Here is a 53,539-nt window from a genome sequence, read left to right on the forward strand (position 1 = left end):
TGCCAAATATATTAAACAAATTCAACCATTTCCCGAAAGAACGGCTTATACCTTTGTATACAACAGTCAGATAACCTTAGCTGGTCAACGCAGTTCCAAGGTAGCGTCGCTTATCCAAAGTGTAGGAGCCACTAATCAATTAAAAGAGGACATAGTATCTCTGATGAACGGACAAGTAGCGTCGCTGAATCAAAATGGAGCCACTAATCAATTAAAAGAGGACGTAGTATCTCTTATGCCTAGCCAGGTCAACGGAAAATCTAGCAGTTTAGGTCATTATCTCCAAGGTTTGCAACACGTTGGCATAACCGTTAATGATATGACAAAAGCCCTAGAATTTTACATTGACGTGTTGGGTGGAAAAGTCGCAATTGGTGGGGATGGATTTGTTGGTGAAGACTTGCACAATCTGCTTTTTCAAAAAGAAGAATTAGAAGCATGGAAGCAAGGTCTTAATCCCAAAACCATAGGTGTCCCTAATATTAGAGATGGCTCGCAAGAAGCCTTGGATGTAAGATTTATTTCCTTTGGTAACACTTGTGTTGAACTCATCCATTTTAGAGATGCTAAATTAGACTCTCAAGCACCAAATTGTATTGGTAAGATACCTTCAGGCATTGGTTATGTCAACGCACCACACCTTTCTTTTTATGTAAAAGATGATGTGGATATCAATGACTTCGCCAAAATGTTAGAAGATGAATGCCAACGTCGCGGACTGACTAACGTCATTGCTAACCGAATTATTCATATTGATTCGGAAACTGCTAGAAAAAATGCGCCTCTAAAATATGCCAAGGTAGACTTTATTGCCGATTTTGACGGTTGGTCTTTATTCTACTGTAAAGGTCCAAATGGTGAACAGTTAGAATTTAACCAAGTTAGAAGGAAAGCTAAAGAAAGATTTAGCATTGCCCAAAAGGAATATAACCAAGCTAACGGCACAAACTACTGGTTTTACAATAATTCCGCACCGACAACTTCAGCCATCAGTGCCAATACAAACCACCGTTTATATGGAACATATAGTTCTACTATTAACGCTCCAGTAGAGAAGATTTGGCAAGTTTGGATGGAGCAAGCTTACACTGATAAGTTTCCCATTTTAGAACGTTATAGCGATGGTGTTCTACGCGAAGTCAAAATGCCTGGCATGGAGATGAAGCAAAGAGTTACCATCGATCGCCAAGTGGGATCGCTAACGATCAATCTTGTGGATCACCCTCTATTTACAGGTCGGTTTATTAATTACCTGTATCCGCCTCAAGAACCTGGTGCTTTGCCAATAGTAACTTTCACCATTGATTTGCAACCTATCAATGAAAGTGCACTACAGCACAAAGATGCACAAGGATTTATTGAGACGGCTAAACCAGAAAATATCCGTCTGGCTGTCGAGCAACTAAAGCAAAGTGTAGAAAATACAACAACCAAGGAGGACAAAAATATGACTCAGTCACTAACACGTCCTGGAACCAAGTCTGAAATTGTCAGACGGATGTTTGAAGCAGGCGAATCGATGAATGTAGAAAACTTTATCAAGTTCTACACCGAAGATGCCCATTACCAATTTAGTAACTTTCCAGTTGCTTATGGCCCTCAAGGAATTAGGGAAAGTTCAACTGACTTCCTGAATACAGTTGCCCAATGTTACCACCACATCAAAAATATGTGGGAACAGGGAGACACAGTTATCTGTGAAATGGAAGTTACCTACATCCGTCATGATGGTAAAGTTTTCAGACTTCCCTGTTGTGACACTATTATCTTCAAGGGTGATAAAGTCCAAGAACTAAGAATTTACATGGACATTAGTCCAGTATTCCAAACAGAAAAAGTTCAACCTCAAGCGGCTAAAGCACCTGCATCCAACGGTTCCCTACTAACAATTATTGGGAAAATGTATGAAGCATTGCACGCTGAAAATTGGGATGAATTCATGAAATTCTTCACACCTGACTTACTCTACAAAGTTGGTGCTAATGAGGCTGTAGTTGGTCCTGAAGCTTGCCGAGACTTTTTAGTTAACATCTACAAAGTTCTGAAACTGACAACCCATAATTCTAGAGGAACATGGGAAATTGGTAATACTGTGATTCTGGAAATGGATGCGAATTATGTCAACAAAGTTGACAAGCGCTTTATTCAAGTTCCTTGTACTGATATCTATCGCTTTGATGGCGATCGCATCTATGAATGGCGCGTATATCCAGATCCCTCTCAGTTGAATCTGAAATTTTAAAATGTCTTTGAATTAGCCAGTTGTGACTAGTTCAGCAGAGGTGAGTTTAATTTAGAATCTAATAAACTCCCTCTGCTTCCAGTGAGAAATTAAAACAAAAAATAAACGGTAACACCTCATGACAAAAGCAATTAAAGGAAAAATAGGTGTACTTATTGAAGAACATTTTGATGCTACAGAATTTCGGCGCTTCAATGAGTACTTCCCCGAACAAGGTTATGAAGTAGAATACATTTCGCATTTATGGGGTAATAAAGAGCTACACTTCGGCTCTAACCCCGAAAATGACCAAATAGAATTTCATGTCACAGTTACCACAGAAGTCCAAGATATTGACCCAGCTGATTATAAAGGCATCATTTGCATCGGAGCCTATGCAATGGATCGCTTGAGATATCAGGTAAATGTTAAAAAGGGTCAAAAAAATCAAGCTCCAGCAGTTGCTTTCTTGAGAAAAGCAATGGCAACAGATAATGTGAAATTAGGGACTATATGCCACAGTTTGTGGCTTTTCTGTGCCGATCCAGATTTACTGAAAGATCGGAAAGTAACTTGTGCTCATAACATTATTTGTGATGTCGAAAATGCCGGAGCAGACGTTGTTTATGACAACGATGTAACTGCTGATTTAGTCATAGATGGCAATTTAATTACAGGTAAGCATCCGGGAGTGGTAGAAGAATTCATGGCAGAGTTTGTCAAAGAAATTGAGAAAGCTAGCTCTCGGAATCAGGAAGTTGTTCAGTCAGTCTGACGGATAAAAAAGCAAAGCGGTTGTGTAATCACACAACCGCTTTGCAAAACTACTCCTGAGAGATAATTTGAGATCGACTCTTGCCAAATAAATCTAGAGCAACTGCGAGCACACAAGCACTAGCAACCAGTGCAATTAAAGCAACAGGAGTTAAGCTCTTACCTGCAATACCTAGGCATAAAACAAAAGCTCCTGCTCCTAAACGATAAGCACTCAAAACTTTTCCTTGCCGTTTTTTTTCTAGAATACAAGTTGTTAAATTAATCACAGCTAAAATCATTAAGCACAGTGTTACTGCACCGCAAAAAAGTAAGCGTTCATTGTCTGGTAAGACATTAACTGCACTTTTGAAAATCATATGCTCAACTGCTACCCCTGTTGCTGCTAAACCCATAGCTAGGAGGAGGTGAGAATAAAGCCAAGTGAGGAAAATATTAACTTTACCTTCTTTCATAGTCTCTAATGGTGAGCCATCGATGCTGTCGAAGTAAAGCCACCAGAAACTAAAAGCTATGCTCATTCCTAATAAAGCAACTACCGTAGATGAGAAAATCCACTCCTTTTGAGCTACACCTCTAACCACAGCAGCAACAGATTCACCTAAAACGATCATGGTAAAAAGTCCTAGTCGCTCTGGCATATGAGAGATGTCTGGTGTAATCTGAGTAGCGAAATGACCTGTACCCAAGGGCGCAATAAATTCTACAATCAGCCCAACTGCCCACAGTCCAAAACGCCAAGGAGCTGGTACAAACAATGATAATAACCAAAAACTCGCACCCAGACTAAACCCCAATATATAACGATTGAGTAGCGGCCGGGCTATTGGAACATGATATTTGGCAATGAGGAATTGAACAATGAGAATGCTGCGAGCACCTACATAAGTAATTGCAAAACCAACAGCAGATGAGCTTAAACCGTGATGTACATTCACAGCTAAAGCCGCAATCAGAATCATTTGCAGGAGGGTTAATAAGCGATCGCTTAAATCATCAGTATCAAACAAAGTGGCGTAAAAAGTTGCTCCTAACCAACAAGACCAAATTGGTGTAAAAAGAGCCACAAAGCCAAGAATGCCAGCTAGAGAAACATTTTGGCTGAGATTATGAGCTAATTCCGCGATCGCAACCACAAATATCAGATCGTAAAACAACTCTAGCCAAGTAGCACGTCTTTCTTCTCCACGATCTTCGCCAATCCGTAATCTAGGTGGCTGCCATAATTTTTTGTTCATTAGAACGGTAATATCAACTACTCATGAAAAACTATTTTACGAGTTTAAAGAAGTACCAATGATATAAATTTCCGGTAACCAATAATTTTGGTTAATTTGAAATCTAGTTTGCATAATTTGTCCGAATTCAGGCGTATATATTATGTAGACATATTAAGTTACTCCGCCTTCAGCACTTTTACGAGACTATCTTCAGTTTTTGCTACACAAGCAAACAAAAACCAGGTAGAATGTCTGTTGTCTTCAGCCAGTGCAATTCCAAGATTCACCTTGATATTGCCAAGTAGCGAGACAGCTAGAGTGCTCAAAGGATACATACAGCGATATCTCGCCCATCATTAAAGAAGTTACGTTGGTTAATTAAACTTGTCCTCAAATATAGAGGATAGCAGCGCTAGATCTTCATTACTTCAAGCACTATTACAAACAATTACTCCGACGTTTCAATCAGTAACAAACCTGCGAAATTGAACTAAAGGGCTACATAAGTCAAGTTTTAGATTTAGCAACAATATCTACCCTTTTATTTCTGTAACAGTAAAGATGAACAAAATCAGCTTCTCTTTCTCAGACACAATCACTGGTTACGTCACTGACTTTAACTCCAGCGATAAGTCTTTTGGCATTAAAACCTCAGATGAACGGGAGTATAGAGCATATCTCACTCCAACTGTTTATGCCAGAATCGCGCAAAACCTAGAAGAGCCTTATAGAGATTGCACTGGTGAAATTGAAAAACTGTTAGTTTCTGGTCAGCACGTATTTGCCTATGGTATTTTTTATCCTCAGGGAGATGACCATAAATTTGAAGTTAAGTCCTTAGTTTTTCCTAGCGATAAACCAGGCACCTATCGCCACGAAGAACCAGACTGGTGGGTAAAGCAGATACGTTCTATTGCTGACAGTTACCTGAGATGGCAGTTCAACTATCCCGATCGCGAAATTGATTACCACGAATACCGCACTTATCTACACTTAGCTGGTGGTAAAAAGCGCGACGACTTTTTGCAAGAAACTGATACTATTTCTCGTCTCGTCTATGGCTTCGCTTCAGCTTTTCTATTGACAGGCGAAGACCGCTTCCTCGAAGCCGCAGAAAGAGGCACAGAGTACTTGCGCGAACACATGCGCTTCTACGATCCAGATGAAAACCTCATCTATTGGTATCACGGAATTAAAGTTACTGGACGCCGGGAACAAAAGCTGCTTACCTCCGAGTTTAGTGACGACTACGACGCAATCCCTGCCTACGAGCAGATTTATGCCTTAGCTGGTCCGATTCAAACTTACAGGATTACAGGCGATCCCCGCATTCTCAAAGATGCGGAAATGACCGTCGATCTCTTCGATAAGTTCTACCTCGACAAAGAAGGCGGCGGCTATTTCTCCCACATTGACCCCATTACCCTCGACCCTCGTGCCGAGTCTCTAGGTCGGAACCGCGCCCGCAAAAACTGGAACTCTGTTGGTGACCATGCTCCTGCTTACTTAATTAATCTGTGGCTGGCAACAGGTGACAAGAAATACGCCGACTTCTTAGAATACACCTTTGACACGATCGCCAAATATTTCCCTGACTACGACGACAGCCCCTTTGTCCAAGAGAAGTTCTTTGAAGACTGGAGTAAAGACCAAACATGGGGTTGGCAGCAAAACCGCGCCGTTGTCGGACATAACCTGAAAATTGCTTGGAACTTGATGCGGATGAATTCCCTCAAGCCTAAAGATGAGTACGTACAACTGGCTGAGAAAATCGGCTACCTGATGCCTAAAGTTGGTAGTGACCAACAAAGAGGCGGTTGGTACGACGTAGTCGAACGTGTTCTAGGTGAAGGCGAAGAACAGCATCGCTTTGTCTGGCACGATCGCAAAGCTTGGTGGCAGCAAGAGCAAGCCATCCTCGCTTACCTAATCCTCCACGGAATCTTGGATAAGCCAGAATACAAACGTCAGGCCAACGAAGCCGCAGCCTTCTATAATGCTTTCTTCTTGGATCATGATGACGGCGCGGTTTACTTCAACGTTCTAGCAAATGGCTTGCCCTACCTGTTGGGTAACGAACGCTTCAAAGGCTCTCACTCCATGAGTGCCTACCACTCAACAGAACTGTGCTATTTGTCAGTAGTCTACACTAATCTGCTGATTACCAAGCAACCATTAGACTTATACTTCAAGCCTCAACCAGGTGCATTCAAGGACAACATCCTGCGGGTGCAGCCAGATATCTTACCCCCTGGTAGCATCAAGATTGGTAAAGTCTGGATCGACGACGAGCCATACACCGATTTTGACGCCAACGGCTTGACGGTGAAACTACCAGATACCAAAGCGCAAGTCAAAGTCAAAGTTCAAATTGTCCCTACCGCTTAGTCTGCTGGAAGTAATTAATTATGGAGATTATTATCAGGACATTGCAAGTAACTGCAATCAGCACTGCAAACGGCGATGCAGCTCCAGCAGTACACCAGGAAGTGACTGTGGTGGAACTCGATGGCGATGTAGATGGCAAAACTGCACCTGAAGTGCAAGCGCAAGTTTTACCTTTGGTTCAACCAAAGAGTAAATTACTGCTGGATTTAACAAAAGTGCCTTATATGTCTAGTGCTGGATTACGCACATTGCTGTTGCTACATCGACAGTTTGCTGGTCAAGATGGACAGCTGGTGCTGGTAGGAGTTGCCCCAGAAATTCAAGATACGATGTCGATTACTGGGTTTCTCAACTTTTTCAGCATTAGCGACACAGTAGAATCGGGCTTAGAAGCTCTCCAGGTCAAGGTTCACGCTCTACCTGCTTAATTAACAGAGGGAGAGTAAGGAAAAACTTAACTCCCTCTTTGAATAGCTAAAACAAATCTAAATTGCATAATCACTTCATCTGGTCGTCCTTAGTCATTAGTCATTAGTCATTTGTAATTACAAAGGACTAATGACAAAGGATAAATGACAACTCACTACCAAAGAACAATGGAGCGCATCGACGTTAATCCCACCCATACCTACGGCGACTTTAAGCTACGCCGAGGTAAACCTTTCCCTTTTGGAGCCACGCTAGTTCCAGGAGGGGTGAATTTTTCCATCTTTTCCAGTCACGCCAAATCCTGTTCTTTAGTGCTGTTTAAGAAACATCAGCCCGAACCGTTGGCAGAAATTCCTTTTCCCGAAGAGTTTCGGATTGGGAATGTTTTTTGCATGGTGGTTTTTGACCTGGATTACGAAGAAATCGAATACGGCTATCGCATGGATGGGCCATTCGACCCGAAGGCAGGACACTGGTTTGACAAGAATAAAATTCTTTTAGACCCCTATGCCAAAATTATTGGCGGACGGGATGTTTGGGGAGTAACTCCAGATTGGAGTGACATCTACCATCATCGCGCCCGGATTGCCTTCGATGACTTTGACTGGGAATCAGAGCGTCCTCTGGAACTGCCTCCAGAAGATTTGATTATTTACGAAATGCATGTCCGCAGCTTTACCCGCCATCCATCCTCTGGGGTGAAGCATCCAGGAACCTTTGCGGCGATTCGGGAAAAAATCCCCTACCTGAAAGAGTTGGGTGTGAACTGTATCGAACTCATGCCTGTATACGAGTTCGATGAGTTTGAAAATTCTCGTCCCAATCCTCAAACAGGTGAAACGCTGCTGAACTATTGGGGCTACAGCACTGTTGGTTTCTTTGCACCCAAGGCGGGGTATGCAGCCACAGGTAAGTTTGGGATGCAGGTCGATGAGTTGAAGGCACTGGTTAAAGACCTTCATGCCAACGGCATTGAAGTAATTTTAGATGTGGTTTTCAACCATACTGCTGAAGGTAATGAGAACGGTCCAGTAATTTCCTTCCGCGGTATTGACAATAAGACATACTATATGCTGACCCCGGAGGGGTATTACTACAACTTTAGTGGTTGTGGTAACACGCTCAATTGTAATAACCCGATTGTGCGCAATATTGTGCTCGACTGTTTGCGCTACTGGGCAGCAGAATATCACATTGACGGCTTCCGTTTTGATTTGGCATCTATTCTCGGTCGTGATCCTTGGGGGGCACCGCTAGCAAATCCGCCTTTGTTAGAAACCCTGGCTTTTGACCCAATTCTTGCCAGATGTAAATTGATTGCCGAAGCTTGGGATGCGGGCGGTTTATACCAAGTAGGTTCTTTCCCCGCCTTTGGTCGCTGGGCTGAGTGGAATGGTAAGTACCGCGATGGCATTCGCAAGTTCCTCAAAGGCGAACCGGGGCGCGTCGGAGATATGGCGCAACGGCTGCAAGGTTCACCGGATCTCTATGCTTGGGCGGGACGTGCACCTGCGACTTCGATTAATTTCATCACCGCCCATGATGGGTTTACCTTAGCTGACTTGGTTTCCTACAACGGCAAACATAACGAAGCCAACGGGGAAAACAACAACGACGGTACCAACGATAATGACAGTTGGAACTGTGGAGCAGAAGGCTGGACAGAAGATGCAGGCATTAATGCCTTGCGTCAACGGCAGATGAAAAATGCGATCGCCATGCTCCTAGTCAGCCAAGGCGTACCAATGCTTCTCATGGGCGATGAAGTTGGCAGAAGTCAGCAAGGTAACAACAATACCTACTGTCACGACAACGATCTTAGCTGGTTGGATTGGAATTTATTGAAGTCAAACTCCGACCTATTCAACTTTGCCAAGCACTGCATCGCTTTCCGCAATGTGCATCCTGTACTAAGAAACCACTGGCATTTCCAAAATCGAGACTACGTTGGTAGTGGCTATGCTGATATTACCTGGCACGGTACTAAAGCTTGGAATGCAGACTGGTCTGACTCTAGCCGTACCCTGGCCTTTATGCTTTGTGGCAAACATGCGAAAGGTGGCACAGTCAACGATAACTATATTTACGTTGCCATGAACATGCACTGGGAAGCTCAGTGGTTTGAAATTCCCCAACCACCAGCGGGTATGAAGTGGCATGTTTTTGCTAATACTGGTGCGCCTCCAGCAGAAGCCAGCTGGGAACCAGGAAAGGAACCTGAACTTGGCAATCAGCAAGGAATTTTACTAGGCGATCGCTCAGTAGTTATTCTAGTAGGCAAATAAATTTTTGTTTTTCGTCAGTAATCAATGCCGAAAGACCAATCAAAAACCAAACCTAACAAAAAAGGAGAATAAAATTATGGCTTTTAGTGCAACTCTCGAAGTTCTGGGTGATACCGCTAAAATTATTTTGACTGGCGAACTAGATGCTAGTTCTGCACCCATTTTCCGAGTAGAAGTGGAGAATGCAGCTAAAGCCGGAGTAAAGCGTCTGGTATTGTTCATCCAAGACCTAGAATATATTGCCAGTGCTGGACTGCGTGTGCTAATTTTTGCTAAACAAAAGATGGGTGCTGATGCCGATATTTATGTGGTCGGTGGACAAGAACAAGTGATAGATACCCTTGAAAAAACAGGTTTCAGCCAAAGCGTGATTTTACAAGATGAGTACGAAGTTGCCTAGTTCCTAGTAATTGAGGATTAGGAATTAAGTATCAAGGAAGTATGAAGGCTAAAATTGTTTAGCCTTTAGCTTTTCTTATATTTAAGTGCTTATTCCAAGCAATTAAAGAACGGCTCCTAATTATCTACCACGATAAAAAATTATGGATACTCATAAACCATTAAGGGAACAACAGTATTACGAAGAATTGGAGTCGTTGCGCCAAGAAGTGGCTACACTCAGAAATGCACAAGCTGCTTTTGAGGCTCAAAGAGAACTGCTGGCAAAGGTAGTGGCAATGGCACGTTCTCCAGAACAGGAGGAAGTACTAAAAATTACTTTAGAGGAGGCATTACACGTCTGTTGCAAACTCACGGGGGCAGAGACAGGCAGTCTATTTCTACTAGATAACCAGGGAGTAGTTACTGATAGTATTCTCACTCAGAAGACTACAGCACAAGATACTCGCTCTCGGTTAATTGGGAGCGTTTTAGACAAAGGTTTAGCAGGTTGGGTGAATCGTGAGAGAAACATTGGATTGATTGCCGATACGATTAACGATGACCGCTGGTTGCAGTTCCCAAATCAGCCTTACACTGTGCGCTCTGCATTAGCTGTGCCTATTCTCAAAGAAGAAGTTTTGCTAGGCATTCTCACCTTGCTACATTCTGAACCTAATCGATTTAGCTGGGAAGTAGCTAATTTGATGCAAAAAACGGCTAATGAGATAGCGCTAGTGCTAGAAAATGCCGAGCTATATGGAAAATTAGAGGAATCTTACAATTTTCTAGATCAAGCCAAACAAGAGATTGAAGCTTATTCAAAAGCACTTGACTATGAATTAGAAAAAGGTAGACAAATTCAGAGAGATTTTCTGCCAGAAGATTTACCAAAACTTCCTAATTGGGAGATTGCAGCTTGCTTTTACCCGGCTCGCCAGGTAGCAGGTGATTTTTATGACTCTTTTATGCTTCCTGGTGGTTATGTAGGACTAGTCATTGCAGATGTTTGCGATAAAGGTGTAGGCGCAGCACTGTTTATGGCTTTGTTCCGCAGTCTAATTCGCATTTTCTCTGGACAGAGTCTTTTGTGTAGTTTAGCAATTGTTGGCGATGAAGATGTGTTGGCAGGCTTGAATGATTTGGATCTGAACAATCATGAGGAACAAATTCACGCCCTTAAAGCTGTAGGACTGATCAATAACTATATTGCTCAACAGCACGCCCAGATGAGTATGTTTGCGACCCTGTTCTTTGGAGTATTAGATCCTAATACTGGTATCATAGACTACGTAAATGGCGGTCACGAACCATTGTTTGTTATCGGTCCAGAAGGTGTGAAAGCAACTCTCAAGCCTACAGGACCAGCAGTGGGAATGATGCCCAATATGAAATTTAAGGTTCAGCAAGTACAACTCGATCCAGGCGACATCTTAATTGGCTATACAGATGGTGTCACAGAAGCCCGTGCGCCAGATAACAAGTTGTACACTAGCGAGCGTCTTCTCTCCCTTTTTCAACCAACACCAGCATCAGCTAGTCAACTTCTAGAGTGGATCAAGACAAACTTGTTTGCCTATATGGATAACGCTCCTCAGTTTGACGATATTACCATGCTGGCTGTACAGCGATTGGGGAATAATTAATGAGGAATTCACTAGTTCCTCATCTTTCTTTAGTAAAAATTATTACTGGTATCGATGAGATAGTTTATGGAACCTTTAACGGTCGCTGGAACACTCGACTCTTTGAGCGAGATTGCAAAATACGTTATGGCAGCAGCAGCAGCAGCAGGCTTGGACAAAAAAACTTCTTATAAACTCCGGCTGGCAGTGGACGAAATTGCAACCAACATCATTGTACATGGTTATGAGGAAGCTGGGCGCGAGGGCATAGTAGTTTGCCAAGCTACGCTTGCAGATGAGTCCTTAACAATTACCCTTGAGGATACAGGCGAACACTACGATCCTACAAAGCAAGCCCTTCCTGATGATATGGATTTGCCTTTAGAGCAGCGCCAGATTGGTGGACTAGGTGTTTACCTGACTATTCAAGGTGTGGATAAGTTTACTTACGAAAGAGTGGGAGCACGCAATCGCAATATATTCGTTGTGAATCGAATTCCTTCTACTGCTAGTGGAACAGTACAAAGTTCTACTTCCAAATAATGCTCATAGAAAATATCTCATCGCTCTGTTTGTGCTGATATCTCATCCTTTGCTGCGATCGCTTGCCAACTCTTTTATCTTGCTAAACTCGCGTAAAGCGTTGCCATCCCCTGCGGTTCATGGCTGTATTTACCGCTGTGCAAAGGGTGATAGGTCTCGTTATACAAACAAAGACTGTTGGGATTTTTCATCACAAACTGCATCATCCGCCGATGGGGTTCACCTCGGAAGAACTGTTTAAGATCTTGTTCAGAACGCCAGTAACTCACCATGATTACTTCGTTGATTCCACAAATACCAGCTTTCGCTTGCACACAGCCTTGAGCTTGAGTAGTTGCATTATTGATCCACAGCAGATTTTTCCACATCCAAAAAAACCCCATGCGATCGCGTGCTAAAAAGCCATTGACAAAGACAACCGCTTCTGGGTGTTCCGGCAGATCGATTTGGTAAACAGAATAATTCATGACTGTTGCCCTCTTCAGGTTCTCTAGTGGGTAATATTGCTTTATCTAGCTACATACTAAATAATGAGACTATTCACTTAATTGAATATAAAAATTAGTGTATATTCAATTAAGTGAATATGTCAACTCATAACCCATGTCTCTTACCTATGCCATTCTGTCAATCTTGATCGATGCCCCCAGCAGCGGCTATGGCCTTGCCAAGCGCTTCAATCCCTCAGTAGAAGGCTCGGTTGGTTTTTTCTGGAGTGCCAGCTTCCAACAGATTTACCGAGAACTGAACCGCTTGGAAGAAAAAGAGTGGCTGCAAGCCGTATCTGTGCAGCAAGAGAATCGACCCGACAAACGAATTTATGCAGTGACAGCATTAGGTAAACAGCAGTTGTGTCAGTGGATTGCTGAGTCGGAGGAGATGGCACCAATTAAGGATGATTTGCTAGTGAAACTTTATGCTGGGCATCTGGTGTCTGACCAGACGATAGTGGCAAAACTGAAAGCGCATCGTCAGCAACATCAGCAGCGATTAGCGATTTATCAAGAAATTCAGAGTCAGCACTTCCAGAATCCGCAGGTGTTGTCGAAAACCCTAAAGTTTCAATACATGACGTTGTTGCGGGGAATTCACTACGAGACAGGTTGGTTAGCTTGGTGTGATGAAATCATGCCGTTGCTAAAATAGTCGCTACACTAGTCGCAAGATCAGAAGTTGTACAACTCACTGGACATTAAAGCCATCTGTTGTTAGAGTGCTTTTCACTAAACAGGCGATCGCTCTGCTTTCTACCCCCTCCTCGCAGAAATGGATATGATAGAAAAGTAGATAAAACTTAAAAAATATTTATCAAATGCTGATTCACTCCTCTGGCTTGTCCAAGGTCAAAGACTCAGTAAAAGAAAAAATTTTCTTCGGTCATGAACCCAATGCCGAGTTAATCGCAATTCTTACCGTTTACTTTGTCCAAGGCATCTTAGGGTTGGCGCGTCTAGCCGTCAGCTTCTTCTTAAAAGATGAACTGCTGCTGAGTCCGACGCAGGTATCAGCGCTATTGGGTATAGTCGCCTTACCTTGGATTATTAAGCCAGTATTTGGCTTTATCTCCGATGGCTTACCCATATTTGGTTATCGCAGGCGTCCATACCTGATTTTATCTGGAATCTTGGGAATGGTCTCTTGGGTGAGCCTCGCAACAATAGTTCATACTACCTGGGCAGCAACTACTGCGATCGCATTGGGGTCACTCTCAGTTGCGGTCAGTGATGTGATCGTTGACTCCCTAGTAGTCGAACGGGCAAGAGCAGAATCCCAAGCAGATGCAGGTTCATTACAATCTATTTGCTGGGCTGCTTCCGCATTTGGGGGTTTGCTCACAGCTTATTTGAGCGGGTGGCTCCTAGAACATTTTTCCACACATACTGTATTTGGGATTACCGCTGTTTTTCCCCTGTTAGTTTCATCTGTAGCTTGGTTAATTGCCGAGTCTCCTGTTAATCAAGATACTCAAGATCCGCATCAAAACAACTTTGTAAGCGTCAAGCATCAGCTGGGACAACTCCGCCAAGCCGTTACCCAAAGAGCAATCTGGCTACCAACAGCGTTTGTTTTTATTTGGCAAGCTACCCCAACTGCTGACTCAGCCTTTTTCTTCTTCACAACTAACGAATTGCACTTTGCACCAGAATTCTTGGGACGGGTGCGTCTAGTAACGAATCTGGCTTCATTAGTAGGCATTTGGATTTTCCAGCGTTACCTCAAAACCTTACCTTTTCGCGTCATCTTTGGTTGGAGTACAGTTATTTCCGCAGCTTTAGGGATGACGATGCTGCTATTAGTAACTCACACCAATAGGTCTTTAGGTATAGATGATCATTGGTTTAGTTTGGGTGATAGCCTAATTCTCACCGTCATGGGACAAATTGCCTATATGCCAGTACTGGTGCTAGCCGCCAGAATCTGCCCTCCGGGAGTGGAAGCGACATTATTTGCTTTGTTAATGTCGGTATCTAACTTAGCAGGAATGGTTTCTTATGAATTTGGCGCAGTCATCATGCATTGGCTGGGAATCACTGAAAGTAATTTTGAGTTGCTTTGGTTGCTAGTGATAATTACTAACCTCAGCACACTGTTACCACTGCCATTTCTGAGCTGGTTACCAGCAGCTGAAGAGCAAACTCAGACTTCATCATTGCAACCAGACTCAGCAAATAGTAGTGAGCCGTTTTTACCTGAGTTGATATCTGAAGTTGAGGTTACGAAAACTCAAGTCAATAGTCGTTAATCAAGAAATTATTTTGCCCAAAGACTCAAAAACGAGGAAACTGGCAGCTACTAGCGGGCAAGGCAACTTTGATGGTTACATAGTAACCACTTAGTGCTTTGTAGAAGCTTGAAGCTCTGACTACAAGCCTTCAATTTTAGATTGTCAGACTACTAGCTTGCGTCCGTCCCATCCTCTTTTTGTCTTTGCGCGAGATAACAAAAGGATATAAGGCATATGCAAAGTTCAAAAATTCAAGAAAGCGCTATTTTAGAAAAATCTTACAGTCGCACTGACTGGCAAGGAGGATATGAATCTCTATATCAAGAGTTTGATTATTGGATTGATGATATAGAAGGACAAATTCCTCCAGAACTCCAAGGTACGCTGTTTAGAAATGGCCCTGGTTTACTGGATATCAATGGTCAACGCATTCATCACCCCTTTGATGGTGATGGGATGATTAGCCGCATCAGCTTTGTTAATGGTCGTGCCCATTTCCGCAATCGCTTTGTCCGGACTGAAGGCTATATAGAAGAACAAAAAGCCGGGAAAATCCTTTATCGCGGTGTGTTTGGCACGCAAAAACCTGGTGGTTGGTTAGCTAATCTCTTCGATTTTAAAATCAAAAATATTGCCAACACCAACGTCATCTACTGGGGTGACAAACTTTTGGCACTGTGGGAAGCTGCTGAACCTCATCGCCTCGACCCTTACACCTTAGAAACCTTGAGCAAAGAATATTTTAACGGTGTTTTATCCACAGGCGAAGCTTTTAGCGCCCATCCCCGCCTTGACCCCAGTTGCAACCAAGATAATGGCGCACCTTGCTTGGTCAACTTTTCTATTCAGCCGGGACTATCCACCAAAATTACGATTTTTGAGCTTAACCCAGCAGGTGAAATTATGAGAAAACACGCTCATAGTGTGCCTGGTTTCTGCTTCATCCACGATTTTGTCATTACTCCCAATTACTGCATTTTCTTTCAAAATCCTGTTACTTTCAATCCCATACCTTTAGCTTTGGGAATCCGTGCAGCCGGGGAATGTATCAAATTCAACCCAAATCAACCAACTCGGATTATAGTTATTCCTCGCAACCCCAACGCTGGGAAAGCAGATGTCAAAATTCTGGAAACCCAATCTGGTTTCGTCTTTCACCACATCAATGCTTTTGAAGTGGGAGATGAAATTCTGATTGACTCGATTTGCTACGAATCTTTACCAGAAGTCGAAGCCGAAAGTGATTTTCGCCAAGTTGATTTTGAGGCAATTGCACCTGGACAATTATGGCGGTTTGCTCTCCAACTTGAGAATGGCACAGTTGAAAAGAAGTTAATTGAAAGCCGTTGTTGTGAGTTTCCTAGCATTCATCCCAATAACGTGGGACGCCCATATCGTTATGTATATATAGGCGCGGCTCATGCTGAAACGGGGAATGCTCCCTTACAAGCACTGCTAAAAATGGATTTAGACTCTGGAGAAAGGCAACTTTGGAGTGCTGCACCTCATGGTTTTATGGGTGAGCCGATTTTTGTTCCCCGCCTAGGGTCAAAAAAGGAAGACGACGGTTGGGTGCTGGCTTTGGTTTATGATGCTGCCCATCATCGCTCAGATGTGGTGATTTTGGATGCCAGCGATTTTGGAAAAGAACCAATAGCAAGGCTACACCTCAAGCATCACATACCCTACGGTTTACATGGCAGCTTTACGCCTGGGGTGTTCGCACCAAATTAATCGGAATTGATGAATTTTTGTAATTAGCGATCGCCATTCTACAAATGAACACAGATGATCTGTGTTCATTTTTTATGTAATGCATAAAAGCAAAATAAAATTGTAACAAAAACTACAAAAACTCTAAATTTCTCTAGAAGAAAGGATAAGCTAGGCATATATGTATCCGGTTCGCAAAGATACCGCGATTAGGAGTAAATTTTATGATTGCAACACCTGTAATGCCGCTGGAACCTGCTAGTCCAGCGCATATTTGTCCTTTCGATCAAGCCTGTAGCTACTTAGAAGCGGCAGCTAAAGAATTAAAACTAGATCAAGGAATTTTAGAAATACTCAGCCATCCACGTAAAGTAGTTACGGTTTCCATTCCCGTAAAAATGGATAATGGAGAAATACGGGTATTGGCAGGACATCGGGTGCAACATTCCGATATCTTAGGTCCCTACAAAGGTGGTACTCGTTACCATCCGGCTGTGACACTGCGGGAAGTCTCCGCCCTCGCAATGCTGATGACTTGGAAATGTGCACTGTTAGGCATTCCTTATGGTGGTGCGAAGGGTGGTATTGCCTTAGATCCAAAGTATTACAGTGTTGCTGAATTAGAACGGATTACCCGGCGTTACACCAGCGAATTAATTAAAGATATTGGCCCATCTGTAGATATACCCGCCCCAGATGTGGGTACTTCTGCCCGTGAGATGGCGTGGATGATGGACACTTATTCAGTGAACGTTGGTCATGCTGTACCAGGGGTTGTGACTGGTAAACCGATTTCAGTTGGTGGTTCCAGAGGACGGGAAATGGCAACAGGCCGCGGGACGATGATTATTGTCCGGGAAGCACTGGCAGATCAAGGAAAATCCTTGGTAGGTATACGAGTTGCCATTCAGGGTTTCGGAAATGTTGGTATGTCCGCAGCGGAATTGCTACACGAAGCAGGAGCAATCATCATCGCTGTCTCTACAAGTGCAGGGGGAATATACTCCGAAACTGGTTTGGATATTCCAGCTTTGAAAGCTTACGCCGCTAGAAATCATAAGAGTGTTGTTGGTTTCCCGCACACAGTACCAATTAGCAATGCAGATTTGCTAACTTTACCTTGCGATGTCCTCATTCCAGCAGCTTTGGAAAACCAAATCACCGAAGAGAATGTGAATCAGGTACAAGCGCATATTGTTGCAGAAGCAGCTAATGGGCCAGTGACTCTCGAAGCCAACCAAGCACTAGAGGCGCGGGGTGTAATAGTGCTACCTGATATTTTGGCGAACGCCGGCGGCGTTGTAGTTAGTTATTTAGAGTGGGTACAAGGACTTTCCTATTTGTTTTGGGATGAAGAACGCGTTAACCGCGAAATGGAACATTTGATGGTGCACGCTTACCGTCAAGTGATTGAACATTCCAAAGCACGGCAAATTAATCTGCGTTTAGCAGCTTATACCCTAGGTGTAGGTAGAGTTGCTCAAGCGCTGAGCGATCGCGGTCTTTATCCTTAATTTTTTATACTAAATAATGTTAGAGGCGGATGATTTATCTGCCTCTTTTTTTTGGCGATCGCTAAATTGATACCTAAAAGTCAATCAGTTAAATTCTCAAGCTTACTTACCGTTATCAACTTTTCTCTACATTTGATAAACTCAAATTAATCTAGATAAAAAATATATGTCTTTAAAAATGATAATCAACTACCCGGAAACATTACCTGATGCTGTTGGCAAAACTAGAGAACAATTTGAAGAAGAATCTAAATGGGCAATGGCAGTTAAATTATATGAATTGAAACGTCTTTCCTCTGGTATGGCTGCGGCATTAGTAGGCGTTGACAGGGTAAGTTTTATCCTGAAACTTAAAGACTACGAAGTTTCCTTAATTGACCTGAGCGAAGAGGAATTATTATCAGATCTAGAAAATGCCTAGCCCTAACCAAATCGTAATTAACACTTCTCCCTTAATAGCTATCGTTGCTGCTTTAGGCGATTTGAATATTTTACAGTCTCTCTATATAGATGTTCTTGTCCCCTTTGAAGTCTCACAAGAAATACTCATTGGTGGCTCTACAGGCTTGGCTGTCAATGAATTTCAATCAGTATCGTGGCTACAAAAGCAAAGTTCGCCTTTAAAGATTTCTCCTTTTCTCTTTAACTCCTTGGACTTGGGAGAAGCATCAGTTATTCAACTAGCATTAAATAAAAATATTTCAACTGTTTGTATTGATGAAGTGGTGGGTAGAAGAATAGCTAGATTAAGCGGTCTGGCAGTGACAGGTTCAATTGGAATTTTATTACGTGCTAAACGTGAAGGTTATCCTCTGTCTATTACAACAGCTATTCAAAAAATGCTAAATCACAATATTCGCTTAAGTTCAACTGTTATTAATTTTGCACTTAAAGAAGCTGGAGAAAGTTTATAACTGATTACTAAATAATCTATTAGCATAATGGCGCAAAAGCCTTAATTTTGGCTTTAGTCTGCGATCGCATAGTTTCCATATCCCTATGGGGAAGTAAGCTACGCACAGCCTAAATTGACTTGCCCGATTGAATCATTGATGATTACACTAAAGTTCATCAGGTTTCTGGGGGTTGACAGTCATCTTGAATACACTGGCTGGACGCTACGAAATCATTCGGCAATTAGGCGGCGGTGGTTTCGCTGTAACATTTCTGGCTAGGGATAATTTACAACCTAGCAAACCTTTATGTGTAGTCAAGAAACTGCGTCCTAACCAGTCCCATCCTCGCGTTGTCGAATTTTTTGAAAAAGAAGCGGCTATTCTGGAAAGGCTGGGACAACATCCCCAAATTCCCCAATTACTGGCACATTTTAGCGAAAAAGAAATTCTTTACATAGTTCAAGGATTTATCGAAGGACAAGACCTGAGTCAAGAAATCATTCCTGGAAGGCGGCTAAGTGAGGATTATGCAACCAAGTTGTTGCAAGATGTCCTAGAAGTTTTGTCTTTTATACATAGTAAAGGTGTAGTTCATCGCGACATTAAGCCCCAAAACCTCATGCGACGACATGAGGATGGTCAGATTTTCCTAATTGATTTTGGGGCGGTGAAGGAACTTGGCTCTTTGATGGTAAATTCTCAAGGCGAAGTATATTCCAGCGTCGTCATCGGTACTTCCGGCTATATGGCGTCGGAGCAAAAGAATGGTAGACCTTGTTTGGGTAGTGATGTCTATGCTTTGGGGATGACGGTAATTCAAGCTTTGACTGGTGTTATACCCTCACAATTGCCAGAAGACCCATTGACAGGTGAAATTATCTGGCGAAATCAAGCACAGGTGAGCGATCGCCTGGCTGAGGTGTTAACCAATATGGTGCGCCGTCACTTCAGTTTGCGCTATTCCCAAGCATCTGAGGCGTTGCAGGCTTTAACAGTACCGCCAACCATTCTCCTTAATCCCTCTGCCGAGCAAGTATACCGTCAAGAAGCTAGAAATCGCGCACAACAAGGTCAGGGTAATTTTTCGGTTTTTGCTTTGAAAATACTGGAATCTAAGCGGATTGAGTTAGGGTTATCTGAGGATGAAGCTAGGGAAATTCACGAACAAGTTCTCAAACCCTATCGCGAGTATCAGCAGAAATTACAGGAGTATGAACAGGTATTAATTGATGCAGTTAAGGAACATTATCCCTTTAACGAGACGACTCAAAAAGATTTGCAAGACTATCAGCGACATTTAGAATTACGAGATGAAGATATCGCAGCGATAGAAGCACGGGTAATTCCCCAGAGGCCACAGTATGGGAATGTAGAAATTCAAACTAAGCTTTTTGAGTTTGAGTTCGCCACCCTAACTGTCAAATTTCAATTGTTAGAGACAACAAAAAGCTGGAAAATTAACCGCATCCGGGGACGAGCCAAGTTTTTTACAGAAAACCTGGGTAATAATGGCATAGTTTTAGACATGATTGCCATTCCTGGCGGACAATTCCTGATGGGTTCCTCAAGGGATGAGCCAGAACGATATAGCTCTGAAAGTCCACAACATACAGTTACGATTCAACCCTTTTTCATGGGAAAATACCTCGTTACTCAAAGCCAATGGAAAGCTGTTGCTGCTCTTGAGAAGGTAAATATTCAATTAAATCCAGAAGCATCTCATTTTAAAGGCGCTAATCGACCTGTAGAACAAGTATCTTGGGATGAAGCAATTGAATTTTGTGCCCGACTTGCGCAAGTAACGGGAAAACCCTATCGCTTACCAACTGAGGCAGAATGGGAATACGCCTGTCGTGCGGGAACAACTACCCCGTTTTATTTTGGTGAAACAATTACAACCGATTTAGCTAATTACAACGGGAAATACACATACGCTGCTGGGCCAAAGGGTGAATATCGTGGACAGACAACGGATGTGGGAACTTTTCTCGCCAACCCCTTTGGTTTATTTGATATGCATGGTAATACATGGGAATGGTGCCAAGATAGCTGGCACAAAAATTATAAAGGAGCGCCAGCAGATGGTAGTGTTTGGCTGAGTGATAATCATAATCGTCTCCTGCGTGGTGGTTCATGGAATATGAACCCTTGGAATTGTCGTTCAGCGGTACGCAACTGTAACGCACGAGACAATAAATACATCAATGTTGGTTTTCGAGTTGTGCTGGGTTTGTTGAGCGATTAAGTAGGTCGGCGTAAAAACTTGCCATTATGAAAAGGCAGATGGCAGATGGCAGAAGGAAATAGGTTTTTAGATAAATTTACTGCCGATACAATCGCATTGTGACTCGATGCGATCGCATTGTCATCTGATGCAATTGAATTGTCAGCGATACAATCGCATTGTTACCCGATGCGATCGCATTGTCAGTCGATACAATCGCATTGTTACCCGATGCAATGGCATTGTCAGTCGATACAATCGAATTGTCACCCGATGCAATGGCATTGTTTTTCGATGCAATCGCATTGTCAGTCGATGCGATCGCATTTCAGGTGCGTTAGTCTACTGGACTGTTTCAGCTAATTTAGTGCTTTAGGGAAGATAAAATGAACCACCGATGAACACCGATAAAATGGATTTTTTAATGCACCATTTTAGGCGTGTCAGTCTACTACTTCTAAACTTCTTCTAAACCTTATACGTAGATAACCATCGCTTCCATACCAAACCCGACTACAATAAATACGCAACTCGCGCGTCCTTAAGGAGTATCCAGCAGTGCAGCCGGACTTATTAGGTTTGGAAATTAGTAAAGGGGAATTAAGACGCTTAACTGGATTCGATCCAGAAGACGTTTTTCGACCTTCTATTATGACAGACCGCGAGAAGCGATTAGGGTTTTTGATCAATGAAGGATTGGTGGCGCTAGCGCTAACACCGATAATTGTTGGTGGTATTTACGCTTTTATCATTCTGCCAACAATTGGTTCTTCAATTAAATTAGGAATCATTTTACTAATTCTAGTGCCAATTGCTGTGATAGTTGGGCGATCGCTATGGCGGCGGTTCACCTGTCCTCAAGGGGTGACAATTCTTTTAGATGAAGTTGATAAATATCATTCTGTAATCAACGCTATAGATATTAACGACCAATTAGCAACATCTGGAAATGCTCAAAGCAGTATCAATGACCGAGATAAAGTCATCGCTGCTTTACAACTAATCAGAGAAGATTTAGTTCGAGCTTTGAAAACCGAACGAATTTTACGGGATAATAAAAAACTGCTTGCTAATAATCAAGAGTTATTTGTCAATAATTTAGCCAATCTCCAAGCCCTGCAACTTAGTAGTCAGGCAGGTGAATACGCCCAATTCCTCAATCAATCATTGCAGATTGCCCTCGATGTGCAAGCGGAAATCAGCAAACTACAGTCGCCACGTTGATTTAAATGACCAACAAACCGAAAATTATTGTCCTGGATGATGATCCTACGGGTTCTCAAACAGTCCACAGCTGTTTGCTGCTGATGCACTGGGATGTGGAAACTTTACGAGTCGGTCTGCGAGATAATTCACCGATTTTCTTTATTCTGACAAATACACGCGCTTTACCACCAGAGTCAGCCGCATCTGTTACTAAAGAAGTCTGTCGTAACCTGAAAATTGCTCTAAATGCTGAAGGAATTGCAGATTTCCTCGTTGTCAGCCGTTCGGATTCGACTTTAAGAGGACATTATCCCATCGAAACAGATGCGATCGCCCAAGAACTCGGGCCATTTGATGCTCATTTTCTCGTACCAGCATTTTTTGAAGGGGGACGCATCACCCGTGACAGCGTGCATTATTTATTTATTGATGGTGTCTCTACCCCAGTGCATGAAACTGAGTTTGCCCGTGATTCAGTGTTCAGCTACCATCACAGTTATTTGCCCAAGTATGTAGAAGAAAAAACCCAAGGACAAATCCCGGCTGAGTCTGTTGAAAGATTTTTGCTGAACGATCTTCGTGCTGGGACTCTAGAACGGTTGTTACAACTTAATAGTAATCAATGCGTTGTTGTAGATGGTGAAACTCAAGCCGATCTAAATTCCTTCGCTGTAGATGTTTTAACAGCAGCAAACCAGGGTAAACGATTTTTATTCCGCAGTGCTGCTAGTATTTTAACGGCTTTGGCGGACTTACCTCCCCAACCGATTGCCGCAGAAAACATGGCAGAGTATGTACGTGGTGGTAAACCAGGCGCTGTAATTGTTGGTTCCCACGTCCAAAAGACAACTCAACAGTTAGAAGCACTGTTGCAAGAAGTGGGAACGGTAGGAATTGAAGTAAATGTTGCCCGACTACTTGATGAAGCGAATCAATCTGCTACACTGCTAACCGAGATCCTGGAAAGTACAAAAGCGGCACATGACGCTGGTAAAACACCAGTCGTTTATACAAGCCGTCAAGAACTTGCTTTTAAGGACGTTAATACACGCTTAGAGTTTGGAATTAAGGTTTCCAGTTTATTAATGGATATTGTGCGGAGTTTACCATCTGATATAGGATTCTTAATCAGCAAAGGCGGCATTACCTCTAACGATGTCCTCAGTACTGGACTGGCTTTAACTTCAGCCCGTTTACTCGGTCAAATTTTAGCTGGTTGTTCGATGGTTCTGACACCCTCCGATCATCCCCAGTTTCCTAAGTTGCCAGTAGTATTATTTCCTGGTAATGTTGGCGATGCTGATGCTTTGGCAATCGTTTATCGCAGGTTGACAAAAACAGTTCTGAGTTCGGATTGAATATATTACTCCCTTCCCACTACAAAATGACCTATTTATTCTTCTGTCTCCTCCTTGGTGTTCTTGGCGTCCTTGGCGGTTCGTTAAAAAAATTAGGTATTCTCCCAACGGGATAGGGGTAATTACGTCTGATATACTCAGCACTCATTAACTTTCTGGTGTAAGGATGTTGTTGCACGATGCAACTAATTTAGTATTGATAATTGCTCTGATTGTTCCTTGTTTTTTGGCTGGTGCTGCATGACTTCTGATTCTGCCGATTTAGAGTCAAATTCTGCACTCCCTGATGCAGATTCAAGATCTAACGCTTCTGATAAAGAGTTAAATTCTGTTCTCCCTGAGGTAGAGCTAAATTCTGTTCTTCAGTATTTAAAGTCAAATTCTGCGCCTGCTGATGCAGTAGTAAATTCAGACAAACCTGACTCACAGACAAATTCTGCTGCTATTGATGCGGCATCAAATCTACAGAACCCTGACTCACAGACAAATTCTACTCCTAAAGATGCCGCTTCTCATGCTGGCATACCCGATCTAGACTCAATTTCTGCCCTTTCTGATTTAAATGCTCTAGAGTTACCATTGCCAGAAAATAGGGTAAAGAATAATATTCAAGTTCAATGGAAAACAGAGGAGGGACGACTTTTATTAATTTTGCCTACAGAAGCACAAGTACCAGCGACAGAATTTAGCTGGTACGAAATTTGGCAACAGATGCGCCAACGCTTACAAACCGATCGCCTGCGGATACCAAATACACCAGTATATCTGTTGGCAAAAGACCGCTTGTTAGATAGCCGACAACTGCAAGAATTAGCTGAAGTCTTAAGTGGCGTTCAACTACAGCTAAAATCTGTGGCTACCAGTCGCCGTCAAACTGCGATCGCGGCTGTCTCCTCTGGCTATTCTGTAGAACAACTACAACCAGAAACTTCTCTAAGTTCGGAAATTAAAATTACCCCCACCCCCTTAGCAGATGCTCTATATCTAGAAATGACGGTACGTTCTGGAGTAGAAATCCGTCATCCTGGGAGTGTGATTATCTTGGGAGATTTAAATCCTGGTGGTATCGTAGTTGCAGATGGAGATATTTTGGTTTGGGGTCGGTTACGCGGAGTCGCCCATGCTGGTGCTGGGGGAAATCGCGATTGTCTAATCATGTCCTTGCAAATGGAACCAACCCAATTGCGGATCGCAGATGCCGTAGCTAGGGCACCAGAAAAATCGCCAACGCAGTTTTCCCCCGAAGTAGCGCATATGACACCGCAAGGTATTCGCATCGCTAGAGCAATTGATTTTTCCCGCAACCAATTAGGCAGGATCAATCAGGAGCCATAAATAATTACTATAATTCCTACACCCTAATTGAGCGTGTTTCGATCATGACTCGCATTATTGTCATTACCTCCGGCAAAGGAGGGGTGGGTAAAACCACAGTTTCAGCAAATCTGGGCATGGCTATAGCCAAAATTGGGCGTCAAGTAGCCTTAGTTGATGCGGATTTTGGTCTAAGAAATTTGGATTTGCTACTAGGACTAGAAAACCGCATCGTTTATACGGCGGTGGAGGTTCTAGCTAGAGAGTGCCGTTTAGAACAAGCTTTGGTGAAAGATAAGCGGCAAACTAATCTGGTACTTTTGCCAGCAGCCCAAAATCGCACCAAAGAATCAGTTACTCCCGACCAGATGAAGTTATTGGTGAATGCACTGGCGCAAAAGTACCAGTACGTGATCATCGATAGCCCCGCAGGTATTGAAATGGGTTTCAAAAATGCGATCGCACCCGCTAAAGAAGCCCTAATTGTGACTACGCCAGAAATTTCTGCTGTCCGTGATGCTGACCGGGTAGTTGGGTTATTAGAAGCACAAGGCATTAAGCGTATTCATCTCATAATTAACCGCATCAGACCCGCAATGGTGCGAGCCAATGATATGATGTCTGTTCAAGATGTTCAGGAACTTCTCGCCATCCCCTTGATTGGTGTGATCCCCGACGATGAGCGTGTTATTGTCTCTACTAATCGTGGCGAACCTCTGGTATTATCGGACACTCCCTCTATAGCTGCTACAGCCTTTGAGAACATTGCTCGCAGATTGGAAGGGGAATCTGTGGAATTTCTTGAACTCGACTCACCTAATGACAACATCTTCACTCGTCTGAGAAAGTTGTTGTGGACTAAGATTGGTTAACTAATTTTCCTGTCTCCGCAGACCTATTTGCAATGATTCTTGAACTTCTAGAAAGGCTTTTTGTTCGTACTCCAGATACCAGTCGCACTCATGTTAAACGTCGCCTGCAATTGGTGATTGCCCACGATCGCGCTGACATAGACCCCCAGAAGTTGGAAAAAATGCGACAAGAAATCCTAGAGATTGTCTGTCGCTACGTAGAAGTTGATACAGATCACTTGGAGTTTTCCCTAGAAAGCAACCAACGAACCACAGCTTTGATTGCCAACTTGCCCATCCGTAGAGTCAAAGAAGATACAGAGGAATTAGAAAGCAGCGAAACAACTCTGTAGTTTAGTACTAACTATTGTTCTAGCTAATAGCGATTAGCTAAATGCTAATGGCTAACAATATTGTGCGGAAGTCAAATTTCAAAGGCAGACAATAGTTTAATGAACTAATTCTCAAGATTTCTGTGAGCGAAACTGTCTATATTGAAACCAGCATTTTGGGATATTTGACTGCTAGATCGACACAAAACTTGATTCTTGCGGCAAATATGAAAATCACGCAAGATTGGTGGAGTATTCATCGTGGTTCTTTTGTCCTTTATGCTTCTGAGATTGTAGAGGATGAAGCAGCTAGGGGAGATGAAGCGATCGCAAATCAAAGGCTGAATTTATTACAATCCTTGATTTTTCTTGATCTCACAGAAGAAGCTATAGAGCTGGCACAAGAATTTTTGAAGCAGAGCAATCTACCACCCAAAGCCGCTAATGATGCTTTGCATATGGCATTAGCAACAGTTTACGGTTTGGACTACCTGCTAACATGGAACTGTAAACATATGGCAAACGCCCAAATCCAGAGAAAGCTATCACAAATTAGCTCTGAACTTGGATATGAATTACCAGTCATCTGTACACCCTATGAGTTGATGGAATACGATGTTATCGGGGAATAATTTATGTATAAAGACGAAATTGTAGAAGAAATTCACAAATATAGAGAAGAATACGCTAGATCCTTTAACTATGACCTAAATGCAATTTTTAATGATTTAAGAAATAAACAGATTGCGCACGGACGTAAAGTTGTAAAACTTCCGATCAAGCGACGAACTAACATATCATTGCATGTAATGGAAACTGAAAGCTAGCTTCCTTAATCTGAACTTTCTTTAATACCAATCTGGCTAATTTTTACTCAAAATTGAACCAAACATCTTCTAAAAAATCGACTGCAAGCCGTAATAAATACAGGCTAGACTGCCAACTAAATAGACAAACCAAGTTGAAAAAAAGCCAATTGCTCTTCCAATAGAAGGACCATAGGTGTTAATTAGACCCCAGGCATGGGCAATACGAGCAATCGTGAGTGTGCTGCCGAGAAGCCACACTAACCATATTTGTGCCTGCATCAATTCCAGCGCCAGTACAAACAGCAATCCATGAGGTACATACTCAGCAAAATTGCTATGAGCACGAACCTTTCTTTGCAATAGACTATGATCTTTCCTCGGTTCAGGAAAGAGTTTTTGAGTCATATTCTCAACGCTGTTGGCCCAAGGATTAGGATTAGCCAGGGGATCGGGCTGTTGCGCTACATCTGCTTTAGATTCACCATGCCAAACCCTTGTTTTTACCCGTTCATCTGCTGCAATATACGATAGAGAAAAAGCGATGAGACCATTTAGTCCAATAAAGAGAGTTGATACTGGAATACTATTTTCAATCATCTTAATCCTTCAAGCAGATTGGTATATCTAATTGAAATATCAAACTCAGAACTTCTTTTTTAATCATACGGCTAATAGGGTTTTTGCAAAAATGTAAATAAGTTCAAAAGCAACCACGGGTGTAAACACGAATGACAAATGACTATTAAAAAAATTCCCGTTGTTAACTCAGCAACAACGGGATTCTATATTATTTTATATAAACTAAACTATCGCGAGGCGACTTGTGGACCTGCCCAAACTTCTGTCAGCTTTTGACCAAAAGTAATTGGCTGATCTGTATCTGTATTTGTATTTACAGTCTTGCCATCAATTGCCACTTTCACTAAAGGCCAGTCTTCATCACCGAGTTCGCCTGCACGGAAAAGTGCGTGATCGGGTTGACTCTTACTCCAACCTAATAACACTGCAATTTTTTCATGCTCATCTGCATCACTAACAGGAGAAACAGTGCTGGCTTGATTGTTTTGTCGATCCCAAATTACTGCACGATCTGTAGAATCGGCTGTGTTGAATATTCCTTCAAACTTGCGTGCTAAAAAGCGATCGCCTTTTTCTGACCAGCTTACAGGAACTAATACCCCAATTTTACCATTGCCCTCTGTCAGTTCTGGAGACTGCGCTCTTGTTTGTAACAGGGGATCGCTAAGGACAGAAGTTGAAGCAATTACTCGTAATTTCTTAGTTTGTATATCTTCAACAAACAAAACACTAGTGACACGGCTATTGTACATTTCGGGTTTTACTTCTAGTCGTACCCGACTATAAACAACATACTTTCCATCTGGAGAAACTACAGGAACACTGCGGTAGTAACGTACTCCAGAACGTCCCTGAGAACCAATCGCCTCCTGAGTCGCCGTAATCCATTTCCAGGGAATAGGATGGGGACTACCTATAGGATCTGCTGCTACTGCTTGCTCTGATCCCGGTTGTTCAGAAACAGGTATTTCCGTGTTGGTGTTTGGTTGTGATTCTCTCAAAATGGGAGAAACTTGAGTTGCTGCCAATGATTGGGTAACAATTATCTCTTTTGGCTGGGAATTATCTGCTGTTAAAGACTGGATTTTTGAATTTCTTAATTTTTTTAATAAATTCAATTGACTAGAAGACAGCTTTGCAGATGGTGCAAGTTCCACTGCTGCCAATGGATCTTTAGTAGGTACATTGCTGCTAGAAACAGAATCCTCTTTAACAAGATTTGCTGCTCCTGCCGACGGCTCAATTTTGTCTGTTGGTAAGGATTGAGATTCTCCAACAGTACCCATTTCTGGTGGCTGAGATTCAGATTCTCTTGTCAAGGTGTTACTTGGTACTGCTTGTAATATATCAGCTACATCAGGTTCGCTAACAGCAGCCATTTCTATTGACGTTGAACCAGATTTTTCACTCTCAGATGTGCTTTTTGCTACTTCTGATTGCCTAGCTGAGGTAGAGTGACCTGATGCTGCTACTAGCGGCGCAATCAGTACAACAACAGCAGCATATTTAATAAATGGTTGTACGCGAAACCATCCTGACAGCAAAAGAGGTTTAAGCATGGGTTGACTCTCTAGGGGGGCGGTTGCTGTGTGAGGAGCAGACCTGGGCAGCAATGGGGTTGGCTATAACTATAGGTATAACAATAAACTCAAAGCTTTAACGAGATAATTTGTTCAAAATTATCACACTTTTACAAAACTTAAGTATCATAGTTAACACCTAAAAACAATAATATATTGATATTCATCAGCCATCTGTTATTATAGTAATAATACAGATTGGCAGAGCAATATAAATTACAAAATATGCTGATCTAACACTTAATACCCAATCGTACCTAGGGGTATCGTTAAAGGGGGATTAAGGCTAATTCAAGCTGTTAATAACCACAGCCAAGATTAAAATAACTGGGCTGTTAGAAATTGTATTGAGGATAGCTAACCCGCAGGCCGCTTCCCTACTAATAACCTGCGACAAGAGCGCAGAATGTCAATTAGGGTAAATTTGAGGCGTTACTTGAAAAGCTGGCAAAGCTGACGCGCAACATATTTAATTCTCAAAAACCACTACTAGTATCTACCCAAGAGCATAAATTGTCATCTGTTCTACATTAATTGTGAGAACATAGTGACATTTCGATGTAAATACACCATCAGCTCAATTCTAGGAAACACACGAAACGAGAGAGTCAGCAGGTAGATGCACAGAACATTGTCGCCAGACATCGCCCAACAATTGATAGCGCTAGCAGCACAAGCAGTTATTACTAGCTTACCTGCTACCTAACTTAAAACTTAATTCTAAGTCTATCAAGGAACCTTTGGTTTCACCAATATCAAACCACTTTAGCACCAAAAAACTTATTTATTGGCCGATTATTTTGCAATAGTTCAAAGTCTAAATGTTGACTGTTGACTGCTAACCTTTGACTATTGACTATTGAACGCCAGTTCACTCAACGGAGGAAACCTTCCCAGATGACTGGCTGCTCTTGACTATTGACTAACATGAAGATCGTATTTTTTGGTACTCCCCAGTTTGCTGTTCCAACTCTCGAAAAATTGCTGAATCATCCAGATATAGAGGTGTTGGCAGTTGTGACTCAACCAGATAAACGTCGAGAAAGAGGGAATAAACTGACACCTTCACCAGTAAAAACCCTTGCTACTGGTGCTAACTTACCAGTATGGCAACCCCAGCGACTCAAAAAACATACCGCAACGTTAACCAAACTCAAAGAATCAGGTGCAGATGCGTTTGTTGTAGTGGCCTATGGGCAAATTTTGTCGCAACAAATTTTAGATATGCCGAAGTTGGGTTGTATTAACGTACATGGCTCAATTCTGCCGAAGTATCGAGGTGCAGCTCCGATTCAGTGGTGTTTGTACAATGGCGAATCGGAAACGGGGATCACCACAATGTTAATGGATGCAGGGATGGATACAGGTGCAATGCTGCTCAAAGTAACTACACCTATTGAAATACTTGATAATTCTCAAAATTTAGCCCAAAGGCTAGCTACACTTGGTGCAGACTTATTGCTGGAAACCTTATTTAAACTGGGACGACAGGAAATCACAGCAATTCCTCAGGATAATTCAGAAGCGACTTATGCACCGTTAATTCAAAAGCATGATTACGGGTTAGATTGGTCTAAGAGTGCTATGCAATTACACAACCAAATTAGAGGCTTTTACCCTAACTGCACTGCCAGCTTTCGCAACCAAGCTCTGAAAATTACTGCTACCGTTCCCCTTGGTTCTGCTTATAGCTATCAGCTACCACCAGAATTAGAAAAAATAATACGCAAATTACCTGATTTGTCAACGCTATCTGGTAGCCCGGGAGAAGTGGTAAACATTACCAAGGGAATTGGAGCGATTGTCCAAACTGGCGAAGGTATGTTGTTGTTGCGAGAGGTTCAGCTAGCTGGCAAACGTCCTCAGTCGGGATGGGATTTTGTGAATGGCACCCGCTTAACTGTAGGAGAAGTGTTTGCTTCTGGAAGCTAAGAAAGGCGGATATGGAGTTTTTAACTCCTGACTCCTATTTGCAGGCTGCATCACTCTCGACTGTTTACTGTTAAATTTTCGTAAAAACGGCAAGATTTACAAGGCCCATTGGGATTGACTGCACAACGGACAATTTCTGAATGAGCATTGTAGCTACAAGTGGCATCACCGATTACCCAACGTCCCTCTACCAAGCTTTTCTCAGCTGGTCTTTGAGCAGACTGTACGTAAAGGGCTATATTATGCAAGCGGTAGCGCCCTGCTTTAAGTTGGTATTTATGGCGGCGTTCCAAAACTGCGTAGGTTTTACCTTCAAAATCGAGGTAATTCCCTGGTTGCGGTGTCCAATCAAGTTGCGCTCTACCAAGGGATTGACGTGGATGCGTCAAAATCACCTCGGTTGGTAAAGAGTTTGGCTCCATAAGCTTATGTGATTTGATTTACATTATAAGGATGGTATCGTAGTAACCTCTTTTAGCTTACCGAATTTAGATTATAATTAATAGTTTGCTAAATTTTCTGGGTTTACATCCAGCGATCGCCTCCATGTCAACAGTAAAAGCTCATACTACATTTTTATTTAAAAAGAGCAAAACCCTGATAACTGCGTTATTACTAGTCAGCCATGAGGTGAGAATAGCGGCGTCGGGAGCGATCGCTTAAAATTCCTACAGGCAATTACCTCACCAGATCAACACGAACTCAGACTCCATCCAGACTGTAAAGATGCAGTACAAAGGAGTGTAGGTTACTGAAAATGAATACCAACCTCCATCTGATATAGAAGTTAAAGTGATGCTAAAAACAGCTTGCTCTCAGGAGATTAGTAAACCCTAAATATCTTTTTGGATAACTTTCTAGCACGGGGAGTATTTCTCAAGCACAAGAATTATAGAAAAGTCTGCAATTTAACAAGTTAATAATCTTTGAATGTGTAATAAACTGTACTTTTGGGAATGCTTATTTGTGCGATGCAATCAGCTATTTAAGCTACCAATTAACTAACGCGATCGCATTATTCAAGGTTATTATAAAACGCTAATTACACTTCAAATTACCATTGACAAAATGCTATGATTAGCATTGAATCAATCACAATATTACTTGGTCAGATCTTCAGTTGAATTTTGTATCCAAGTTTAGCCTGCTAAGTAGCATAGGCAACTTTTCTGCCACTCTTTTGCTGTCTAGAATCAATCGAGTTAAGATTCATGAATCTTTACAATTTGATGTAGCACTTAGGAGTATGTGGGAAAATTTCCTCCTATGAGGTGGTTGATTTATCGGGGAATCAGGCGACGAGGACTCTGTGACAAAGGCCAAATTTCACCGAATGCCTATTACATTGTTTAAAGTTATGTAGCCTTTTGATTACGGAGCCTCAGCCACTGCGGTAAACTATGCCTTGATTAATAATTCCTTCGCAGAGAAGAACACTCGAAAGGAGCCTTTTTTCAATGTCTCATACCGTAAAAATCTACGATACCTGCATTGGCTGCACCCAGTGCGTCCGCGCTTGCCCCACTGATGTATTGGAGATGGTACCTTGGGACGGCTGTAAAGCTGCTCAAATTGCCTCTTCACCCCGCACAGAAGACTGCGTAGGATGCAAACGTTGTGAAACTGCTTGTCCCACCGACTTCTTGAGCATCCGGGTTTATCTCGGCGCTGAAACAACTCGCAGTATGGGTCTAGCCTATTAGGTTATTGAGGAATTCATTTTAATTTCTCATTTGGCTCGCAATCAAGTTTCTTAATTAGCAAGCACCTTTAGCAACGTAGGGTGGAAACTTGCCACCCTACAGTATCGTTCTTTAAAAATAATCACTATCAAAAGGAGTAATATGCTCCTTTTTTCTTTGCTAAAATGTCACTTCTATGGTAACAACTAAACAGGTTGGAATCTTCCTCAATAGGGAGTGGTGAACTAAAATGTGCGGAATCGTTGGCTATATCGGCACTCAAGCGGCGACAGAAATTCTACTGGCTGGGTTAGAAAAACTGGAGTATCGTGGGTACGATTCCGCAGGAATCGCTACCATTTGGGAAGGTAAGATTCAATGCGTGCGGGCTAAGGGTAAACTGCATAACTTACGTTCTAAACTTGAACAAATAGAAAACCCGGCGCAAATTGGGATCGGTCACACTCGCTGGGCGACTCATGGTAAACCAGAAGAGTATAACGCCCATCCCCACATGGATACGGCAATGCGCATAGCGGTAGTGCAAAATGGCATTATTGAAAATTACCGTGAGTTGCGAGAGGAACTAAAACACAAAGGACATCAGTTTCGGTCACAAACAGATACAGAAGTGATTCCTCACCTGATTGCCGACATTTTGAAAACATCTCCTTCTTCTTTGTTAGATGCAGTTCGCCAAGCCGTAAACCACCTTGAAGGCGCATTTGCGATCGCAGTTATTTCGGCTGACTACCCTGATGAATTAATTGTTGTTAGGCAGCAAGCACCCTTGGTAATTGGTTTTGGGCAAGGAGAGTTCTTCTGTGCTTCTGATACGCCCGCGATCGTTTCTTACACCCGGGCAGTGCTACCATTGGAAAATGGGGAAATTGCGCGCCTGACTCCTCTAGGCGTTGAGATTTACAATTTTGCTGGCGACAGGCTAAAAAAACAACCTCGATTGCTCAACTTGAATCCCACGATGGTAGAAAAGCAGGGATTCAAACACTTCATGCTCAAAGAAATTTACGAGCAACCGGGAGTAGTACGCGCGAGCTTAGAAGCTTACTTTAATAATGATGGTAATTCCTGCCAACCTACTCAGTCACCAATTAATTTAGGTTTACCTACAGAATTATACGCAGATATAGAACAAATTCAAATAGTTGCTTGTGGTACTAGTTGGCACGCCGCCTTAGTTGGAAAATACTTGCTCGAACAACTAGCAGGAATTTCTACACAAGTACACTATGCTTCTGAGTATCGCTATGCGCCATCACCTTTGATACCCAACACATTAATAATTGGTGTCACACAATCAGGTGAAACAGCTGATACTTTAGCAGCTTTAGCGATGGAAAAAGAACGTCGCCAAGGTAAAGAAAATAAATATCAAGCCCGATTGTTAGGCATTACTAATCGTCCCGAAAGTAGCCTCGGTCATATGGTTCCCCATATTATTAATACCTTGGCAGGAATTGAAATTGGAGTAGCAGCAACAAAAACCTTTATTGCTCAATTAATGGCATTTTACGCTTTAGCATTAGACTTAGCTGCTCATCGTCAGACAATTTCCCCAGACAGGATAGCAGAGATTATTGAAGGCTTGCGACAAGTTCCTAAAGAGATTGAAGCTACTTTAGACATTCAAGTAAGTTTAACTGAACACTTAGCCCATGATTTCGCCGAAACCCAAGATTTCATCTTTTTGGGAAGAGGAATTAATTTCCCTATCGCTTTAGAAGGGGCATTGAAATTAAAGGAAATTAGCTACATTCACGCCGAAGGGTATCCAGCCGGAGAAATGAAACACGGTCCGATCGCGCTTTTGGATGCTAAAGTACCGGTAGTTGCGATCGCAGTTCCTGGTAGTGTTTACGAAAAAGTAATTTCTAACGCCCAAGAAGCCAAAGCCAGAGATTCTCGGTTAATTGGCGTGACTCCCGTCAAAGATGGCGAAGCAGGCGAAATATTCAACGATTTGTTACCAGTTGCAAGTGTAGATGAATTACTCTCTCCTATCCTCACAGTTATACCTCTGCAATTATTGGCTTATCACATCGCTGCCCGTCGCGGTTTAGACGTTGACCAGCCCAGAAATTTGGCCAAGTCTGTAACTGTGGAATAGGCTATTGATACAGGTAGTAGCGTACACGTTCTACTACCTATCAATGTGCAATTCTTCATGATCTTAAAACTAGGTCAAAAAACCCCTTTATTAGAGATTACGCCATGACACAGACAACGACTGAGCGTCTGTACTCTTTTGAAGAATATCTTGCATATGACGATGGTACTGATAACCGTTATGAACTGGTGGATGGAAAACTAGAACTTATGAATCCACCAACTTTCAGACATTTACTGATTTCTAAATTTATTGAACTAGCATTTGACACAGAAATCAATCGCCTGAGTTTACCTTGGCTATGCTTTAGAGAGGCGGGAGTAAGAACGGGATGGCGGAAGTCAAGATTACCTGATGTTTATGTTGTCACGGCTGAGCAGGTAAAAGAATTCCTTGATGAGTCGGCTGTTTGTCAGACTGCGCCGATATTAGTAGTGGAAGTGGTGAGTCTTGATTCAGTGAAGCGCGATTATCGCTATAAACGTTCTGAATACGCGGCATTGGAAATTCCAGAGTATTGGATTGTAGACCCAATAGAATCAAAAATTACAATTTTATTGTTGTCAGAAGGATTGTACGAAGAACAAGAATTTATCGGAAGTGAGCAAATTGTGTCTGCAACTTTTCCGAAAATTGTGCTTACGGTTGAACAAATTTTAGCTGCGGGTAATGTTGATTAGAAAAAGCAATATCTCCGCCAGCCTGCGCCTACACTGACTTAAAATGCTGTGGTTATAAAATTTGAACTGATTGCTGAAGCAACTAAAAATATCTCAGGATTAAATATGCAGCACAATTTATTGAGACACTGATATGACGGAAGAGAAAATAGCATTGTTTTCAGGTAGACAACTTGGAACTGTTATTAGAGAAAAATTACAGTCAACTTTACAAGATATAGATAACATTGATGCCAATACTTTACTCAATACAAGTTTAGAAGATTGGTATGACTACTATGAAAGGAATTGTAAATTTGAGATACTAGAACTTTTAAAAAATGAAATTTCTATTGATCGAGAAGAAGCATTATTACCTGTAATGAATTTTTTTAGCGGTTATACACAAGCAAAAGTAACTAAATTCAGTTATTTTATTACCTTTAAAGGTGAACAAGAGCTATTTAGATATCAGCCATCTGTATCTATTGGGGAGCTTAATAATGCTTTATTTGCAGAAATATATGATGTCAAACTTACGCCAGTATTAGCCTTCTTAACCTATGACTGACTAGACTTGAACCAAATCAAGTATATATTAACCCTGTATTTCCATGTTTTATTTTTCATAGTTAGAAATGTCATCTAGCAACCGATTTATTTCTGCTGTCTTGTCAAGAGGTACGAGATAAAGACCACAAATTTTGCTTATCCGGTCTACGGAAATATTCTCAAAATCACACCAAGCACGGGCAGCTTGGTTAGCTATCTTCTCAATCTCAGCAGCTTGAATTGCGGCACAAGGTTCTGATTCTATACAAGCAATTAAATCAAGAATAGCAAGTTCATCTTGCTTTTCAAACTTTTTGCTTGACAAGTTGAAAAGTATGGGACAATACTTGCTTTCATACTTAAGCAGTACAAAGATACGGGGTTGAGGCTTGGAATAGCTCCTTGCACTCAGTAAATATTCTGGCAGTTCTTCTGCACGACTCCGGTATTGTTCAAGCACTGCTACATGAGTCAGCATGGATTCAGCACCAAGTCCACCAATATCTTTTAAAAATTGACTATCTCGTGTAAGTTGCTCCACATCTAAATCGCTATCAAGCGTTATTTCAGAGTGTTCTTCTTCTGATATGACACCAGATCCCAAAATGCGTTTCGATTTATTGTGGCGATGAGCAATGCGAGTAAATCTCTTACAGATATCGTTTTGTACGCGGGAGAGGCTGTCTGTTTGATCTATGATTAACGGTACAAGTGTATAGAACTGAACCACTCGTTCAGAATTTGCGGTCATCCTCAACACTCTACCTGCCCTTTGAAATAGCTCATCTGCTCCTTCGGGTGGGTCGTAGTTTACCACAGTATCGGCATCTTGTAAATTAACACCTACACCATCTGCATCAGTACAAATTAGTACGTCATACTCTTGGCTGGCATTGTAATTATGAGAACGTGGTGAAAACTGTTTTAGTACTTCAGAACGCTGTAATCCAGCTTTTAATCGCGGATTACCTTCATCCGTTTCAACTGTACAACCAATCTTAAGTGCGTCACTAAATGTTCTCTCCAACATACTTAGTAAATACTGGGCAGTAAGATATCTCTTGACAAATATGATGACTTTACCCTTTGTATCTAGGCAATGCTCCTGAATAATGTTCTGCAATTTCAGAAACTTGTCATCTGTGTAGTTACTCTGCCTAAGCCGTGCCAGTAGTGGTATCAGAGTATTCCTACGCTCTTCCAAGCTTAGATACATCGGTGTTTTATGAGACCGATTTTGTGTATCAAGCACGTTAAAAGAACGATGTTCTTGATTATTAATATCAGTAGCAGACTGTTCCCATAGGTTTAGAGTGAGTTGAGAGGAGTCTTCTGTTTGCTCACAAGAGCTTAATGTCGCAAGGTTTTGTTCAATACTGTTTGCCATTGCTACAGGTGAACTAAGCCAGTTTGTAAGTGAAGCATTATACACTGTATCGATCGCACTCTCGCATAGAGCCATTTTCTCATCATCAAACCATTCATGTGGAGACTTAAAAGCTTGATCAAAACAACGGCGATCAAAAGCAGCTTGTAGTTCAGGCTGTAAGAACAACTGGTAGCGTAACGAATATAGCTTGAGGCTTTTTGGTAGATAACTTCGTTCATCACCAAACTGAATGAAAGTTCGTCCGTTTGTATCAATATCACCTCTGTTTCGAGCCATTTGTAAGACATGAGGTAGCCCCAAAATGGTCACGATTGGTAAGCGGGAAAACTCTTCGGCATCACTAATTTCCCAAGGAATTTGCTCTTCCAATAGATTAGGTTTGTAAAACCGATGAGGTAGAAGATATAGCAAACTATTAAGATTTAAGTAATCTGTGCCATATGCTGTAGCCGTGAGAAGAAAGATTTTTGCACCTGCTTTGACTGCTGGTACTATACGTTCATAAACCAAACTCTTACCATGTTTGGACTTCTTCCGTAGAAGTTCATTTCGATAGAAGTGAGCCTCATCAATAATAATTACAGTATTATCATTAGCTCGTTGAAGCAGCTTCTCTAGCTGGGTTGTTAGATGGCGAGATTCCTCAGAAGCTTTGCGAAACAGCAGATCGATGTTAAAAAACTTAAAGTAAACATTGCGATTTTCAAGCTGCTGTTCCCAATTTTCGCGTACTCCACTAGGAGCAATTAAAATAACTAGACTGGTTCTGCCTATTGGTTGCAAACGCAAAGCAATTTCAGCACCTATAACAGTCTTACCCAGACCAGTCGCAGCTATGATAAGTGCGCCACCATACTCATTAGCTTGACGAAGAGCGCGTGCAATTACACCCTTCTGATAATACACAGGAGAATACGCACCTAAAGACAAAGGATATTCAGCTAAGTTATTGAGCAGAAAAAGTGTTTTAAGATAAACCTCGAATGGGGTGGCGAGATTAAGCCAATCCTCTAACTTTTTGATCAGTTCAGCCAGTAAATCTTGGGCATTTTGAGCAACATCATCATACCAATTTGTAAACAAACAGATCCGCGCAGAATCGTGGCTAACGCTCACTTGCTCTGCTGATTGGCAAAGTCCTCTACGACTGTAGTTTGATGAACCATGCCATATTAGCTTTGAATCACAGATGTAAAATTTACAGTGAAAAGGCACTTGCATTTCGCGGGCATCTCGAATAATGAAGCGCCCGGATTTCATGCGTTCAACTAATTCAAAAACTGTTCTCCACAGATCGGTATCACACTGTCCCAAATCTGCCGTAATCTCATCAATGACAGTGGCTCGGACATGCTTTCCTTCCTCCCGACCCACTAGGATTTGAAATTGTACCTCCGATGCCACATACTTACGACCCAACTTGTATCCAACCAGGCTAAAGTAAGCACTAGCAATACGAATTGTATTTTCAGCTTCTGGAAAATAGGCTTTAATAAACTCTAATCCTACACCAGAGCCGACACCTGCAATAGGTTGACCATCAGGATTGGACTGTAAAACCAAAGCTAACTTTGACTTTGACTTGCGAGGCATGAGGGAGTGTTACTAATTTCAGCAATACCTTTCTATTATCTGTTTTATTGATACTTATGTACTATGATTTAGCGATTGCGCTGTACCAGTTGCGTAAGTCCTGTGACATTGGGGTGAAAACTGAGGATTACATGAGATTCAACCGTGTTACCCCACCATTAATGCAGCGATGGACAACAGCAAAACGCCATGTACTATTCTCGCAAGGATGACAACCAATCTGAGAATAGCAGCGAAAATGCTTTATCTTTGTTTGCCTATACCAACATTGGTCGTTACTACGTTTTGAACTTTCATCGTTTGCTAACAGACTTGGATGGTCAACTCGGCCCTAATATCTTGGCACTATCAGGAACTTCTTATCTACGAGATTCCATCAGTTTCATGTTGGGAATCCCCAAGGTATTTTAATGCCAGAGCCGAGCGCAACAGAAGCGATGGCTGCGCCAACGTCTTTGACTAACGCTCAAAGTCGTTTTAAGTTTCTACCTCAATTCAACCGCAAAGATGAACCTATTCGTATTTCTGGCACACCAGAACGCCAAAAAATGGGAATGTTCAAAGAAATGGCACAAGCATTAGTTGGTAACAACGGTAGTGGCCATTTAGGGCAGGAACTTGAGGAATTGAAAAAGCTTGGCGAGAGCAGTCCAGATTTTTGGCAGGATAGGGAACGCCTACTATTACTCGTCAACTCCTACGATCAGGCGCGATGGGTAACAGACGAAATCCGTCAATGTTGGTGAGGTATGCGGGAGCAAGTTTACCATTTGCAGCGCGATCGCACAGAAGCTTTGACTGATGATGACATCAACTATCTCTTAAGGATAGAAGTTGGTGCGCTCAACCGTGCCGATATCGAAACTTTTGCACTGACTGGCGGTAAAATCCTGGCTGCACCGATAAGTGCTATGGGGCGCGGATTCAACATTTTGAATGCCAATAGTCAAGCGGCTTTTGGTGCGGTTTGCTTTCTCACCCGTCCCTATCCTCATCCCCATGATACTCAAGCGATCGCCAAGAAAATAAAAAGCGCCTTCAAAGTAAAATCAAGTTGAGCGGTACAGAATTAGTACAGTTTGTTGCGCGTGTACTAACCAAGCACTTAGACCGACCAACCATTGTTTTAATTGAAGCCGAAGGTTGGCGTAACGAACATGGCGGAGATAATAATGGTACAGTCTGGTTTCAGTTGAAAAATGAGAACCTTCTGGCAAAACGTAACGTTCTGGATTTTCTCCATGTTCCTGGTCACACTTGCGAGTATAAGCGTGACAATCAACAACTACAAGACTTATTAGCAATAATTCGTATTCGCACTGGTAAAGAAACACCACAGTATATTACCAATCGAGAAGTTTGGAACGAAGATTGTCTAGCACGAGATTTCTCACATCTGAGCGGTTTTTACGATAAGTCAGCACCAGAACTACTACATTATTTCTCTATGGGAAGGCTACCAAAAACACAAAAACTACAAAATGAGATGCCAATACCCGAACTTTACAAACTCGGTTTTCAAGATGATGAATACGGTGCTAACATCCCCTTCAAACATCAACAGATGGTGGAGATGGTGCCGTTTTTTGTACACTCAGATTTTCAAACAGAAGAAGCTTTAAAGGCACTATGTCGCGTTCCTCACTATTTAAGATGCTCACCTGCTTGGTCTATGGGAAATATCGTTTTGCCATACCCAATGCACTTAGGCAAGGAACTCATAGAAGATCATCTGAGCATACTTGGTGTAAATTTACAAATTTAACGTGAGGCATAACAATACCTTAGCCAATTTACGAGAGTTCAACGCCACAAGAAACGGGATGAATACGTCCTAAAGAAGTAAGCTCGGCAAAAATTTGGGCTAATAAAATAGGCTCATGCTTTTCTTTAAGCATTTTTAACATTTCACGAACATATCGAAAGCCGCGGTAATAAGCTTGAAGGTTAATAATGCCATAACCGGGATTGTATTGACGAAAATCAGAGAGAAGATGATGGGACAGATAATAATTCTAGAAAGGAAGAGAATAGGATTACATGGCTACGAGCATTAGTATTAAGATTGGTTTTGACTAAAATCACTATAACTTTATTGCATCAGCCCTCTCTTCATCCTGTTGTTTTGGCAAAGGTATTAAACTCTCCAATTCCTAAATGGGATACTACCTTGATTGTTGTTGTTATTGCTGATGCTCCCCATATATGCTTGTAGAATAGTCGTAGAAGGAAGCGATCGCATAACATTTTGTCGCAGCAGAACTTCTCAAATAAATATTGAACTTATTGAACTATTTCAAACCTTTACTTATAAAGGTTTTACAGAATTGTTTAACCGTTTTATTCGCTTCTTTTGTTTAAAGCCAAGTATACTATAGAAATGCGATTAAATTGTTTAACCGTTTAATTTTGTTAACTACCATAGACCAGGCATTTAAAGAATAGAAATTGTTAAACGGAATTATTCGTCTACATTTAATTGTAGAAAAATAAAAAAGTTAGAAATTAATTAACAAAGTTGGAACATAACTCTTGGGGGTAGATATTGCGATCGCCTTCAAGAGATTTTTTATAGCTAGAGGTAGACGAGAGTAGATGGAAGCTATAGCCATAGCCCAGAGCGTTCATCCATGCCAGACTGATCAACATAGACTCTTCGGAGGCGCTTTGGAATTATCCACCTGCGCTCTTGTAGCCGCTCGTTTGGCTTCATCAATTCAAAATTAGATTTAAAATAGGAAATCACAATACTGAATTTATAGCAGCGATATGGTGCGAATCTTATACTATACCCAGCGATCGCCTTACGCTCGTAAAGTGAGAATTGTCCTGGCAGAGAAGCAGCTACCTTGCGAACTGAAAGAAACAGATATTAACAATAAATCACGAGAATTTATCAGTTTATCTCCCATTCGGAAAGTTCCCCTATTGGTGGATGAAAATGGCCTCGTTTTTTGGGATTCAACGCTGATTGTGGAGTATCTAGACGAGACTTATCCTCAGCCGGGTTTTTATCCTAGCGATCGCATTGAGCGTTTGTGCTGTCGTCAGGGGGAAGAGTTAGCAGACAATTTGATAGACAATGTTGTGGGATTGTGGTACGAAACCCGTAAAGGAAATCAAGCTGATTTTGGCACCCAAGCAAAATATCAGTCCAACATTAATCGCGTTTTAGGTGTTTTTGAGCAACAGTTGACGGTATCAGCCTACCTATTCAATGAAACTCTGAGTGCTGTTGATGTTGCAGCTATATCAGGGTTGGGTTACTACAGCCTAAGATTTGGCAATAATTGGCAGCAAGAGTATCCTAAATTGAGTCAATGGTTTGAGGTATTGCATCAACGTCAGTCGGTTTACTCTACCATGCCAAAAGCATAAAGCAACTTGGCTTACTTTAATCGCTTGAGTTTAGAGGGCTACAATTATTTACGCCGAGCGCTAACCCTCTATTGGATGAATTAAAATCTAACAACTACTTTGCCGCTATTTTGACCAGCCAACAGATATTGAACAGCGTCAGGAATAGATTCTAGACCTTGAAATTGACTTGGGTCAACGGCAACCTTGAGTTTACCATTGTAGAAAAGATTTAACAGGCGATCGCGTGCTTCGGGTATATGTTCTTTATAATGAGGCATCAAAAAGCCACGAACAGAAGCAGCTTTCCAAAATACTTGGTGATAAATTCGGGGTTGGGTAATTGGTTCTATTTCCTTCGCGTATTCCGAGATAAACCCAACTACAACTAAGCGTCCCCGCACTGCTAAGTTTTCAACGCAAGTATCGAAAACCTGTTTACCTACACAGTCAAAAATCAAATTAATCCCATTAGGATATTCTTGTTTGAGGACTTCGTTGAGGTTTTCTGTGCGATAGTTGATAATGCGATCGCATCCCAATTCTTTCAGTAACTTTGCCTTCGCTTGAGAACTACAAGTACCAATTACATAATTACCTGCTAACTTTGCCAATTGCACCGCAATATGGCCAGTTCCTCCTGCTGCTGCTGTTACTAAAACCACTTCATTACTTTTCATCTCTCCCACTTGTTCTAGTGCGACCAAAGCTGATACACCTGTAGGCATTAGTGTGAGCAACTCTGGTGTTGCTTGGCGCACCTTCACCGCTAAGTTTGCATCTACAACTTGATATTCTCGATAACCACCACCACGCGCTGTCGTGATGACAGCATCACCTATTTGAAAATCTTTGACATTTTCACCCATATCGACAACCTCTCCCACTGCTTCCACACCTAAATCAAAGGGAGGAATTAAATTCACATAGGGAACATCACCACGACAAAGTAATGTGTCAAAGCCACCGTTAACACCAGCGAATTTGTTTTGAATTAAAAGTTGATTAGCAGCAGGTTGAGAAATAGGAATTTCGACAACCTCAACGGCAGATTTAAAATCTGGATTTAGTTGCTTTGCTATTAACTTTCTATAGTTTTTTGTATTCATTTCTCAATCTTGTATTTACCCAATTTTTTATATAAACGTATATATAGGATTACTAATTGATTCTTGAACAATACGTGGGGTGGGCAATGCCCACCCTACATACTAAACTTATCTACTTCTTCTCTCTACGTTCTCTGCGTCTTAGCGGTTCGTTATTAAATTTTAAATTGGTAGGTGCGTTATAGCAAAATGCAACGCACCGTTCAGTTTCTATTATAGAAATAATATTAAACTCCTAAGGCTTTATCCCACTCTAATTGATGAGCCAAATCATACTTGATAAAATCTTCTTCTTTGGCTTTATCACTTTTACCAAAAACACCTAAGCTGTAAGGATTATCTTGCATCCGTTCTGCAACTTGCTCTTGTTCAAATCGGATTACTTCTTCTCTAGGCATATCCGGTTTAAAAAAGTCTACAACTAAGACAGTTCTGTCATAATTAGTATAATTATGCGGACAGTGTGGATAGCTATGATCTAAAACCATGAATTCTCCTTCATGCCAATAAAGCTGCTCATGGCATATCTTCATAGCTACATCTCCCTCTGGCACAATTAAGCCTAAATAGCCACGATTCATGTGAGGGTTATAGTTGACATGAAGTTTAATATCCAAACCTGGATGGAATGTCCCAAAATAAGCATTCCTGATAATATTATCCTCGCTAAAGTTGACTTTTTCTATTACCTTAGCCAAATTTGGGAAATACTTTTCTCTTAATGCAAGTGCTTTTTCTGATGCTTCATCTGTTTTATGATCTGGATATTTTATGTGATGTACTTGAATATATTCTTCGATAAACAAACCTTGGAATAAAATGCCAAAAGCACTATATTTTGAATTACCTTTGGTTTTAATCGTTTTACTTTTAGGTCCCAAAACATCGTAAGTAAATGTTAACTCTTCATGAGATGCCTGCTTAATAAAGCTTATAAACTCATCTCTAATTACTTGCCAGCTATCTTGAACAGGTTTGAGAAAAGGAAATTGCTCTGGATTCAGATGATACTCATTAAAACTTTCCATTGATTTTTATCCTGAAAATGATTGAATAAAAAACTGTTACATAGTAATGGGTTTTAGCTTGTGTTCCAGTACGATGTTGGAATTGCTGACTAAACAAAAACTTTAGCTTCTGTACTCATTTTAGTGTGAGGTCTACTGTGTCAGAACTTCCTGTATTAGATAAAATTATCAAAAATGTGCGGGTTGTTCGTCCCCATCATCATGCTGTCGAACTACTTGATGTAGGAATTAAGGATGGAAAATTTGCCCAGATTGCTCCTAATATTAGCCCAGAGGAAGGTAAAGAAGTATTTGATGCTCAAAACCTGCTAGGCTTTCCTGGGGTCGTAGATGCCCATATGCACATCGGTATTTATCAACCCCTCGACCAAGATGCTGTGACTGAAAGCAAAGCAGCTGCAATGGGAGGTGTGACTACTAGCCTGAATTACATCCGGACAGGGCAGTATTATCTCAACAAAGGTGGCTCTTATCAAGATTTTTTCCCAGAAGTCTTGGCATTATCCGTAGGTAATTTTTTTGTAGATTACAGCTATCACGTCGCACCCATTGCCAGTCAGCATATCGAAGAAATACCTCTACTTTTTGAACAATACGGTGTATCTTCGTTTAAAATCTTCATGTTTTATGGCGGTTATGGGTTGCATGGTTTGTCAGACCAGCAAAACCTCTTTTTGATGATTAATAAAGAGGAACGTTACGACTTCGCCCATTTTGAATTCATTATGCGCGGTCTAACTCGCTTAATAGAAGCACATCCAGAAGCGCGAGATACTATCAGCTTGAGTTTGCACTGCGAAGTTGCAGAAATTCTCAACGCTTACACCAAAATAGTTGAAAACGATTCTAGTCTTAGCGGACTGAAAGCTTACAGTTCAGCGCGTCCTCCTCATTCTGAAGGTTTAGCAATTTGCATTGCTTCCTATTTAGCACATGAGACAAACTGTGCAAATATTAATTTGTTGCACCTGAGTTCGCGTAAAGCAATGGAAGCAGCTTTGACTATGCAAACTGCTTTTCCTCATATCAATTTTCGGCGTGAAGTTACTGTGGGACATTTGCTATTAGATATAGACACCCCCAATGGTACTTGGGCAAAAGTCAACCCCCCTATTCGTCCCCGTGCTGATGTGGAATACTTATGGCAAGCGGTACTAAATAATCAAGTAGATTGGATAGTTAGCGACCATGCTTGCTGTTCGGCTGAACAAAAAAGAAGTGTTAAAGACCCGAATAATATTTGGTTAGCAAAGTCTGGTTTTGGCGGTACAGAATATTTACTTTCTGGTGTATTGAGTGAAGGTAGCAAGCGGGGAATGTCTTATAACCACATGGCAAAATTGCTGTCTTGGAACCCATCGCGGCGCTTTGGTTTGTTAGAAAAAGGTGATATTGCTATTGGTTACGATGCTGACTTAGTGCTGGTAAATCCCAATGAAAACTTTGTAGTACGTGCTGCTGAGTCGGAGTCACAACAAGGTTACACTCCCTTTGAAGGAGTCGAGTTAACAGGACGGGTGAAGAGTACCTTTTTGCGTGGAAATCTGATTTATAACAACGGACTGGTTCTTGGTTCACCCACTGGACGTTATTTAAAACGCTCCCATCCTGCAATAAAGGCATAGGTGTAGCGTTCGAGGTTAAGTTACCCAATTCGCAATCTTTACTGAGGATGCGATCGCTTTTCTCTACCTTTGATAGGATAATTGAAATTTAATTAATGCTCCTTTCCTTCTGCCTTATGCTTTTCTTTGTAATGTCGGGAGTATAAAAACATGAGCCAGCGTATCAAAAGAGCACGCAGCGCAACGCACCCTACATTTTAATCTAAAATTATTTGCGCTCCTCGACCATGACATCAAAGTGTTTAACTCTAGTTTCCGGTTTTATGAGATATTCGTGATCTCTAGGAAGGTCTCTGACTTTTTCAATGTCGTTACCAGCAAAATTGCGAATTGCATCGCGTGATTCCCAGTAAGAAATCACAGTAAATTCTGTGTTATTTCCATCAGCGCGACGAAGTACTTGCACTCCTAAATTGCCAGGAATTGACTTGAATTTTTTAATTCCAGCTTCTAGCAAATAAGCATAGTATTCATCTGCTTTTGATGTCAGGGTTGTACCATGCCAAATACGTGCGACTACTTTCTTTGATTGGCTAGTAGCAGGATTATTTGGTATGGGTTCTGCTGAAACGGCAAGGGTTTCAACTTGTGTAAATGAAGTCAGTGGCAAAATTATAAATGAAACCGTCAATCCACAAAGAATACCAAAAAAATTACTTGGTCTAATCATTAGGTATCTCCAGGTTTATATGACAATACTGTACTTACTTTTGATAAATCTCTATCAACTCGGACAAAGAATAAGCCGCCATCATCCGTTATGTGTCTAGGAAGAGTGCTAAAGGTGGGGCAATACCAATAATGGTTTTTGAGAATGCGGTAATCGTTTACATCACAATATCCAGTTAAGCAATATCCCTCTTCGTTATATGATTGTATCATTTGATAATGATTATCAAAATGTGGCAATATAACAATTAACCATGCTCCCCCTCCGTTAGCATCTTTTCTTAGCCATTTTTTAGTTGCTTTTACAAATTGAACTGTATCCGTTTTTCCCCAAGGTAACAATTTGCTATCTAATACTGGGATAAATTCATTCAGCTTAGCATCTGGATGATTATCTTGTAGATTTTTATAATAAGCTACACCATTCTCCATCCAGAGAATTTCTACATCTTCATCACCTAATACTTGCCAATCACCTAACTTAACTCCCGCGGGAATAAAAGAATAGCAATGCTTAGTAAGTTGCCATTCACCAATTTGGATTTTACCGTTAAGGACAAAAAGTTCTAAATCTGCTGTAAATATTCCCGATGGTGCTTTAAATTGGGGTGGTAAAATAACTCTGGATGTAGAGGCTCCACAGTCATGTTCAGTTAGCAATCTACGGCTTCCAGATGCTACATGATCTGGCATTCCTTTGATTCGCCAACCTTGTTCTTCTGGTAGAGTATTTGTGTCAAAAAATTGGTATTTACGAGGTATATATTCTGGATAAATTGCGGTACGCCTTCCTGATAAATTCATGCGTCCTCTACCATCTCCACCCCAATCTTCTTGTATACAAGGTAGATTTAACAGGTTTTTAGTATCTTGTTGAATGGCTGCATTGTCTTGATTTTCCATATATTTAAAGGTGTCATATTTAGAAAGATGCTTTTCTTTGCGTCCTTGAGTAATTTTTCACCACACAGACACAAAGAAGAGAATATTGTTTATTAGCTAAGCCTCCTTTTCACTTCTTCAGCCAAATTAGCCAATCCTACTTCTACTTGTTCGCCTGTTTTCAAATCTTTCAGTGAGGACTTTTGGGCTGCCGCTTCTTCAGAACCAATAATGACACAGAATTGAATGCCTTGTTTATCAGCTAGCTGGAATTGCTTACCTAAGGGACGCTTATCAAAATTAGTTATAACATTAATCCCCGCCTGACGTAGATTTTGTGACACTTTTAAATAAGTGGGCATCAAATCTTCTTGCATATTCACAACCATTACCTGTGCAGGTGTGGCGGCTAAGGTATTGAGAATACCAGCTTTTAGCAAGCGACTAATTAAGCGAGTTAAGCCGATGGAAATGCCTACACCAGGCATCTTTTCACCTAAAAATGTTCCAACTAATTCTTCATATCTGCCGCCAGAACAAATACTACCTAAAGGTTCGTACCCTAATAAGGTGGTTTCGTAAACTGTACCTGTATAATAATCAAGACCACGTGCAATAGATAAATCAATACAGAAACGCTTTTCGGGAACTCCCAAATCCTTCACACCTGCAACTACTGTTTTTATTTCACTAACACCTAGGCTCAATTGTTCGACATGCGGGCAATTTTGTGACAGGCTTTTGAGTTTACCTAAGACTTCATCAACAGTACCATCAATTTTAATAAAGTCAATAATTTTTTGTGTCTGTTCAGCTAAAATACCTTCTTTTTCTAAATGCTGTTTAACTTTTTCCTCTCCTACTTTCTCTAGGGTATCAATAATACTAATGCAGGTTTTAATTTTGGTTTCTGCAATTCCCACTGACTTAAAGAAACCTGTGAGAATTTTGCGATTATTGATGCGAATTAAAAAATCCCCAATATTAATTGTGTCAAATATTTCGGTGATAATTGCAGGCATTTGAGCATCATAAAGTAGGCTGAGTTGACTGCGAGCCACTACATCAATATCACACTGGCGGAATTGCCTAAAACGTCCATCTTTTGCGCGTTCACCACGAAATACAACATCCATTTGATAGCGCGCAAAGGGAAAGGTTAATTCGTTGAGATGACGGGCAATATATGCTGCTAAAGGAACTGTTTGGTCAAATTTTAAAGCTCTAGCTTCCGAACCTGTTTCGCCTGCTTTATCTTTCTCTGCTTGGCGATTTGGTGGCAGGATGGGGTCGATACCATAAATAATGTTATCACCCTGATTCCCTTTTGCTTGTAGCACTTCTAAGCGTTCTACAGCAGGTGTTTCGATGGGTGTAAATCCGTAACTTTCAAAAACTCTGCGGATGGTATCTAGCAAATATAATTCTAGGCGTTTTTCGCTAGGGAGGAATTCTAGAAACCCGCTAGGAGTAGAAAAATTAATCTTGTCACCTTTTGCCATAACCTACACTGCCAGTTTTAGACTTGAGATTTTGCGAAAAGTTTGAGCGGCGGTTCCCTCCGTTCCCCGTAGGGGTTGCCGCAGGCATCAAAGCTTTTCAAGACGAATTTTAGAGGAGAATGGACTACGCCGTATATATGCAGCGATCGCATCTCCTTGGGATACGATCTATTTATGTACTACAACTAAAGTCCCAACTTTTGCCCAGTTGTACAATTGACGAGCCTGCTTAACTCGCAAATTTATACAACCGTGGCTTACTGGAGTACCAAAATTGTTATGCCAGTAAGCACCGTGAATGGCATAGCCTTCATAAAAATACATAGCATAAGGGACATCAGGAATGTCGTAGCCCTCACCCTGCATTCGGTTAGTACGATATTTAGAATTAATCTCAAACTTACCATTGGGTGTAGGAGTTGCACGTTTACCTGTGGAAATGCGGAATGAATAGACACGCTTTTTACCTTCCCATGCAAATAACCGTTGCTCAGACAGGTCAATTTCAATCCAGCGAGGTTGAGATGTCTTTCTTTGGTCAGAGACAGTATTGCTGTTAGTATCTTCTGAAGCAGCTCTGGCTGTTGCCAACTTAGAATCAAGCGTGATTGGCGGCGACCAAGCAAATAAAGCCACCAACACTAACATCATACTTGTACAGATATTTTTTGAACAACGTAACCAACTACTGTGAATTCTACTTTGCATCAAGTCTCACCTTCTAGTTCAGCTGCTAAAGATTAGATATTTTGAAGAAATAGGGCAAAGAACGGTAAAAAGCCTAAAATTGTCTTGTATATTTAACCTTGAGTCTTTGCCTATCTATTGCACAATCTACTTTTGGAAGAAATCCCTTAAGTTTATGTAGACCTATAAGTAGAGTAGGTAAAGGATTGGAGGCATTCTCCTCAATTTGTAAATATGCAAGCTTGGTAACTAGACGTTATTAAAACTAAGATATTTTTTAGTTTTTATTTAGCGACTAATAGCGCCACAACTACTACTTAGCAATTGATATCTTTCATTAATTCATATCTAGCTAATTCATGCAGATAAGTTGATTACGAATAGGAAAATCGTAATTAAATATGTTGTTTAGCTACATATTTACCAAAGAATTTATAAATTTTTCTGTCAAGATTCCCTGATATTAGTCTGATGCGATGTCTACGACAAGCCCTACCCTTCGGGAACGTCTTCGACGAACGGGTTCAGCAGTTGCTACCCTGCGGGAACGCTTTCAGCGAACAAGCCGGGAAACCCGGCCAACGCACTGCTGACGCTCCTACGTCGCTACCGCTGCGCTAACACCGCTCCGCGTCTACGCACTACTACAATCACAGATTTTCTTGAGATTCTTCTGTCCTAATTGCTTACTGTTTGTTTGGCAAAAATTGGAACCTGAGAATTTTTTGTGGCTGAGGACTTGCAGAAGATGCCAAATTTTCTTGGGGGCATTGCCCACCATACACTTAAGCTATATATACCTGAGATGGTATATAGATTTTTTGAAGATTTACGCCTATTCTTTGGGCAGATTTGATGCGCCTTATTCTCTATATTTTACTTCAGTTTTAGTTATTTCTATTCCAGAGATTCCCAAGAAATTTTAATAATGGGAATCTCTCAACATTATTGTTATACAGTTATTTTTAATTTAGATTTGCTACCTATGGATAAAAACTGATGTACCTACAGATGCCCAATTAAATAACCACTTAGCATGATCGGGGGCAACATTCACACAACCGTGGCTGACTGGAGTGCCAAATCTTCGATGCCAATAAGCACCGTGAATTCCATAGCTGCCTTGGTAAAACATTGCATAAGGAACATCAGGAACATCGTAATCTCTACCGCGCATTCTGGTAGATTTAAGTTTTGTTTGAATTTTAAAAGTCCCAATGCGAGTGGGAGTGGATTTTTTACCAGTAGAAATAGTAATTGCATAAACAGGTTTTTTACCTTCCCAAGCAATTAGCCGTTGTTTGGAAAGATCAATTTGAATCCAACGTTGCTCGGATTGTTTGAGTGTATCAATGCTTTGGGTAGTTGCATCATCCTTTGCTTTTGCTGAAACTTCGCACGCTCCCGGATTTGCCACACTCAAGGAGAGTGTTACACCCGCAAGCAATATTGCCAAGGAGCGCATCCAGTGATGAATAATCAAGCTTTTCATCGTAAATATACTTAAATAGGAAGTTTAGGGAAAATTTTCAGTTTTTACCCTAAAGTACCCTATCTGTTGTATCAATTTTTTCACCTGTTCGGCAATCGCTGGCCAATTTTCCTCGGTTAATAAATGCTTTGGGAATAATTGACTACTTAAACCTACAGCGATCGCGCCTGCTTGCAAAAATTCCTTGGCATTCTCTAAATTTACTCCCCCGGTGGGAATCAAAGGAATTTTTCCCAACGGCCCTTGGAGGCTTTTGATATAATTAGCACCTCCGACTGCTTCTACAGGAAACACTTTCACACAGCTAGCGCCATGACTCCAGGCGGTAACAATTTCTGTGGGTGACAGCGCCCCAGGAATAATGGGTACATCTTGCGCCACTGCTGCTTGAATCATTGCTAAGTCAACGTGGGGTGTGAAGAGAAATTGTGCCCCAGAAGCGATCGCTTCTTGTAATTGCTGGACGTTAAATAGGGTACCAGTACCAATCATGCAGTTTGGTAATTCCGTGCGGAGTTGGCTAATTAATTGCCCAGCGCGATCGCTATTCCAGGTAATCTCAATTAGCTGCATTCCTCCAGATGCTACAGTCAAAGCCATTTGCCTTGCCAATTCAATTTTGGGCGCACGGATGACTGCGATCGCTCGGTGTTGTTGTAATTGTGATAACCAAACTAGATTAGACATTTTGACTTTCAAGGGAATTGGGCATGAGGCAGATTGATCTTCCTTCTAGTCTGGGAGTGACTCCGATGCTACGCTATCACCGCGACCAATTGAATCTCAACTACTAAAGTGATATATGAAAAGCAATCCTCACTCAAGCTTGCTTATTGAACCAAGCTATGCCATATTTTTATAAACTACGATATTACTATCGGTTTGCCGTAGTTTAATAATTGCCTGCCCTGCTGTTGGGATTTAAAGGAGTATAAAAATGGCGATGATTAGCAACAAGCCCTTGGGCATCTTAGCGCAGCAAAACACAACATCTTTGGACATCACAATTCAAAATTCCCAGCCATTTGATCGAAGCAGCCTGTGGAGGCTTGGACAAATTAGCAGCGCATCAATGCAAAGATTTTGGTGGCATGGTAAAGGATATGGGACCATTTTTGGCATTATGCTGCTGACCTTAGCGAGTATGATATTCCTGGGCTTTCATTGGTCTTACCGCAAGCCACTGTTAGGGTTCACTCTTGGTAAGGACACAGTAGAATCAACCAGTGACTAAATCAAAAAAGCTACAAGTTATATCTTATTTAGCTCCCAATTGGTTTGGGTTTTATGAAGCAGTGTTGGCTTATCTAGGTCGCGTGTTGGCAGTGGAAACGCAGTTAAAGCAAGGTGAATGCGAACCATTATTAGATCCCTTGCTACTAAAAGACCAACTAGACCTAGCTTTTATTTGTGGATTACCACTGATCCGTTATTCTCAAATAGTCTTAGACCAGTTGCAGCCTGTGATTGCTCCAGTCATGCAAGCACCTCGTTATCAAAACCGTCCGATTTACTTCTCAGATGCGATCGTGAATGCTAACAGCGATCTGGCAAGTTTTGATGATTTGGTGGGTAAAACGCTGTGCTACAACGATCCAGGCTCTAATAGTGGCTATAATCTGCTGCGTCATCGATTGTTTCAGGGGAGACATCCTCACCATTTTTTTGGTAAGGTCGTGCAATCAGGCTCTCACCAAAATTCTATTCGCTGGGTAGCAGCAGGAAAAGTAGACTGTGCTGCTATTGATAGTGTTGTATTAGAGCAAGAATTACGTGATTTTCCAGAACTATCTCAGCAGCTGCGAGTGGTAGAGGTACTCGGCCCTTGCCCTATACCGCCCTTGGTTGCAGCCCAGCATCTTGGTAAATCCCTGATTCAGCAGATACAATTAGCTTTGCTTGAGCCAGATGCAGAACTACAAACAGCCATGAACCGAGTAGGAGTGCAGCGTTTCGCCGCAGTAGAATTGGCAGATTATGAAGCGATCGCTGATATCTACAATGCTGCTATCAAGGCAGGCTATGCATCTTTATAAACTAAACTTTTGTGTTTTTCTGTGCAACTTTGCGCAACACGCACTTTTTTTAATGAGGGAACCCACAGAAGTGTTCTCTTCGGCATGAGCCAAGGAAAGACGTGGTTCATAAATACGGTCAAATAAGCTTTTTACAGCAGTTTTCAACTGAGTAAAGTACAGAACTTAATTTCACTTCTCTGAATTTTACTGTAATACCAATTCAAAAAATGTTTGCGACAGATAAGGCATTAAGGATGAAGTCGTAACCAG

Annotated in this window: 51 protein-coding genes and 1 pseudogene; 35 read left to right on the forward strand and 17 right to left on the reverse strand. The window is 41.6% G+C overall.

Translation table 11 applies throughout. The features are described from left to right. Positions 1–2,242 (forward strand): nuclear transport factor 2 family protein (locus tag BV372_RS19385; RefSeq protein ID WP_143845201.1); only part of this gene is annotated, 2,242 nt, incomplete at its 5' end. A gap of 118 nt (positions 2,243–2,360) precedes the next feature. Further along, positions 2,361–2,996 (forward strand): DJ-1/PfpI family protein, encoded by a 636-nt coding sequence (locus BV372_RS19390; RefSeq protein WP_086688132.1) that lies wholly within the window; start codon positions 2,361–2,363, stop codon positions 2,994–2,996. A gap of 49 nt (positions 2,997–3,045) precedes the next feature. Here the strand turns inward: BV372_RS19390 and BV372_RS19395 are convergent, their stop codons facing one another. Next, positions 3,046–4,233, reverse strand: coding sequence for a low temperature requirement protein A (locus BV372_RS19395; protein WP_086688133.1), 1,188 nt, complete (start codon positions 4,231–4,233; stop codon positions 3,046–3,048). A gap of 543 nt (positions 4,234–4,776) precedes the next feature. Here BV372_RS19395 and BV372_RS19400 point away from each other — a divergent pair. From BV372_RS19400 to BV372_RS19425, 6 genes are all read left to right on the forward strand, one after another. Further along, on the forward strand, positions 4,777–6,603 hold the full coding sequence (locus tag BV372_RS19400) for an AGE family epimerase/isomerase (protein WP_086688134.1): 1,827 nt from the start codon (positions 4,777–4,779) through the stop codon (positions 6,601–6,603). Positions 6,604–6,623: 20 nt separating this feature from the next. Then, positions 6,624–7,031, forward strand: coding sequence for an anti-sigma factor antagonist (locus BV372_RS19405; protein WP_086688135.1), 408 nt, complete (start codon positions 6,624–6,626; stop codon positions 7,029–7,031). A 144-nt stretch (positions 7,032–7,175) separates the two neighbouring features. After that, the gene (gene glgX, locus BV372_RS19410) at positions 7,176–9,317 is read left to right on the forward strand and encodes a glycogen debranching protein GlgX (RefSeq protein ID WP_256973324.1); all 2,142 of its coding nucleotides are present in this window, start codon (positions 7,176–7,178) and stop codon (positions 9,315–9,317) included. A gap of 76 nt (positions 9,318–9,393) precedes the next feature. Continuing rightward, positions 9,394–9,717: an STAS domain-containing protein gene (locus tag BV372_RS19415; RefSeq protein WP_086688137.1), complete on the forward strand. Its 324-nt coding sequence runs from the start codon at positions 9,394–9,396 to the stop codon at positions 9,715–9,717. 142 nt (positions 9,718–9,859) lie between these two features. Next, positions 9,860–11,341, forward strand: coding sequence for a PP2C family protein-serine/threonine phosphatase (locus BV372_RS19420; protein WP_086688138.1), 1,482 nt, complete (start codon positions 9,860–9,862; stop codon positions 11,339–11,341). A 66-nt stretch (positions 11,342–11,407) separates the two neighbouring features. After that, complete coding sequence (locus BV372_RS19425; protein ID WP_086688139.1) at positions 11,408–11,863, forward strand: anti-sigma regulatory factor; 456 nt, start codon at positions 11,408–11,410, stop codon at positions 11,861–11,863. Between the two features lie 74 nt (positions 11,864–11,937). Here BV372_RS19425 and BV372_RS19430 read toward each other — a convergent pair whose 3' ends face one another. Continuing rightward, positions 11,938–12,330 carry a monooxygenase family protein gene (locus BV372_RS19430; protein WP_086688140.1) on the reverse strand — a complete coding sequence of 131 codons (393 nt, stop codon included), beginning with the start codon at positions 12,328–12,330 and terminating at the stop codon, positions 11,938–11,940. 136 nt (positions 12,331–12,466) lie between these two features. Here BV372_RS19430 and BV372_RS19435 point away from each other — a divergent pair, with 136 nt between their 5' ends. The 7 genes from BV372_RS19435 to BV372_RS19465 all read left to right on the forward strand — a co-directional run bounded on the left by BV372_RS19435 (position 12,467) and on the right by BV372_RS19465 (position 20,956). Then, on the forward strand, positions 12,467–13,009 hold the full coding sequence (locus tag BV372_RS19435) for a PadR family transcriptional regulator (protein WP_086688141.1): 543 nt from the start codon (positions 12,467–12,469) through the stop codon (positions 13,007–13,009). A 166-nt stretch (positions 13,010–13,175) separates the two neighbouring features. Continuing rightward, complete coding sequence (locus BV372_RS19440) at positions 13,176–14,606, forward strand: folate/biopterin family MFS transporter (protein WP_086688142.1); 1,431 nt, start codon at positions 13,176–13,178, stop codon at positions 14,604–14,606. 216 nt (positions 14,607–14,822) lie between these two features. Further along, on the forward strand, positions 14,823–16,322 hold the full coding sequence (locus tag BV372_RS19445) for a carotenoid oxygenase family protein (protein WP_086688143.1): 1,500 nt from the start codon (positions 14,823–14,825) through the stop codon (positions 16,320–16,322). A 203-nt stretch (positions 16,323–16,525) separates the two neighbouring features. After that, positions 16,526–17,815: a Glu/Leu/Phe/Val dehydrogenase gene (locus BV372_RS19450; protein WP_086688144.1), complete on the forward strand. Its 1,290-nt coding sequence runs from the start codon at positions 16,526–16,528 to the stop codon at positions 17,813–17,815. A gap of 166 nt (positions 17,816–17,981) precedes the next feature. Continuing rightward, positions 17,982–18,236 carry a UPF0175 family protein gene (locus BV372_RS19455; RefSeq protein ID WP_086688145.1) on the forward strand — a complete coding sequence of 85 codons (255 nt, stop codon included), beginning with the start codon at positions 17,982–17,984 and terminating at the stop codon, positions 18,234–18,236. Next, on the forward strand, positions 18,229–18,729 hold the full coding sequence (locus BV372_RS19460; protein ID WP_086688146.1) for a DUF3368 domain-containing protein: 501 nt from the start codon (positions 18,229–18,231) through the stop codon (positions 18,727–18,729). Before BV372_RS19455 ends, BV372_RS19460 begins: the two co-directional genes overlap by 8 nt. Positions 18,730–18,901: 172 nt before the next feature. Then, on the forward strand, positions 18,902–20,956 hold the full coding sequence (locus BV372_RS19465; RefSeq protein WP_256973325.1) for a bifunctional serine/threonine-protein kinase/formylglycine-generating enzyme family protein: 2,055 nt from the start codon (positions 18,902–18,904) through the stop codon (positions 20,954–20,956). A gap of 76 nt (positions 20,957–21,032) precedes the next feature. On the opposite strand, the gene BV372_RS38405 is transcribed toward BV372_RS19465, so the two are convergent. Further along, entirely contained in the window at positions 21,033–21,257 is a 225-nt protein-coding gene (locus tag BV372_RS38405; protein WP_373270787.1) for a hypothetical protein, read from the reverse strand. Positions 21,258–21,493: 236 nt separating this feature from the next. On the opposite strand from BV372_RS38405, the gene BV372_RS19470 reads away from it, so the two are divergent. The 6 genes from BV372_RS19470 to BV372_RS19495 all read left to right on the forward strand — a co-directional run bounded on the left by BV372_RS19470 (position 21,494) and on the right by BV372_RS19495 (position 26,628). Beyond that, positions 21,494–22,159: a hypothetical protein gene (locus BV372_RS19470; protein ID WP_086688147.1), complete on the forward strand. Its 666-nt coding sequence runs from the start codon at positions 21,494–21,496 to the stop codon at positions 22,157–22,159. Positions 22,160–22,164: 5 nt separating this feature from the next. Next, positions 22,165–23,499 carry a four-carbon acid sugar kinase family protein gene (locus BV372_RS19475; protein WP_086688148.1) on the forward strand — a complete coding sequence of 445 codons (1,335 nt, stop codon included), beginning with the start codon at positions 22,165–22,167 and terminating at the stop codon, positions 23,497–23,499. Positions 23,500–23,739: 240 nt separating this feature from the next. Next, the gene (gene minC, locus BV372_RS19480; RefSeq protein ID WP_086688149.1) at positions 23,740–24,834 is read left to right on the forward strand and encodes a septum site-determining protein MinC; all 1,095 of its coding nucleotides are present in this window, start codon (positions 23,740–23,742) and stop codon (positions 24,832–24,834) included. A 44-nt stretch (positions 24,835–24,878) separates the two neighbouring features. Further along, on the forward strand, positions 24,879–25,685 hold the full coding sequence (minD, locus tag BV372_RS19485) for a septum site-determining protein MinD (RefSeq protein WP_086688150.1): 807 nt from the start codon (positions 24,879–24,881) through the stop codon (positions 25,683–25,685). Positions 25,686–25,717: 32 nt separating this feature from the next. Then, positions 25,718–26,017 (forward strand): cell division topological specificity factor MinE, encoded by a 300-nt coding sequence (minE, locus tag BV372_RS19490; protein ID WP_086688151.1) that lies wholly within the window; start codon positions 25,718–25,720, stop codon positions 26,015–26,017. Positions 26,018–26,139: 122 nt separating this feature from the next. Next, a complete protein-coding gene (locus BV372_RS19495) occupies positions 26,140–26,628 on the forward strand; it encodes a type II toxin-antitoxin system VapC family toxin (RefSeq protein ID WP_086688152.1) in 489 nt (162 codons plus the stop codon). Between the two features lie 264 nt (positions 26,629–26,892). On the opposite strand, the gene BV372_RS19505 is transcribed toward BV372_RS19495, so the two are convergent. Together BV372_RS19505 and BV372_RS19510 are read right to left on the reverse strand one after the other, a co-directional pair. Further along, entirely contained in the window at positions 26,893–27,402 is a 510-nt protein-coding gene (locus tag BV372_RS19505; RefSeq protein WP_086688154.1) for an MAPEG family protein, read from the reverse strand. A gap of 209 nt (positions 27,403–27,611) precedes the next feature. Further along, entirely contained in the window at positions 27,612–28,943 is a 1,332-nt protein-coding gene (locus BV372_RS19510) for a hypothetical protein (RefSeq protein ID WP_086688155.1), read from the reverse strand. A 948-nt stretch (positions 28,944–29,891) separates the two neighbouring features. Between BV372_RS19510 and fmt the strand changes: the two genes are divergently transcribed. Continuing rightward, positions 29,892–30,896 (forward strand): methionyl-tRNA formyltransferase, encoded by a 1,005-nt coding sequence (gene fmt / locus BV372_RS19515; protein WP_086688156.1) that lies wholly within the window; start codon positions 29,892–29,894, stop codon positions 30,894–30,896. 50 nt (positions 30,897–30,946) lie between these two features. Here fmt and BV372_RS19520 read toward each other — a convergent pair whose 3' ends face one another. Further along, complete coding sequence (locus BV372_RS19520; protein ID WP_086688157.1) at positions 30,947–31,318, reverse strand: DUF6464 family protein; 372 nt, start codon at positions 31,316–31,318, stop codon at positions 30,947–30,949. A gap of 85 nt (positions 31,319–31,403) precedes the next feature. Here BV372_RS19520 and BV372_RS36480 point away from each other — a divergent pair, with 85 nt between their 5' ends. From BV372_RS36480 to BV372_RS19540, 5 genes are all read left to right on the forward strand, one after another. Continuing rightward, positions 31,404–31,559, forward strand: a complete 156-nt coding sequence (locus BV372_RS36480) for a hypothetical protein (protein ID WP_179198153.1) — start codon at positions 31,404–31,406, stop codon at positions 31,557–31,559. Positions 31,560–32,353: 794 nt separating this feature from the next. Next, positions 32,354–32,599 (forward strand): photosystem I iron-sulfur center protein PsaC, encoded by a 246-nt coding sequence (gene psaC, locus BV372_RS19525; RefSeq protein WP_012411495.1) that lies wholly within the window; start codon positions 32,354–32,356, stop codon positions 32,597–32,599. 229 nt (positions 32,600–32,828) lie between these two features. Next, positions 32,829–34,706 (forward strand): glutamine--fructose-6-phosphate transaminase (isomerizing), encoded by a 1,878-nt coding sequence (gene glmS, locus BV372_RS19530; RefSeq protein WP_086688158.1) that lies wholly within the window; start codon positions 32,829–32,831, stop codon positions 34,704–34,706. 104 nt (positions 34,707–34,810) lie between these two features. Continuing rightward, positions 34,811–35,386, forward strand: a complete 576-nt coding sequence (locus BV372_RS19535; RefSeq protein WP_086688159.1) for a Uma2 family endonuclease — start codon at positions 34,811–34,813, stop codon at positions 35,384–35,386. Positions 35,387–35,519: 133 nt separating this feature from the next. Next, positions 35,520–35,936 carry a hypothetical protein gene (locus BV372_RS19540; RefSeq protein ID WP_086688160.1) on the forward strand — a complete coding sequence of 139 codons (417 nt, stop codon included), beginning with the start codon at positions 35,520–35,522 and terminating at the stop codon, positions 35,934–35,936. 48 nt (positions 35,937–35,984) lie between these two features. Here the strand turns inward: BV372_RS19540 and BV372_RS19545 are convergent, their stop codons facing one another. Then, complete coding sequence (locus BV372_RS19545) at positions 35,985–38,900, reverse strand: helicase-related protein (protein ID WP_086688161.1); 2,916 nt, start codon at positions 38,898–38,900, stop codon at positions 35,985–35,987. 189 nt (positions 38,901–39,089) lie between these two features. On the opposite strand from BV372_RS19545, the gene BV372_RS19550 reads away from it, so the two are divergent. From BV372_RS19550 to BV372_RS19565, 4 genes are read left to right on the forward strand one after another with little or no spacing between them, the layout of a single operon-like run. Then, positions 39,090–39,311: a hypothetical protein gene (locus BV372_RS19550; protein WP_086688162.1), complete on the forward strand. Its 222-nt coding sequence runs from the start codon at positions 39,090–39,092 to the stop codon at positions 39,309–39,311. Then, positions 39,311–39,646, forward strand: a complete 336-nt coding sequence (locus BV372_RS19555) for a hypothetical protein (RefSeq protein WP_086688163.1) — start codon at positions 39,311–39,313, stop codon at positions 39,644–39,646. The genes BV372_RS19550 and BV372_RS19555 overlap by 1 nt, the downstream gene beginning before the upstream one ends. A 3-nt stretch (positions 39,647–39,649) precedes the next feature. Continuing rightward, positions 39,650–39,958: a hypothetical protein gene (locus BV372_RS19560; protein WP_086688164.1), complete on the forward strand. Its 309-nt coding sequence runs from the start codon at positions 39,650–39,652 to the stop codon at positions 39,956–39,958. Next, positions 39,955–40,665 carry an RNAseH domain-containing protein gene (locus BV372_RS19565; protein WP_256973328.1) on the forward strand — a complete coding sequence of 237 codons (711 nt, stop codon included), beginning with the start codon at positions 39,955–39,957 and terminating at the stop codon, positions 40,663–40,665. The genes BV372_RS19560 and BV372_RS19565 overlap by 4 nt, the downstream gene beginning before the upstream one ends. 28 nt (positions 40,666–40,693) lie before the next feature. On the opposite strand, the pseudogene BV372_RS19570 reads toward BV372_RS19565, so the two are convergent. Then, positions 40,694–40,988, reverse strand: a pseudogene (locus tag BV372_RS19570) (IS4 family transposase); the annotation flags it as partial. Between the two features lie 417 nt (positions 40,989–41,405). Then, positions 41,406–41,549: a hypothetical protein gene (locus BV372_RS36490; RefSeq protein ID WP_179198155.1), complete on the reverse strand. Its 144-nt coding sequence runs from the start codon at positions 41,547–41,549 to the stop codon at positions 41,406–41,408. A 120-nt stretch (positions 41,550–41,669) separates the two neighbouring features. Between BV372_RS36490 and BV372_RS19575 the strand changes: the two genes are divergently transcribed. Continuing rightward, complete coding sequence (locus BV372_RS19575; RefSeq protein WP_086688166.1) at positions 41,670–42,278, forward strand: glutathione S-transferase family protein; 609 nt, start codon at positions 41,670–41,672, stop codon at positions 42,276–42,278. A gap of 80 nt (positions 42,279–42,358) precedes the next feature. Here the strand turns inward: BV372_RS19575 and BV372_RS19580 are convergent, their stop codons facing one another. Together BV372_RS19580 and BV372_RS19585 are read right to left on the reverse strand one after the other, a co-directional pair. After that, positions 42,359–43,366, reverse strand: a complete 1,008-nt coding sequence (locus tag BV372_RS19580; protein WP_086688167.1) for a zinc-binding dehydrogenase — start codon at positions 43,364–43,366, stop codon at positions 42,359–42,361. Positions 43,367–43,593: 227 nt separating this feature from the next. Then, positions 43,594–44,394 carry an aspartyl/asparaginyl beta-hydroxylase domain-containing protein gene (locus BV372_RS19585; protein WP_086688168.1) on the reverse strand — a complete coding sequence of 267 codons (801 nt, stop codon included), beginning with the start codon at positions 44,392–44,394 and terminating at the stop codon, positions 43,594–43,596. Between the two features lie 137 nt (positions 44,395–44,531). Here BV372_RS19585 and BV372_RS19590 point away from each other — a divergent pair, with 137 nt between their 5' ends. Then, on the forward strand, positions 44,532–46,019 hold the full coding sequence (locus BV372_RS19590) for an amidohydrolase family protein (protein WP_086688169.1): 1,488 nt from the start codon (positions 44,532–44,534) through the stop codon (positions 46,017–46,019). A 208-nt stretch (positions 46,020–46,227) separates the two neighbouring features. Here the strand turns inward: BV372_RS19590 and BV372_RS19595 are convergent, their stop codons facing one another. The 6 genes from BV372_RS19595 to BV372_RS19620 all read right to left on the reverse strand — a co-directional run bounded on the left by BV372_RS19595 (position 46,228) and on the right by BV372_RS19620 (position 51,938). Further along, positions 46,228–46,689 carry an antibiotic biosynthesis monooxygenase gene (locus tag BV372_RS19595; protein WP_086688170.1) on the reverse strand — a complete coding sequence of 154 codons (462 nt, stop codon included), beginning with the start codon at positions 46,687–46,689 and terminating at the stop codon, positions 46,228–46,230. Continuing rightward, on the reverse strand, positions 46,689–47,591 hold the full coding sequence (locus BV372_RS19600) for a DUF4437 domain-containing protein (protein WP_086688171.1): 903 nt from the start codon (positions 47,589–47,591) through the stop codon (positions 46,689–46,691). Before BV372_RS19600 ends, BV372_RS19595 begins: the two co-directional genes overlap by 1 nt. Before the next feature lie 92 nt (positions 47,592–47,683). Next, positions 47,684–49,072 (reverse strand): histidine--tRNA ligase, encoded by a 1,389-nt coding sequence (gene hisS / locus BV372_RS19605; protein ID WP_086688172.1) that lies wholly within the window; start codon positions 49,070–49,072, stop codon positions 47,684–47,686. A 168-nt stretch (positions 49,073–49,240) separates the two neighbouring features. After that, a complete protein-coding gene (locus BV372_RS19610) occupies positions 49,241–49,780 on the reverse strand; it encodes a L,D-transpeptidase (RefSeq protein WP_086688173.1) in 540 nt (179 codons plus the stop codon). A 958-nt stretch (positions 49,781–50,738) separates the two neighbouring features. Continuing rightward, positions 50,739–51,251, reverse strand: a complete 513-nt coding sequence (locus tag BV372_RS19615; RefSeq protein ID WP_086688174.1) for a L,D-transpeptidase — start codon at positions 51,249–51,251, stop codon at positions 50,739–50,741. Positions 51,252–51,275: 24 nt separating this feature from the next. Next, a complete protein-coding gene (locus BV372_RS19620; protein WP_086688175.1) occupies positions 51,276–51,938 on the reverse strand; it encodes a bifunctional 4-hydroxy-2-oxoglutarate aldolase/2-dehydro-3-deoxy-phosphogluconate aldolase in 663 nt (220 codons plus the stop codon). 250 nt (positions 51,939–52,188) lie between these two features. Here BV372_RS19620 and BV372_RS19625 point away from each other — a divergent pair, with 250 nt between their 5' ends. Both BV372_RS19625 and BV372_RS19630 read left to right on the forward strand, forming a co-directional pair. Next, positions 52,189–52,485 (forward strand): hypothetical protein, encoded by a 297-nt coding sequence (locus BV372_RS19625; protein ID WP_256973331.1) that lies wholly within the window; start codon positions 52,189–52,191, stop codon positions 52,483–52,485. Beyond that, positions 52,478–53,287 (forward strand): phosphate/phosphite/phosphonate ABC transporter substrate-binding protein, encoded by an 810-nt coding sequence (locus tag BV372_RS19630; RefSeq protein ID WP_086688176.1) that lies wholly within the window; start codon positions 52,478–52,480, stop codon positions 53,285–53,287. The genes BV372_RS19625 and BV372_RS19630 overlap by 8 nt, the downstream gene beginning before the upstream one ends. Positions 53,288–53,539 lie beyond the last annotated feature (252 nt).

Source organism: Nostoc sp. T09 (assembly GCF_002154695.1).
Classification (GTDB): domain Bacteria; phylum Cyanobacteriota; class Cyanobacteriia; order Cyanobacteriales; family Nostocaceae; genus Aulosira.

Bases quoted from the DNA above. Each gene is read 5' to 3' on its own strand.
- BV372_RS19440 (WP_086688142.1), top strand. From the start codon at position 13,176: ATGCTGATTCACTCCTCTGGCTTGTCCAAGGTCAAAGACTCAGTAAAA.
- minD (WP_086688150.1), top strand. From the start codon at position 24,879: ATGACTCGCATTATTGTCATTACCTCCGGCAAAGGAGGGGTGGGTAAA.
- BV372_RS19575 (WP_086688166.1), top strand. From the start codon at position 41,670: ATGGTGCGAATCTTATACTATACCCAGCGATCGCCTTACGCTCGTAAA.
- BV372_RS19460 (WP_086688146.1), top strand. From the start codon at position 18,229: ATGCCTAGCCCTAACCAAATCGTAATTAACACTTCTCCCTTAATAGCT.
- BV372_RS19595 (WP_086688170.1), bottom strand. From the start codon at position 46,689: ATGATTAGACCAAGTAATTTTTTTGGTATTCTTTGTGGATTGACGGTT.
- psaC (WP_012411495.1), top strand. From the start codon at position 32,354: ATGTCTCATACCGTAAAAATCTACGATACCTGCATTGGCTGCACCCAG.
- BV372_RS19435 (WP_086688141.1), top strand. From the start codon at position 12,467: ATGTCTCTTACCTATGCCATTCTGTCAATCTTGATCGATGCCCCCAGC.
- BV372_RS19560 (WP_086688164.1), top strand. From the start codon at position 39,650: ATGCGGGAGCAAGTTTACCATTTGCAGCGCGATCGCACAGAAGCTTTG.
- BV372_RS19455 (WP_086688145.1), top strand. From the start codon at position 17,982: ATGTCTTTAAAAATGATAATCAACTACCCGGAAACATTACCTGATGCT.
- BV372_RS36490 (WP_179198155.1), bottom strand. From the start codon at position 41,549: ATGTTGATCAGTCTGGCATGGATGAACGCTCTGGGCTATGGCTATAGC.
- BV372_RS19505 (WP_086688154.1), bottom strand. From the start codon at position 27,402: ATGATTGAAAATAGTATTCCAGTATCAACTCTCTTTATTGGACTAAAT.
- BV372_RS19405 (WP_086688135.1), top strand. From the start codon at position 6,624: ATGGAGATTATTATCAGGACATTGCAAGTAACTGCAATCAGCACTGCA.
- minC (WP_086688149.1), top strand. From the start codon at position 23,740: ATGACTTCTGATTCTGCCGATTTAGAGTCAAATTCTGCACTCCCTGAT.
- BV372_RS19520 (WP_086688157.1), bottom strand. From the start codon at position 31,318: ATGGAGCCAAACTCTTTACCAACCGAGGTGATTTTGACGCATCCACGT.
- BV372_RS19390 (WP_086688132.1), top strand. From the start codon at position 2,361: ATGACAAAAGCAATTAAAGGAAAAATAGGTGTACTTATTGAAGAACAT.
- BV372_RS19400 (WP_086688134.1), top strand. From the start codon at position 4,777: ATGAACAAAATCAGCTTCTCTTTCTCAGACACAATCACTGGTTACGTC.
- BV372_RS19550 (WP_086688162.1), top strand. From the start codon at position 39,090: ATGTACTATTCTCGCAAGGATGACAACCAATCTGAGAATAGCAGCGAA.
- glgX (WP_256973324.1), top strand. From the start codon at position 7,176: ATGACAACTCACTACCAAAGAACAATGGAGCGCATCGACGTTAATCCC.
- BV372_RS19395 (WP_086688133.1), bottom strand. From the start codon at position 4,233: ATGAACAAAAAATTATGGCAGCCACCTAGATTACGGATTGGCGAAGAT.
- minE (WP_086688151.1), top strand. From the start codon at position 25,718: ATGATTCTTGAACTTCTAGAAAGGCTTTTTGTTCGTACTCCAGATACC.
- BV372_RS19625 (WP_256973331.1), top strand. From the start codon at position 52,189: ATGGCGATGATTAGCAACAAGCCCTTGGGCATCTTAGCGCAGCAAAAC.
- fmt (WP_086688156.1), top strand. From the start codon at position 29,892: ATGAAGATCGTATTTTTTGGTACTCCCCAGTTTGCTGTTCCAACTCTC.
- BV372_RS19510 (WP_086688155.1), bottom strand. From the start codon at position 28,943: ATGCTTAAACCTCTTTTGCTGTCAGGATGGTTTCGCGTACAACCATTT.
- BV372_RS19610 (WP_086688173.1), bottom strand. From the start codon at position 49,780: ATGCAAAGTAGAATTCACAGTAGTTGGTTACGTTGTTCAAAAAATATC.
- BV372_RS19425 (WP_086688139.1), top strand. From the start codon at position 11,408: ATGGAACCTTTAACGGTCGCTGGAACACTCGACTCTTTGAGCGAGATT.
- BV372_RS19540 (WP_086688160.1), top strand. From the start codon at position 35,520: ATGACGGAAGAGAAAATAGCATTGTTTTCAGGTAGACAACTTGGAACT.
- BV372_RS19450 (WP_086688144.1), top strand. From the start codon at position 16,526: ATGATTGCAACACCTGTAATGCCGCTGGAACCTGCTAGTCCAGCGCAT.
- BV372_RS19600 (WP_086688171.1), bottom strand. From the start codon at position 47,591: ATGGAAAATCAAGACAATGCAGCCATTCAACAAGATACTAAAAACCTG.
- BV372_RS19430 (WP_086688140.1), bottom strand. From the start codon at position 12,330: ATGAATTATTCTGTTTACCAAATCGATCTGCCGGAACACCCAGAAGCG.
- glmS (WP_086688158.1), top strand. From the start codon at position 32,829: ATGTGCGGAATCGTTGGCTATATCGGCACTCAAGCGGCGACAGAAATT.
- BV372_RS19420 (WP_086688138.1), top strand. From the start codon at position 9,860: ATGGATACTCATAAACCATTAAGGGAACAACAGTATTACGAAGAATTG.
- BV372_RS19545 (WP_086688161.1), bottom strand. From the start codon at position 38,900: ATGCCTCGCAAGTCAAAGTCAAAGTTAGCTTTGGTTTTACAGTCCAAT.
- BV372_RS19585 (WP_086688168.1), bottom strand. From the start codon at position 44,394: ATGGAAAGTTTTAATGAGTATCATCTGAATCCAGAGCAATTTCCTTTT.
- BV372_RS19475 (WP_086688148.1), top strand. From the start codon at position 22,165: ATGACCAACAAACCGAAAATTATTGTCCTGGATGATGATCCTACGGGT.
- BV372_RS19535 (WP_086688159.1), top strand. From the start codon at position 34,811: ATGACACAGACAACGACTGAGCGTCTGTACTCTTTTGAAGAATATCTT.
- BV372_RS19615 (WP_086688174.1), bottom strand. From the start codon at position 51,251: ATGAAAAGCTTGATTATTCATCACTGGATGCGCTCCTTGGCAATATTG.
- BV372_RS19555 (WP_086688163.1), top strand. From the start codon at position 39,311: ATGCCAGAGCCGAGCGCAACAGAAGCGATGGCTGCGCCAACGTCTTTG.
- BV372_RS19415 (WP_086688137.1), top strand. From the start codon at position 9,394: ATGGCTTTTAGTGCAACTCTCGAAGTTCTGGGTGATACCGCTAAAATT.
- BV372_RS19620 (WP_086688175.1), bottom strand. From the start codon at position 51,938: ATGTCTAATCTAGTTTGGTTATCACAATTACAACAACACCGAGCGATC.
- BV372_RS19445 (WP_086688143.1), top strand. From the start codon at position 14,823: ATGCAAAGTTCAAAAATTCAAGAAAGCGCTATTTTAGAAAAATCTTAC.
- BV372_RS19580 (WP_086688167.1), bottom strand. From the start codon at position 43,366: ATGAATACAAAAAACTATAGAAAGTTAATAGCAAAGCAACTAAATCCA.
- hisS (WP_086688172.1), bottom strand. From the start codon at position 49,072: ATGGCAAAAGGTGACAAGATTAATTTTTCTACTCCTAGCGGGTTTCTA.